This window comes from Streptomyces sp. NPDC029292 (assembly GCF_055569295.1).
This window is the reverse complement of record NZ_JBVHXR010000001.1, coordinates 441,382-499,052: the sequence shown is the minus strand read 5'-3', so window position 1 is coordinate 499,052 and position 57,671 is coordinate 441,382. Positions and strand designations below refer to the sequence as shown.

50 protein-coding genes (2 of these 50 only partly in view) are annotated in these 57,671 nt (G+C 70.9%); 40 read left to right on the top strand and 10 right to left on the bottom strand.

Annotation, left to right across the window (positions count from 1 at the left end):
- From ACZ4WS_RS02310 to ACZ4WS_RS02255, 12 genes are all read left to right on the top strand, one after another.
- A protein-coding gene (locus tag ACZ4WS_RS02310) for a phosphotransferase (RefSeq protein ID WP_467976352.1) crosses the window boundary here: on the top strand, positions 1-254 show its end. It extends 1,297 nt beyond the left edge of the window; only the last 254 of its 1,551 coding nucleotides appear in the window; the start codon falls outside the window, past its left edge; its stop codon occupies positions 252-254.
- 5 nt (positions 255-259) lie between these two features.
- A complete protein-coding gene (locus ACZ4WS_RS02305) occupies positions 260-2,395 on the top strand; it encodes a glycosyltransferase (RefSeq protein ID WP_467976350.1) in 2,136 nt (711 codons plus the stop codon).
- On the top strand, positions 2,388-3,500 hold the full coding sequence (locus tag ACZ4WS_RS02300) for a sugar phosphate nucleotidyltransferase (RefSeq protein ID WP_467976349.1): 1,113 nt from the start codon (positions 2,388-2,390) through the stop codon (positions 3,498-3,500). The genes ACZ4WS_RS02305 and ACZ4WS_RS02300 overlap by 8 nt, the downstream gene beginning before the upstream one ends.
- A complete protein-coding gene (locus ACZ4WS_RS02295) occupies positions 3,493-4,521 on the top strand; it encodes an ROK family protein (RefSeq protein ID WP_467976348.1) in 1,029 nt (342 codons plus the stop codon). Before ACZ4WS_RS02300 ends, ACZ4WS_RS02295 begins: the two co-directional genes overlap by 8 nt.
- A complete protein-coding gene (locus tag ACZ4WS_RS02290) occupies positions 4,518-5,495 on the top strand; it encodes an SDR family oxidoreductase (RefSeq protein ID WP_467976346.1) in 978 nt (325 codons plus the stop codon). Before ACZ4WS_RS02295 ends, ACZ4WS_RS02290 begins: the two co-directional genes overlap by 4 nt.
- Entirely contained in the window at positions 5,492-6,166 is a 675-nt protein-coding gene (locus ACZ4WS_RS02285) for an NUDIX domain-containing protein (protein ID WP_467976345.1), read from the top strand. Before ACZ4WS_RS02290 ends, ACZ4WS_RS02285 begins: the two co-directional genes overlap by 4 nt.
- Entirely contained in the window at positions 6,163-7,074 is a 912-nt protein-coding gene (locus tag ACZ4WS_RS02280) for an HAD family hydrolase (protein ID WP_467976343.1), read from the top strand. The genes ACZ4WS_RS02285 and ACZ4WS_RS02280 overlap by 4 nt, the downstream gene beginning before the upstream one ends.
- A 175-nt stretch (positions 7,075-7,249) precedes the next feature.
- A complete protein-coding gene (malQ, locus tag ACZ4WS_RS02275) occupies positions 7,250-9,388 on the top strand; it encodes a 4-alpha-glucanotransferase (protein WP_467976341.1) in 2,139 nt (712 codons plus the stop codon).
- 103 nt (positions 9,389-9,491) lie between these two features.
- The gene (locus ACZ4WS_RS02270) at positions 9,492-10,433 is read left to right on the top strand and encodes an adenosine kinase (protein WP_467976340.1); all 942 of its coding nucleotides are present in this window, start codon (positions 9,492-9,494) and stop codon (positions 10,431-10,433) included.
- Positions 10,430-11,932 (top strand): GMC family oxidoreductase, encoded by a 1,503-nt coding sequence (locus ACZ4WS_RS02265; protein WP_467976338.1) that lies wholly within the window; start codon positions 10,430-10,432, stop codon positions 11,930-11,932. Before ACZ4WS_RS02270 ends, ACZ4WS_RS02265 begins: the two co-directional genes overlap by 4 nt.
- 62 nt (positions 11,933-11,994) lie before the next feature.
- Complete coding sequence (locus ACZ4WS_RS02260; protein WP_467976336.1) at positions 11,995-12,939, top strand: aldo/keto reductase; 945 nt, start codon at positions 11,995-11,997, stop codon at positions 12,937-12,939.
- Between the two features lie 47 nt (positions 12,940-12,986).
- Entirely contained in the window at positions 12,987-15,053 is a 2,067-nt protein-coding gene (locus ACZ4WS_RS02255) for a radical SAM protein (protein ID WP_467976334.1), read from the top strand.
- 238 nt (positions 15,054-15,291) lie between these two features.
- On the opposite strand, the gene ACZ4WS_RS02250 is transcribed toward ACZ4WS_RS02255, so the two are convergent.
- The gene (locus ACZ4WS_RS02250; protein ID WP_467976333.1) at positions 15,292-16,791 is read right to left on the bottom strand and encodes a M1 family metallopeptidase; all 1,500 of its coding nucleotides are present in this window, start codon (positions 16,789-16,791) and stop codon (positions 15,292-15,294) included.
- A 182-nt stretch (positions 16,792-16,973) separates the two neighbouring features.
- On the opposite strand from ACZ4WS_RS02250, the gene ACZ4WS_RS02245 reads away from it, so the two are divergent.
- Positions 16,974-18,932, top strand: coding sequence for a Xaa-Pro dipeptidyl-peptidase (locus ACZ4WS_RS02245; RefSeq protein WP_467976332.1), 1,959 nt, complete (start codon positions 16,974-16,976; stop codon positions 18,930-18,932).
- An 83-nt stretch (positions 18,933-19,015) separates the two neighbouring features.
- Here ACZ4WS_RS02245 and ACZ4WS_RS02240 read toward each other — a convergent pair whose 3' ends face one another.
- Entirely contained in the window at positions 19,016-20,065 is a 1,050-nt protein-coding gene (locus tag ACZ4WS_RS02240; RefSeq protein WP_467976330.1) for an FAD-dependent oxidoreductase, read from the bottom strand.
- 66 nt (positions 20,066-20,131) lie between these two features.
- Here ACZ4WS_RS02240 and ACZ4WS_RS02235 point away from each other — a divergent pair, with 66 nt between their 5' ends.
- Together ACZ4WS_RS02235 and ACZ4WS_RS02230 are read left to right on the top strand one after the other, a co-directional pair.
- The gene (locus ACZ4WS_RS02235; protein ID WP_467976328.1) at positions 20,132-21,151 is read left to right on the top strand and encodes an oxidoreductase; all 1,020 of its coding nucleotides are present in this window, start codon (positions 20,132-20,134) and stop codon (positions 21,149-21,151) included.
- Positions 21,152-21,213: 62 nt separating this feature from the next.
- Positions 21,214-22,857 carry an ABC-F family ATP-binding cassette domain-containing protein gene (locus tag ACZ4WS_RS02230; protein WP_467976327.1) on the top strand — a complete coding sequence of 548 codons (1,644 nt, stop codon included), beginning with the start codon at positions 21,214-21,216 and terminating at the stop codon, positions 22,855-22,857.
- A 68-nt stretch (positions 22,858-22,925) separates the two neighbouring features.
- On the opposite strand, the gene ACZ4WS_RS02225 is transcribed toward ACZ4WS_RS02230, so the two are convergent.
- A complete protein-coding gene (locus ACZ4WS_RS02225; protein WP_467976325.1) occupies positions 22,926-25,325 on the bottom strand; it encodes a Tex family protein in 2,400 nt (799 codons plus the stop codon).
- A gap of 88 nt (positions 25,326-25,413) precedes the next feature.
- A complete protein-coding gene (locus ACZ4WS_RS02220; protein WP_467976323.1) occupies positions 25,414-26,289 on the bottom strand; it encodes an SCO6745 family protein in 876 nt (291 codons plus the stop codon).
- Between the two features lie 113 nt (positions 26,290-26,402).
- Between ACZ4WS_RS02220 and ACZ4WS_RS02215 the strand changes: the two genes are divergently transcribed.
- Positions 26,403-27,356, top strand: a complete 954-nt coding sequence (locus ACZ4WS_RS02215; protein ID WP_467976322.1) for a GlxA family transcriptional regulator — start codon at positions 26,403-26,405, stop codon at positions 27,354-27,356.
- Between the two features lie 11 nt (positions 27,357-27,367).
- Positions 27,368-28,003, top strand: coding sequence for a DJ-1/PfpI family protein (locus ACZ4WS_RS02210; RefSeq protein WP_467976320.1), 636 nt, complete (start codon positions 27,368-27,370; stop codon positions 28,001-28,003).
- Here ACZ4WS_RS02210 and ACZ4WS_RS02205 read toward each other — a convergent pair.
- Entirely contained in the window at positions 27,990-28,739 is a 750-nt protein-coding gene (locus ACZ4WS_RS02205) for an enoyl-CoA hydratase/isomerase family protein (protein WP_467976318.1), read from the bottom strand. The genes ACZ4WS_RS02210 and ACZ4WS_RS02205 overlap by 14 nt on opposite strands.
- A 65-nt stretch (positions 28,740-28,804) precedes the next feature.
- Here ACZ4WS_RS02205 and ACZ4WS_RS02200 point away from each other — a divergent pair, with 65 nt between their 5' ends.
- Both ACZ4WS_RS02200 and ACZ4WS_RS02195 read left to right on the top strand, forming a co-directional pair.
- Positions 28,805-29,008 (top strand): hypothetical protein, encoded by a 204-nt coding sequence (locus ACZ4WS_RS02200; protein WP_467976317.1) that lies wholly within the window; start codon positions 28,805-28,807, stop codon positions 29,006-29,008.
- Positions 29,009-29,181: 173 nt separating this feature from the next.
- On the top strand, positions 29,182-29,688 hold the full coding sequence (locus tag ACZ4WS_RS02195; protein ID WP_467977142.1) for an ATP-binding protein: 507 nt from the start codon (positions 29,182-29,184) through the stop codon (positions 29,686-29,688).
- 12 nt (positions 29,689-29,700) lie between these two features.
- On the opposite strand, the gene idi is transcribed toward ACZ4WS_RS02195, so the two are convergent.
- The 4 genes from idi to galE all read right to left on the bottom strand — a co-directional run bounded on the left by idi (position 29,701) and on the right by galE (position 33,236).
- Positions 29,701-30,294 (bottom strand): isopentenyl-diphosphate Delta-isomerase, encoded by a 594-nt coding sequence (gene idi / locus ACZ4WS_RS02190; RefSeq protein ID WP_467976315.1) that lies wholly within the window; start codon positions 30,292-30,294, stop codon positions 29,701-29,703.
- A gap of 124 nt (positions 30,295-30,418) precedes the next feature.
- The gene (locus ACZ4WS_RS02185; RefSeq protein WP_467976314.1) at positions 30,419-30,949 is read right to left on the bottom strand and encodes a GNAT family N-acetyltransferase; all 531 of its coding nucleotides are present in this window, start codon (positions 30,947-30,949) and stop codon (positions 30,419-30,421) included.
- Positions 30,950-31,181: 232 nt separating this feature from the next.
- Positions 31,182-32,120: a cation diffusion facilitator family transporter gene (locus ACZ4WS_RS02180; protein WP_467976312.1), complete on the bottom strand. Its 939-nt coding sequence runs from the start codon at positions 32,118-32,120 to the stop codon at positions 31,182-31,184.
- Positions 32,121-32,258: 138 nt separating this feature from the next.
- On the bottom strand, positions 32,259-33,236 hold the full coding sequence (gene galE / locus ACZ4WS_RS02175; protein ID WP_467976310.1) for a UDP-glucose 4-epimerase GalE: 978 nt from the start codon (positions 33,234-33,236) through the stop codon (positions 32,259-32,261).
- A gap of 367 nt (positions 33,237-33,603) precedes the next feature.
- On the opposite strand from galE, the gene ACZ4WS_RS02170 reads away from it, so the two are divergent.
- The 20 genes from ACZ4WS_RS02170 to ACZ4WS_RS02075 all read left to right on the top strand — a co-directional run bounded on the left by ACZ4WS_RS02170 (position 33,604) and on the right by ACZ4WS_RS02075 (position 54,946).
- Positions 33,604-35,436 (top strand): DUF5941 domain-containing protein, encoded by a 1,833-nt coding sequence (locus ACZ4WS_RS02170; RefSeq protein ID WP_467977140.1) that lies wholly within the window; start codon positions 33,604-33,606, stop codon positions 35,434-35,436.
- Positions 35,433-36,185 carry a phosphocholine cytidylyltransferase family protein gene (locus ACZ4WS_RS02165; protein WP_467976309.1) on the top strand — a complete coding sequence of 251 codons (753 nt, stop codon included), beginning with the start codon at positions 35,433-35,435 and terminating at the stop codon, positions 36,183-36,185. Before ACZ4WS_RS02170 ends, ACZ4WS_RS02165 begins: the two co-directional genes overlap by 4 nt.
- Entirely contained in the window at positions 36,173-37,234 is a 1,062-nt protein-coding gene (locus ACZ4WS_RS02160; protein ID WP_467976308.1) for an iron-containing alcohol dehydrogenase family protein, read from the top strand. Before ACZ4WS_RS02165 ends, ACZ4WS_RS02160 begins: the two co-directional genes overlap by 13 nt.
- The gene (locus tag ACZ4WS_RS02155) at positions 37,212-37,991 is read left to right on the top strand and encodes a CDP-alcohol phosphatidyltransferase family protein (protein WP_467976306.1); all 780 of its coding nucleotides are present in this window, start codon (positions 37,212-37,214) and stop codon (positions 37,989-37,991) included. Before ACZ4WS_RS02160 ends, ACZ4WS_RS02155 begins: the two co-directional genes overlap by 23 nt.
- Positions 37,988-38,872: a glycosyltransferase family 2 protein gene (locus ACZ4WS_RS02150; RefSeq protein WP_467976304.1), complete on the top strand. Its 885-nt coding sequence runs from the start codon at positions 37,988-37,990 to the stop codon at positions 38,870-38,872. The genes ACZ4WS_RS02155 and ACZ4WS_RS02150 overlap by 4 nt, the downstream gene beginning before the upstream one ends.
- A gap of 98 nt (positions 38,873-38,970) precedes the next feature.
- On the top strand, positions 38,971-39,900 hold the full coding sequence (locus tag ACZ4WS_RS02145; protein ID WP_467976303.1) for an ABC transporter permease: 930 nt from the start codon (positions 38,971-38,973) through the stop codon (positions 39,898-39,900).
- Positions 39,893-40,666 carry an ABC transporter ATP-binding protein gene (locus tag ACZ4WS_RS02140; RefSeq protein ID WP_467976302.1) on the top strand — a complete coding sequence of 258 codons (774 nt, stop codon included), beginning with the start codon at positions 39,893-39,895 and terminating at the stop codon, positions 40,664-40,666. The genes ACZ4WS_RS02145 and ACZ4WS_RS02140 overlap by 8 nt, the downstream gene beginning before the upstream one ends.
- Before the next feature lie 358 nt (positions 40,667-41,024).
- A complete protein-coding gene (gene hpnC, locus ACZ4WS_RS02135; RefSeq protein WP_467976301.1) occupies positions 41,025-41,927 on the top strand; it encodes a squalene synthase HpnC in 903 nt (300 codons plus the stop codon).
- Complete coding sequence (gene hpnD / locus ACZ4WS_RS02130; RefSeq protein WP_467976300.1) at positions 41,924-42,874, top strand: presqualene diphosphate synthase HpnD; 951 nt, start codon at positions 41,924-41,926, stop codon at positions 42,872-42,874. The genes hpnC and hpnD overlap by 4 nt, the downstream gene beginning before the upstream one ends.
- A complete protein-coding gene (locus ACZ4WS_RS02125) occupies positions 42,874-43,014 on the top strand; it encodes a DUF6380 family protein (protein WP_467976299.1) in 141 nt (46 codons plus the stop codon). Before hpnD ends, ACZ4WS_RS02125 begins: the two co-directional genes overlap by 1 nt.
- Positions 43,011-44,420, top strand: coding sequence for a hydroxysqualene dehydroxylase HpnE (hpnE, locus tag ACZ4WS_RS02120; RefSeq protein ID WP_467976298.1), 1,410 nt, complete (start codon positions 43,011-43,013; stop codon positions 44,418-44,420). Before ACZ4WS_RS02125 ends, hpnE begins: the two co-directional genes overlap by 4 nt.
- Positions 44,417-45,547 (top strand): polyprenyl synthetase family protein, encoded by a 1,131-nt coding sequence (locus tag ACZ4WS_RS02115; protein WP_467976297.1) that lies wholly within the window; start codon positions 44,417-44,419, stop codon positions 45,545-45,547. The genes hpnE and ACZ4WS_RS02115 overlap by 4 nt, the downstream gene beginning before the upstream one ends.
- A gap of 110 nt (positions 45,548-45,657) precedes the next feature.
- On the top strand, positions 45,658-47,682 hold the full coding sequence (gene shc / locus ACZ4WS_RS02110) for a squalene--hopene cyclase (protein WP_467976296.1): 2,025 nt from the start codon (positions 45,658-45,660) through the stop codon (positions 47,680-47,682).
- The gene (locus ACZ4WS_RS02105) at positions 47,682-48,323 is read left to right on the top strand and encodes a phosphorylase family protein (protein WP_467976294.1); all 642 of its coding nucleotides are present in this window, start codon (positions 47,682-47,684) and stop codon (positions 48,321-48,323) included. The genes shc and ACZ4WS_RS02105 overlap by 1 nt, the downstream gene beginning before the upstream one ends.
- A 5-nt stretch (positions 48,324-48,328) precedes the next feature.
- Positions 48,329-49,351, top strand: coding sequence for an adenosyl-hopene transferase HpnH (gene hpnH / locus ACZ4WS_RS02100; protein ID WP_330309014.1), 1,023 nt, complete (start codon positions 48,329-48,331; stop codon positions 49,349-49,351).
- A 4-nt stretch (positions 49,352-49,355) separates the two neighbouring features.
- The gene (gene ispG, locus ACZ4WS_RS02095; protein WP_467976292.1) at positions 49,356-50,513 is read left to right on the top strand and encodes a flavodoxin-dependent (E)-4-hydroxy-3-methylbut-2-enyl-diphosphate synthase; all 1,158 of its coding nucleotides are present in this window, start codon (positions 49,356-49,358) and stop codon (positions 50,511-50,513) included.
- A 28-nt stretch (positions 50,514-50,541) separates the two neighbouring features.
- Entirely contained in the window at positions 50,542-52,473 is a 1,932-nt protein-coding gene (gene dxs, locus ACZ4WS_RS02090; protein WP_467976291.1) for a 1-deoxy-D-xylulose-5-phosphate synthase, read from the top strand.
- Entirely contained in the window at positions 52,470-53,870 is a 1,401-nt protein-coding gene (locus ACZ4WS_RS02085; protein WP_467976289.1) for an aspartate aminotransferase family protein, read from the top strand. The genes dxs and ACZ4WS_RS02085 overlap by 4 nt, the downstream gene beginning before the upstream one ends.
- 282 nt (positions 53,871-54,152) lie before the next feature.
- Complete coding sequence (locus tag ACZ4WS_RS02080) at positions 54,153-54,797, top strand: helix-turn-helix domain-containing protein (RefSeq protein ID WP_467976287.1); 645 nt, start codon at positions 54,153-54,155, stop codon at positions 54,795-54,797.
- Positions 54,798-54,829: 32 nt separating this feature from the next.
- Positions 54,830-54,946 (top strand): DUF6126 family protein, encoded by a 117-nt coding sequence (locus tag ACZ4WS_RS02075; protein ID WP_356166334.1) that lies wholly within the window; start codon positions 54,830-54,832, stop codon positions 54,944-54,946.
- Positions 54,947-54,959: 13 nt separating this feature from the next.
- Here the strand turns inward: ACZ4WS_RS02075 and ACZ4WS_RS02070 are convergent, their stop codons facing one another.
- Positions 54,960-55,757: a tyrosine-protein phosphatase gene (locus ACZ4WS_RS02070; RefSeq protein WP_467976285.1), complete on the bottom strand. Its 798-nt coding sequence runs from the start codon at positions 55,755-55,757 to the stop codon at positions 54,960-54,962.
- Positions 55,758-55,937: 180 nt separating this feature from the next.
- Between ACZ4WS_RS02070 and ACZ4WS_RS02065 the strand changes: the two genes are divergently transcribed.
- Positions 55,938-57,671, top strand: the 5' portion of a protein-coding gene (locus ACZ4WS_RS02065; protein ID WP_467976283.1) for an alpha-galactosidase. Its footprint extends 336 nt past the window's final position; 1,734 of the gene's 2,070 nt are visible here — the first part of the coding sequence; it begins with the start codon at positions 55,938-55,940; its stop codon lies off the right edge, out of view.

Genomic DNA, 57,671 nt, shown 5'->3' with positions numbered 1-57,671 from the left:
GTGACACGGCGGGCGGCGACATCACCGGAGCCGTACGGACGAGCCGGCCGATGCCCGGCCACCCCGCCTGGCGCCTGTTCCGGCTGCGCCGCCTCGTCCACGAACTCGACTACGCCTACGCCCACGACCGCGCCTACCACGCGGCGATCAACCTGCGGCACGCCGTGGAGGCCGGAGGCCTGCCGAACACGACGGTGGGCGGCCCGCAGGACACCACGGCAGTCAGCCTGCCGGACACCACGGTGAGGGACTGACGCCCGTGCACATCATCGAGACCTACTTCGAGTGCGGCGGCTTCGACCACCGCTTCCTCCAGGGCGGCATCTCCGTCTACCTGTGGAACCTCTCCAAGGCCTTCGCCGAGAAGGGCCACCACGTCTCCGTCGTCACCCCGGCGCACGGCCGCCTCGACGACCTGCGCGCCTCGTACGACCTGGAGACACTCGACTACCGGGACACGTACGAACTGCCCCTCGTCCTCGACCCGGAGACCTGGGGCGACCGCTTCCCGTCCGAGGTCCGCGTCCCGCTGACCACCACCGCGCACCGGCTGCGACTGGACGGCATCGACCTCTACTTCCTGTCCAACGACCTGCTCGACCAACTGCCCGACCGCTTCTACCCGCCCTACGGGAGCAAGGGCCAGGACCTGGTCTTCTTCAAACCGCTCGCCTACCAGGTGGACAGCGTCCGCTTCATCCGCCACCGGTTCGCCGACCGGAAGGCCCTGGTGCACGCCCACGAGCCGTACTACCACTATCTGATACCGGCGGCCTTCCGGGACGACCCGAGCAAGCTCGTCGTCGGGACCGTGCAGAGCAACATGCCGATCACGAAGCAGGTCTACCGGCCGAAGGTGCGACGACTGCTGGAGTTCCTGGACGCGGGTGCCGCGCTCCCCGCAGAGGACACCGCTCGCCCGCTCACCGAGCACGAGAAGGTGATGAGCGGCTACCAGCAACTCACCCATCTGCACTACGAGTACGGCCCGGACCACGTCCGCGTCTACGACCTCGTGGCCGATCACGCGGACCTCGTCGACTTCCTCTCGCCCGGCCACCTCGACTTCTACACCGACTTCGCCGACACGCCGTTCGAGGAGCTCTTCACCCGACTGCCGGTCCACGACACCGTGCGCCGCAACGCCCACAAGAGCTTCGTCGGCGGCTGCGCCGTCGGGGACACCTGGACGGCCGGCGCACCACCCGCCATCGACCGGGCGGCCGTCCTGCGCGGTCTCGGACTCGACCACGAGCTGCCGACCTTCTTCCACAACGCACGCTACGCCGTCAACCACAAGGGGCAGACCGAACTCTTCCGAGCCGTCGACCGGGTGCTGACCGAGGGCCTGGCGGCCAACTTCGTGCTGCGCTGCATCAGCGACGGCGGCATCGAGGATCCCTATGTCCAGGAGGTGGTCGAACGGCACAAAGGACGCGTCCACCTGGAGTGGGAGCGGGTGGAGGAGCGGCGGATCGTCGAGTACGCGGCCTCCTCGGACTTCTGCCTCTTCCCCTCCAAGTTCGAGATGGACACCTTCCTGATCGCCCAGGGCGAGGCGATGGCCGTGGGCGCGGTGCCGATCGCCACCGCCCAGCTCGGCATGGCGCACTTCGGCCATGTCGCCGATCCGCTGCACGGCCCCGACGCAGAGCGCGCCACCGGGTTCGCCGTCAACCGCTCCTTCGCGGAGGACGACACCCTGCTCGTCGACGCCTTGGTCCGCCGCATCCACCAGGCCGCGGCACTCCTGCGCGAACAGCCCGAGCAGTACCGCAGGCTGCGCGCCAACTCCATCGCCACAGCACGCCGGTTCACCTGGAAGCACGCCGCCGACCAGCATCTGACCGCCTTCACCCGGCTCTGGGAGGGGGACAGCCCAGAGCTCAACCGGGAGGGAGACAGCCCAGGGCTCGGCATCGACCGGATCCTCCGGCACGGCTGGTTCGACCTGCTGCCCGACGAGGCGTACGACACCCACCGCACCGCGATCGCGGAAGCCGCCCTCCGGCTCGGAGACGCCGCCGCCTACCGGCGCTGCCGACCGCTGGACGCCCCCGCGGCCCGCGCCCTGTTCGAAGCCGCCTGGGACCGCGGCGACTTCGCCCGCTGCGAGCAGACCGCCGACAGCGACCCGACGCTGCGGGCCCGCCTCGACGGCCGCAGCTCGGTCGAGGACGGCCGGATCGTCTTCCGGCTGCCGCACGCCGAGCGCGTGGAGCTGGTCCGGCTCGACCGGGACGAGCCCGGGCGGAGACGCCGGGTGAGCGTCCAGCGGCTCCTCCGCTCCGGTGCCGAGTTCTCCGGTGAACTCCAGCCTTGCGACGGTCAGTTGAGCCTGCTGCTCACCCTGGCCTCCGGTCGCTGCGCCTGGGACGTGGTGCGCCATGGCTGACGGAGTGCGCGCCGTGCTGCTGGCGGGCGGCGAGGGCCGTCGCATGGGCCGGCTCGGCCACGGCAGACTCAAACCGCTGGTGCCCTTCGGCGGCTCCTGCCGCCTGATCGACTTCTCCCTCGCCAACGCCGCGGCCTCCGGCCTGGACGAGGTGCTGCTGCTCTCCCAGTACGAGGAGCGGCAGTTGATGGACGACCTGCACGACACCTGGTGGCGCCCCGGTTTCCGGGTGCACTTCGGCCCGTACGACCGTGCTTACCGCGAAGGCGCCGGGTACCGCCCGCTGCCCTCCGCCGGGCCCCCGGAGCGTGGCACCGCCGACGCGCTGATCCGCAAGGCACCGTACGTCTTCGGACCCACCACCTCGGAGGTGCTGGTGCTGCACGCCGATCACGTGTACCGCTTCGACTACGGGCCGCTGATCGAACGACACCGCAGCCAGGGCGCGGCGCTGACCGTGGCCTACCAGCGGATCGAGCGGCGTTATGTCCCGCTCTTCGGGATGGTCGAGTTCGACGCCGCCGGGCAGCTGACGAGCTTCGTCGAGAAACCCGCCGAACCGACCAGCGACCTGGTCTTCGCCGCGTTCTGCGTGTTCGACGCGGCCGTGCTGCACCGCTATCTGGAGAAGCTCGACGGCACCGACTGGCAGCACGACATCAGCCGGGACGTCATCCCCGCCATGCTGGCCGGCGGCGAACGCATCCTGGGCCACGAGGTGCCCGGCCACTGGGAGGACATCGGCACCGTCGACCGCTACCACCGGGCCCATGTGGCCCTGGCGAGCGGAGAGTCGGGGCTGATGCTCCATCAACTTCCTCGCACCGTACGGCCGGACGTGGCGAGGGAGCTTATCGTCGCCGCACCCGGCATCGAGCGCAGCGTGGTGCCCGCCGATCTCGTCAACGAGGGCCGCGTCGAGCGCAGCGTGGTGTTCCCCGGGGTCCGGATCGGTGCCGGGGCCCTCGTCCGCCGCAGTGTGCTGCTGCCGGGTGCGACCGTCACCGCCGGGGCCGACATCGACTCCGCCATCGTCCTCGAGGACGGACACGTACAGCAGTCGGCGACCTACCCCCAGATCTTCCCGGGAGGAACCAGTGCCTGAAAGGGCCTTCACCGTCGCCGACCTCGGCGGCACCACACTGCGGATCGCCCGTTACGACGTGGGGTCGGGCACCGTCGACGACATCCGGCGCACCCCGACCGAGGGTATGGACCGGCATCCCGGCGCGCCCGTGCCCGAGCTGCAGACCAGGGTGAGCGAACAACTGGCCGAGCTGGCCGTCGAGGCCGTCGCCCGGCATCGCAGCAGCGCCCTGGCCGTCGCCTTCGCCGGGCCCGTCACCGCCGACGGCCGGATCGTGACCGCACCCACCGTCTGGGGCACCCGAGGCGAACCGCTCCCGCTGCGCCTCCTCCTGGAGGAGCGCCTCGGCCTCCCCGTAGTCGTCGTCAACGACCTGACGGCGGCCGTCTGGCGTTATGTCGACCACGCGTCCGACCAGCCGTTCTGCCTCATCACGGTGAGTTCCGGGATCGGCAGCAAGGTCTACCGGGCGGGCGAGGTGCTGCTCGACCCGGAAGGCCACGGCGGTGAACTCGGGCACTGGCGGTGTGACACCTCCCCGCAGGCGCCGCTGTGCGACTGCGGCGGCCGCGGTCACCTCGGCGGGATCGCCTCGGGCCGCGGGATGCTGGCCGCGGCGCGCCGTGCCGCGCTCGCCGACCCGGCCGGCTATGCTCGCTCGGCCCTCGCGTCCGCCGCGCCGGACCCGGAGCGGCTCGACAACCCGGCGCTGGTCGCCGCCGTACGCCGTGGGGACGCGTTCGCCACCGCCGTACTGCGCGGCGGGCTCGCCCACCTCGCCTCCGCGATCACCTCGGTGTTCACCTCCATCGGCGTACGACGCTTCGTCATCATGGGTGGATTCGCGCTGGCCGTCGGCCCGCGCTTCGCCGAACTGCTCACCGAGGAGCTGGAGCGGCTCGGCTGCTTCGGCCTCGGCACCGAGGAGATCCGCCGCATGGTCGTCCTCGGCGAGCCGGACGACGACCACGGCCTCATCGGCGCGGGACGCCTGCTCGCCGCCCGCAGCACGGCCCGGCAGGCGGTGACGGTGTCGTGACGCGCACCTTGATCGTGGGCAGCGGGTTCGTGGGGCGCGCTGTCGCCGGGCGGTTGATCGCCGCGGGGGAGGACGCCGTGCTGGCGTCGCGGAACGCGCCCGGCGCCGCGACCTTGGAGTCCCCGGGCGGGGGCACCGCCTCGCCGTCCCCGGGCGTGGTCGACGCCTGGGTGTCCCTGGAGACGACCGTCGGAGGCTCGGCCGCTCCATGGGTCCGCCTCGACGCGGCCGACGCCGAGGCCTGCGCCCGTGTCGTCGACCGCGTCCGGCCCGACCGGCTGGTCCTGGTGCACGGCCCGTCCGACGTGACGTGGTGCGAGGCCCATCCCGAGCGGGCCGCCGCGCTGCACACCGCGGCGGCGGCCAACCTCACGGCCGCGGCGCCTGGTTGCCGTACGGTGCTGATCTCGACCGACAACGTCTTCGACGGCACGTCCCCCGCGAACGGCGAGTCCGCTCCCACGGCCCCCGCCAACGCCTACGGCCGGGCGAAGCTGCGCGCCGAGCGCATCGTGCGGGAGTCGGTCGACGGCACCGTGCTGCGGGTGAGCCTGATCTACGGCTGGGAGCCGCCCGGGGCCGACAAGTGGCTCAACTTCTTCTCCGCCTGCGCCCACCGGCTGCGCGGCGGGGAGCGGGTCGAGGCGCCGCACGACCAGTGGACCACCCCCGTACTGGTCGAGGACGTCGCCGCGGTGACCGCCGCCGTACTGCCCCCGGGGGCGCCCCCGCTGCTCCACCTCGGCGGCCCCGACCGGATCTCGCGCGCGGCCTGGGCCGAGGTCGTCGCCGACGGCCTCGGCGTACCGCGCACCCAAGTGGTGCCGGTGCCGAAGGCGGCGGGCCGGTACGCCAGCCGCCCCACCAACACCTGCCTGACCAGCCATCTGCTGGACGGCTTCCTCGCCGCGCGCGGCCTGCGGGTCCGCGGTGTCGCCGAGGGCGCCCGGACGCTTCTGGAGGCCCCCGCGTGATCCGTACCGTCCACTCCCGCGAGGTGTACCGCAACCCGTGGATGACCGTCCGCGAGGACGACATCCAGCGACCCGACGGGAGCCCCGGCCTGTACGGGGTGGTCGACAAGCCCGACTACGCCCTGGTGATCCCCCGTCAGGACGGCAGGGTCCACCTCGTCGAGCAGTACCGGTATCCCGTCGGCGGCCGGTACTGGGAGTTCCCCCAGGGGTCCTGGCCCGAGGGACACCAGGGCGAGGCACCGCTCGACCTCGCCCGCGCCGAACTGCGCGAGGAGACCGGCCTGTCGGCCGAGCGTATGACCTACCTGGGCCGACTGCATGTCGCCTACGGCTACTCCAGCCAGGGCTGCCACGTCTTCCTCGCCGAAGACCTGACCCAGGGCGAGCCGGAACGCGAGGCCACCGAGGCGGACATGCGCCAGCGATGGGCCGCACCCCACGAATGGCGCGCGCTCGTCCGCTCCGGCCGCATCACTGACGCCGCGACCCTGGCGGCACACGCGTTGCTGGGGCTGCACGAGGAGCCGTACGAGGGGGCGCGCGGCGAGTCGTACGACGGGCCGCGTGCCGAGTCGTACGAGAGGCCGCACTCGGAGTGGAGCGGGGACGCGCCCGCGGAGTCGGGCGCGCATGTGCGTGGCGAGCCGCACGTGGAGGTCCGGCCATGAGCGCCCCGCCCTCCCGTGACCGTGACTACCGGTCCTCCCGTGTCCATGGCCGCCCGCCCTGCTCCGACGTGGACAACCCGCCCCGTTTCGCCGTCATCGCCACCGACCTCGACGGCACGCTGCTCCGCCGCGATCTGAGCGTCTCCGCGCGCACCAGGGCCGTACTCACCCGGGCCGCCGCGTCCGGGGCACGGCATCTGGTGGTCACCGGTCGCCCGGCGGCGGGCTGCCGCAGCCTGCTCGCGCCGTTGGGCTACCAGGGGATCGCGGTCTGCGGTCAGGGTGCCCAGTTGTACGACGTCGGCGCCGACCGGCTGCTGTCTTCGGCGACCCTGGACCGCGCCACCGTGCGCATGCTGGTCGCGCGGATCGCGGAGGCCGCGGGAGGGCTGGAACTCGGCGTCGTCACGGCGGGTCTGACCGGCGAGTTCCTGGTCACGCCCGGCTTCGGGGAGCGCGTCCGGCACGGCTGGCGCCTGGTGGAGCGACCGGACGAGCTCTGGGCGCGGCCGGTGGAGAAGGTGCTGATCCGCAGCCGGCGGCTGGACGACGACGCACTCGCCGCGCTGGCTCAGCGGTTGTGCGCGGACGAGATCGCCGTCACCCACTCGGGCGAGGACATGGTCGAGTTGCTCCCGGCCGGTGTCAGCAAGGCGAGCGGCCTGGCCGCCGCGGCACGCCGACTCGGCTTCACCGCGGCCGACACCATCGCTTTCGGCGACATGCCCAACGACATCCCGATGCTCGAATGGGCCGCCCACGGCGTCGCCATGGGCAACGCCCACGCCGAACTCCGCCGCCGCGCGGACGAGATCGCCCCCACCAACGAGGAGGACGGTGTCGCGGCGGTCCTCGAACGCCTCTTCCCGACGCCCACGCCGACGCCGACGCAGACACCGACTTCCTGAGCGCAAGACCCCGGCCCCGACGGGGTTGGTCGCAGCCCTATGGGCTTGGCCCTGCCCCGACGTGCTCGGCCGGCCCGACAGGCCTGGCCCCGTCCCACCCCCGGGTGGAGCCCTGCCGCGCGACCGCTCCTGATCGAGCGCCCCCATCCCCCTCCCAAACCGGAGAGCAGCAACGATGCCGCCCACCCGCGAACTGCTGGACCTGGCGCGCCTGCACGGCGTCGCCACGCACTACACCACCGACCTCGGCCGCCGGATCGACACGTCCCCCGAGACCCTGCGCGCGGTGCTCGCCGCCCTCGGCGTCGACGCGGCGGGACCCCGCGCCGTACGGGCGGCCCTGGCCGAACGCCGTCACACCCTGGCCGAGCGGCTGCTGCCGCCCACCGTCGTGGTCCGGGCCGGACGCCCGCCCGCGGACCCGCTCGTCGAGTCCGGCGCCGAGCTGTGGGTCGAGACCGAGGACGGCCGCGGCCACCGCGTCGACTCCCCGGGCAAGGACCTGGCCGACTTCCCCATCGGCCGCCACACGCTGCACGCGACCCACCGCGGCCGTGCCGCGTCCGTACCGCTGTTGATCGCCCCCGAGCGGCTGCCCGGCCCGGCGCACCGGGGCTGGGGCTTCCTGGTTCAGCTCTACTCGGTGCTCTCCCGTCGCTCATGGGGCATGGGCGACCTCGGCGACCTCGCGGACCTGGCGGCCTGGGCCGGTGCTCTCGGGGCCGACTTCATCCAGCTCAACCCGCTGCACGCCTACGTCCCCGGTCCGCTGCCCGATCCGTCCCCGTACCGCCCGAGCAGCCGCCGCTATCCCGACCCGATGAACCTGCGGATCGATTCCGTTCCCGAGTATGCCGCACTGTCCCCGGCCGACCGGGAGACCGCTGCACGCCTGACCGCCCGGGCCGACCGCCTGCGCGCCGACGTACTCGCGGGCGGCCTCATCGACCGCGCGGCCGTGCGCGAACTCAAGCTGAAAGCACTGGCGTTGATGCACTGTGTGCCGCTCGCCCCCGAGCGGCGGGCCGCCTATCGAAGGTACGTCGACACGGAGGGCCCGGGGCTGCGGGACCACGCGCTGTGGTGCGCGGTCGCCGAGGTCCACGGCCCCCACTGGCGCTCCTGGCCCGCTGGACTGCGTAGCCCCGACGGTGCCGGAATCGCCGCGGCGGAAGTCCAGTTGGCGGACCGGATCGACTTCCATCGCCGGCTCGCCTGGCTGGTCGACGAGCAACTCGCCGAGGCGCAGCACGCGGCGATGCGGGCGGGCATGGCCGTCGGCCTGATGCACGACCTGGCGGTCGGCGTCGACCCCGAGGGCGCGGACGCGTGGCATCAGCAGCGCTTTCTCGCCGAGGGGATGACGGTGGGCTGCCCGCCCGACGACTTCAATCCGCACGGACAGGAGTGGGGGCTGCCGCCCTGGCGCCCGGACACCCTCGCCGAGGCCGGATATGCGCCCTTCGCCGAGGTACTGCGCGGCACGCTGCGCCGTTCCGGCGCACTGCGTGTCGACCACATCATGGGGCTGTTCCGGCTCTGGTGGGTGCCCGCCGGAGCCGGGGCGGGGGAGGGCACGTACGTCCGCTACGACCACGAAGCGCTGCTCGGCGTGCTGGCCCTGGAGGCGTACCGGGCCGGCAGCATGGTGATCGGCGAGGATCTGGGCACCGTTGAGCGGGGCGTGCGCGAGGAGTTGGCCGACCGGGGCATCCTCGGCACGTCCGTGCTGCGCTTCGAATACCTCGGCGGACCGGAGGAGCGGTCGGGCCCGCTGCCGCCCGAGCGGTGGCGCGCCGACTGCCTGGCCACCCTCACGACCCACGACCTGCCCAGCACGGCCGCGTGGCTCGACGGCGCGCACGTACACCTGCACGAGCACCTCGGCCTGCTGGCTCAGCCGGTGGAGGAGGCGACGGCGGCGGCGGAGGCCGAACGCAAGGGCTGGCTGGCCGAGTTGGACCGAGTCGGAGCATGGGACACGGGACACCGGCCCGCTGCGGCGCCGTCGGATCCGGCCTCGGCGGACCCGGTTCCGAACCGGGAGACCCTGGCCCTGCACCGCTTCCTCGCCCGCACCCCCGCGAAACTCCTCGGCGTCTGGCTCCCCGACACCGTGGGCGACCGGCGCCCGCAGAACCTTCCCGGAACCTCCGACGAATACCCCAACTGGCGGCTCCCGATGGCCGATCCGGCCGGTCGCCCCGTCACCCTCGACGACCTTGGCGAGCACCCCGGCCCCCGTGCGGTGGCCGAGGTCTACAGCGACTTGAAGACGGCCGTCCCGAACAGCCGGATAGAACAACCGAAATGACTTGCAGAAAGATTCTGCAAGTCATTGCCAGGGAGAGAACGCCCTGCTTGACTCACCTGCCGACAGGCGCAGTTGACGCAGCGCCGAGCCGAGAGGAACACCCATGAGCAGCCGCGAGATCGACGTCCTCGTCCTGGGAGGCGCGGGCGTGGACACGATCGTGTACGTCCCAGAACTGCCGCTCCCGTTCGCCGACAGCTACATGATCCGGCCCGGCATCGAGACCCGGGCGGGCCAGAGCGGGGACTTCGTCGCGCTCGGCGTGCACGCCCTGGGCCTGCGCACGCACCACCTCGACATGATCGGCGACGACCACGAGGGCGAGCTGATCCGCGCACTGCACCGCGACCGGGGCATCCCGCTCACCGGCGTCCTCCAGCCCGCCGGCACCAAGCGCGCGGTCAACCTCGTCGACCCGCAGGGGCGGCGGTTGTCGCTGTACGACGAGAGCCGCTCACGGGAGGCGGACCGTCTGCCCGAGGAGACGGTCCGGGCACTGGCGGGGGCGAGCCGCCACGCCCATGTCGTCATCACCTACCCCTGCTCCGACGCGCTGCCCACCCTGCGGGAGGCCGGGGTGACCCTCTCGACCGACCTGCACAACTGGGACGGCGTGAATCCCTACCACGAGCCGTTCGCCTACGCCGCCGACGTGGTGTTCGTGTCCACCACCGCGCTGGCCGATCCGGAGCGGACGATGCGCCGGATCAAGCAGCGGGGCCGGGCCGAGGTGGTCGTCGCCACGGCCGGGGCGGACGGCGCGTATCTGCTGACCGACGGCGAGATGACCCACATCCCGGCGGTCACGCCCGCCGCGCCCGTGGTGGACTCCAACGGCGCCGGCGACGCCTTCGCCTCCGGCTTCCTCCTCGGCTGGCTCGCCGGGGAGCCGCCGCTGCGCTGCGGCCTGTACGGCGCGGTGGCCGGAGCCTACGCCTGCACCGTCCCGTCGACGCGGGCCGATGCCATCGACCGCACCGAACTCCTCGCTCAGATCGAGGAGTTGGAGTCGGTGGGCGTCCCCGCAGTGGGAGGGCGCGAGTGAACGCCCCTTCGGGAATGAGCGGTTACGACGTCGTCGTGCTCGGCGGGGGAGTGGCCGGCTGTGTGCTGGCCGCCCGGCTGAGCGAGGACCCCGACAGGTCCGTATGCCTGGTGGAGGCCGGGCCGGACTACGGTGCGCAGCCGCACGCGTGGCCGCAGAAGGTGCTCAACGCCCGTGCGCTGCCCCGCGACGACGTATGGGAACGGCACACCGCCGTGCACCGCATCCGGGCGCGGATCCTCGGCGGCTCGTCCTGCGTCAACGGCTGCTGGAACACCTGGGGATCCGCCGCCGACCACGAGGAGTGGGTGCGCGCGGGCGGGCCGCGCTGGTCCGCCGCGGCCATGGAGCACCATCGACAGCGGGCGGTGGCCCAGATGGGGCTGCGCGAGGTGCCGGAGCACGAGTTCTCGCTCTGGGCCCGCGCCGCCCTCGAAGCCGCCGCGGAACTCGGCTACCGGGAAGTCGACATGGCCGCCCCCGGCCGTCCCGGATACGGGACGCCGCTGATCAACGCGGTGGACGGGCTGCGCTGGAACGCCGCCTTCGGCTACCTCGGCGGAGCACGGCAGCGGCCCAACCTCACGATCCTCGCCGGGGCCACGGTGGACCGGCTGACCGTCCGCGCCGGGCGGGTGCACGGCGTCGACCTGGACCTCGACGGCCGCCGCGAGACCCTGGCCGCCGACACGTACGTGGTGGCCTGCGGCACCTTCGGATCGCCCGCGCTGCTGATGCGCAGCGGCATCGGACCCGCGGACCACCTGCGCGAGATCGGCATCCGCGCCGAGGTCGACCTGCCCGGCGTCGGGGCGAACCTCAGCGACCAGCCCGGCGTCTTCGTCCCCCTGGCGCCGACGGCCGAGCTGAACGCGGCGCTGGCCGCGAAGGAGGTGTCCGAGAACCTCTATGTCAGCCGGATGCTGATCAGAGCCGCCAGTGAGCTGTGCCCGGAGGACTCCTGGGACCTGCACATCCTGCCGTCCGCGGGCGACCCCCTGTTCGGCGCCCTGCCGGAGGGGCAGTACGAGGCGGGAATCTCCGCCTTCCTCATGAAGCCCGCCGCACGCGGTCGCGTCCGGCTGCGCTCCGCCGACCACACCGTGCCCCCGGAGATCGACCCGGCGTTCCTGACGGACCCGGACGGCCACGACCTCGCCGTACTCCGGTCGGGCCTGGAGATCGTCGAGGACCTGGCCGCGTCGAAGGCGTTGCGGCCCCTGGCCGGCGCCGTGCCGGGACATCCGTCACGGGACCTGTCGGACGACGAGATCCGGTCCCGCCTCGGCACGTACTGGCATCCCGTGGGCACCTGCGCCATGGGCCCCGACGACGACCCCCGAGCCGTGGTCGATCAGGAAGCCCGGGTGCGTGGGGTGTCGAACCTGCGGGTCGTCGACGCCTCCGTCCTGCCGACCGTCCCGGCCGCCAATACCCAGCTCCCGGTGCTCGTCGCCGCCGAAATGCTCGCGGACGCGATACGGGCCGACGGCCGATGACCGGGCCCGATCACAGGCATGGAGAGAAGCCGATCACACGCATGGAGAGAAAGGGAAGCGGCATGTCAGCAGAGGCCGGGCCGCGCGGCCTCCGAGCCCTGTACGGCTGCATGGGCCTCGGCGGCGGCTGGGACCGCGCGCCGTACACCACCGACGACATCGTGCACGCCGAAGCCGCGATCGAGGCCGCGCTGGAGGCCGGATTCACGGCGTTCGACCTCGCCGACATCTACCGGCACGGCAAGTCCGAGGCGGTCTTCGGCGAGGTACTGTCCCGCGCGCCGGAGCTGCGGGAGCGGATCGTCGTGCAGACCAAGTGCGGCATCAGACTTCCCGACGGCGACCGGGTGGGCCGCTACGACCTGCGGGCGGCGAGCATCACCCGGCGCGTCGAGGAGAGCCTCGGCCGGCTGCGTACGGACACGATCGACGTACTCCTGCTGCACCGCCCCGATCCACTGGCCGCCCCGGAGGAGATCGCGAAGGCGCTCACCTCGCTGCACGAGCAGGGCCTCGTACGGCACTTCGGCGTGTCCAACATGAGCGGCGCGCAGATCGCCCACCTCCAGGACCGTCTCGACGTACCACTGGTCGCCAACCAGCTGGAGATGAGCCTGGGCCGACGCGACTGGGTGGAAGCCGGCGTGCTGGTGAACACACCGGCCGCCGCGGCGAACGGCTTCCCGCACGGGACCCTCGAGTACTGCTCGGCCAACGGCGTGGCCCTGCAGGCCTGGGGACCGCTCGCCCAGGGCCGCTACACCGGACCCGAACCGACCGAGACCGGCGAGCTGCTCCGCGATCTCGCACAGCGCAAGGGCACGACCCCGGAGACGGTCCTCTTGTGGTGGCTTCAGCGCCATCCGGCCGGCATCGCCCCGGTCGTGGGCACCAGCCACCCCGCACGCATCCGGGCCTGCCGCGACGCCGTGGTGCGTGAACCCGACCTCTCCCACGAGGAGTGGTACGAGCTGTGGATCAGCGCCCGCGGAGCCCCCCTGCCCTGACGTCTCCCAATCCCCTCATTCGTAAGCCCATTGGACGGAGAGACAGAGTGACCGCGAGCACCGCCCTCACGACCGCGACCCAGCAGGGCCTGTTGCAGTCGGCCCGCTTCTACATCACGTTCCGCTGCAACTCGCTCTGCGGCTACTGCAACGTCTGGCAGGACGACAAGTTCAAGGGGTACGAGGAACTCACCCTGGAGCGGGCCCGCCAGATCCTCGACGAGATGTACGCGCTCGGCGTGCGCTACGTCGACTTCACCGGCGGCGAACCGGTCCTGCACCCGCACATCGACGGAATCGTCCAGTACGCCAAGTCGCTCGGCATGGCGGTGGAGATCACCAGCAACGGCATCCGCTTCGCCAAGCACATCGACGCGATCGTGCCGTACGTCGACACCATGAACGTGTCCCTGGACACCCTGCGCCCCGACCGCTACCGGGAGATCCGCGGTGTGCCCACCCTGGACCGGGCCCTGGACGTGATCACCAAGATCGCCGCCACCGGTTCCGGCAACCTCAAGCTGATCTGCGTGGTCACCCGGGAGAACCGCGACGAGGTGGACGACCTGCTGCGCTTCGCCCACGAGAACCGGATCACCATCTACTTCTCGGGGATGTTCGAGTACTTCGACGAGCAGGACACCGTCCGCGACACCAACCGGACGGCACGCAAGCTCAAGCTGATCGAGCAGAACGGCCAACCGCTCGTCGGCGATCCGCAGCGACGGGCCGACCGGATGGACGAGTCGGAGCCGACCGGCGAGGGCATCGCCGCGCAGCTCCTCGGCCTGCTCTACCAGCCGTTCGCCCTGATCAACCTGCACTTCCGCAAGTACATGGAGACCCTCGACCCCACCGCGCCGACCGACTGCTTCGCCAACAAACGCATCCTCACGGTCGGCCCCGACGGGCGCCTCGTCCTCCCCTGCTACCACGCCTTCGACAACTCGCTGGAGTGGGACCGCAGCCTCACCGAGCTGGTCCAGGACGAGGAGTTCCTGCGGGTCCGCGACGAGGAGGTCGGCCACCGCTCGGAGTGCCGCAGCTGCACCGTCTTCCCCTACATCGGGCTCTCCTTCAGCTACCGCTTCGACAAGATCTTCCTCTACCAGGCGCTCTCCGAGGAGATAGCCAAGATCAAGACCCGTTTCGCCAACCCCCTCCACCCCCGCCTGGACCTCCCCCATGACCGGCTGCACCACCGCTACGCGCAGCTGGAACAGTTCATCGACCACCGGCTGCCCACGCCCCAACCCCCTTCGTCCGCTGACCACTTCTACCGCTTCGACGTCACCCCGACCGGCATCCGCACCGAGCTGCTCGCCGGCGAGATCGGCCTCCCCGAACTCCTCAGCGACCACGCCCACGGCGAGTGCTGGGGCATCCAGCGCTCCCCGCACACCTGGATGCGCCTGGTCTACCGCGACCTCGTCCCCGCGCTCAGCGCACTCGTCGACGACGGTCTGCTCGCCCAGAGCGACTACGAGACGACGGTGGCGAGCCTGTACGAGGTTCAACTTGCCTGGTGGCAGGGGTACGCGGCCCGCTACTTCCGTGGCGGAGAGACGCTCGACACGACGGAGTCCGACGAGACGATCGCGACCTTCCTACGACGCACAGCCGACCTGCTGCCCGACGCCCCGCACTCCGTCCGCGTCCGGGAGATTCTGCTGCACGCCGGATGCGTGCTCGGCCTCGCACCGGACACCCTCGGCCCGCTGACCGCCCACGCCCCGTTCCCCGAGGCGGAGTTGCTCGCCAAGCACCTGCTGCTCATCGCCTCCGACGCCGACCTGCCCGGGTACGCGGACCTGCTCCCGGACGCGGCCGCCGAGCCGCTGCGCCGCGTCGCCCAGCAGCCCGCGGCACCCTCCGCCGAGCCCGAGCAGCACGACCCCGAGCTCACCCGGCTCCTCCAGGCCGAGACCACCCTCGACCAGACCACCGCCGTACGCCTCGTCGACTCCCTGGGCCCCCAGGTCCCCGAGCCACGCCGCACCGAACTGACCGCCGCCCTTCTCACCCACGAACTGCGCGCCCCGCACCTGATCCGCCGACGTGGGGCGGAGCTCCGGCTCCGCCGGGCCGACAGCGCACCGACGGCCGGTTCTTGAGACACCGGTCGGCCCGGGTGAGTCCCTCCCGGGCCGACCGGTCCACGGCAGCCGAAACGCCGGTCGGCCCGAAATCAGCCGTGGGCCGACCGGCCGGAGACGGCTGCCCTCCACGAAGCCCGCCCTCCCGCGAAGGGCGCCCGCCTACGCAGCCCACCCGCCTACGCAGCCCACCCGCCCTTGAAAAGGGCGGGTGGGTGGGGGAAACCCCCGGCCGGAGGCCGGGGGTTTCAAAACCTCAGCCGACGTGAACGGAGTCGGTGGCAGCGATCTTCTTCCAGGACTTGGGCTGAGAAACGGCCCCCTTGGCACCCGAGGCCAACGACACCCCCGCGCCCTGCGCCGCAGGCGCCCCCGGCTTGGACGGCTGGAACAGCCATGTGTCGAAGAGCGAGGCGAGCGGCTTGCCGGACACCTGCTCGGCGTACTTCTGGAAGTCGCCGACCGACGCGTTCCCGTACGCGTGCTCCTTCGGCCACCCCTTCAGGATGGCGAAGAACGCATCGTCTCCGACCTCGTTGCGCAGTGCCTGCACGGCCAGCGCGCCCCGGTCGTAGACCGCGATGTCGAACTGGTTGTCCGGACCGGGATCGCCGGGCTCGACCGTCCAGAACGCGTCGTCCGCCGGATGCGACGCGTACACGTAGTCCGCGAGCTCCTGGGTCGTCCCCTCACCCTCGTGCTCCGACCACAGCCACTGCGCGTACCGCGCGAATCCCTCGTTGATCCAGATGTCCTTCCAGCCCTTCAGTGACACGTCGTCGCCGTACCACTGGTGCGCCAACTCGTGCACGACGACAGAGGTGTTGGAGCCGTTCGCGAACTGCCGGGGGCTGTAGTACACGCGGGTCTGGGTCTCCAGCGCGTACCCGGTGGTGGTGTTGGGGACATATCCGCCGACGGAGCTGAAGGGATACGGCCCGAAGTAGCCGCTCAGCCAGTCGACGAGCTCCCCGGTCCGCTCCACGCTGGCGCGTGCCGCGCCGTCGTTGTCGCCGAGGTCCTTGCTGTAGGCGTTGATGACCGGGACGCCGCCGTCCGACGTACCGGTCGTGATGTCGAACCTGCCGACCGCGAGCGTGGTCAGATACGTGGCCTGCGGCTTGTTGGAGCGCCAGTTGTAGCGGGTCCAGCCGAGCCGTGAACTCGTCGACTGGAGCGTGCCGTTGGAGATCGCCTGCGTGCCGTCGGGGACGGCCACCGACACGTCGTACGTGGCCTTGTCGAGCGGATGGTCATTGCTCGGGTACCACCACCAGGCCGCCTCGGGCTCGTCCGCGGCGACCGCCCCGTCCGGAGTGCGGTGCCAGGTCGAGAAGCCGTACGCGCTCTTCGTGGACGGCACCCCGCTGTAGCGGACGACGACCGTGATCGGCGTGCCCTTGGGCAGTGGGTTCGCCGGAGTGATCTCCAGCTCGTGCTGGCCCGAGGTCGCGAACGATGCCTTCGCGCCGTTGACCCGCACCTCGCTCACATCGAGCAGGAAGTCCAGATCGAACCGCGACAGATCCTGTGTGGTGGTCGCCAGGAGGGTCGCCGTGCCCTCCAACTCATCGGTCTGCGGCTGGTACTTGAGCCGCAGGTCATAGTGCGAGACGTCGTATCCGCCGTTGCCGTAGGCCGGGTAGTAGGGGTCGCCGATGCCCGGCGCCCCGGGCGAGTAACTGGCCGCCGATGCCGGGATCGCCAGCAACAGGGAGGCCGCGAGCGCGCCCGGGGCGATGAGTCTGCGGTGCACGTCAAGCTCCAAGTCGTAGAGGCATGAAGTCTGTCCGGAGCCTATTCAGTCCCTGTGGCCCCGGTCATGTCCACGGCCGCCCCTGTCACACGATCGCCATTCGGCCGACATGAGTCATTCCGCCCCACAGACCTTTCACAGACCCTCTTTTGTACGGGAGTTGACCGGGGTACGTTCCGCGCATGCCGATACGCGCGCGCCGTATGCGCTTCACGACCTGGAGATTATTCGCGACGGCGGCCACCGCCGCCCTGATGGCCACCTTCCTGACCCCCGCGGCCGCGCACAGCGCCCCACGGGAGAGCGCCCCCGTCTACTCGTACGACCACGCGATCCGCGAATCCGTCTGGGTGGACACCGGCCTCGACGGCGACAGTCACGGAAAGACCGACCGCGTCGCCGTCGACATCGTCCGGCCCCGCGAACTCGCCCAGCAGGGCCGCAAGATACCCGTGATCATGGACGCCAGCCCGTACTACTCCTGCTGCGGACGCGGCAACGAGAGCCAGAAGAAGACGTACGACGCGAACGGCAACGTCGTCCAGATGCCGCTGTTCTACGACAACTACTTCGTACCGCGCGGTTACGCCTTCGTCGGCGTCGACCTCGCCGGCACCAACCGCTCCGACGGCTGTGTGGACGTCGGCGGACGCTCCGACGTCCAGTCGGCGAAGGCGGTCGTCGACTGGCTGAACGGCCGCGCCAAGGGCTACACCTCGCGCACCGGCGCGGTGTCCGCCAAGGCGACCTGGACCAACGGCAAGACCGGCATGATCGGCAAGAGCTGGGACGGCACCATCGCCAACGGCGTCGCGGCCACCGGGGTCAAGGGCCTCAAGACGATCGTGCCGATCAGCGCCATCTCCTCCTGGTACGACTACTACTTCGCCAAGGGCGCCCCGCTCTACGACTCGGGCCCCGACTGGCTCTCCGACTACGTCGACAGCCCCGACGCCCGCACCAAGTGCGCCGCCGTGCAGCAGAAGCTCGTCGACGAGGCCCCGCGCACCGGCGACTGGACCTCGCTGTGGACCGAGCGCGACTACGTGAAGGACGCGAGCAAGGTCAAGGCGAGCGTCTTCCTCGTCCACGGCATGCAGGACCTCAATGTGCGCACCAAGCACTTCGGCCAGTGGTGGAGCGCCCTCGCCAAGAACGGCGTCGAGCGAAAGATCTGGCTCTCCCAGACCGGTCACGTCGACCCCTTCGACTTCCGCCGCGGCGCCTGGGTCGACACCCTGCACCGCTGGTTCGACCACGAACTCCTCGGCTACGACAACGGCATCGACGACGAGCCCATGGCCGACATCGAGCGTCACCCCGACGCGTGGGTGACCTCCAGCGTCTGGCCGCCCAGCGCCACCGAGACCACGACCCTCCGTCCGGGCGAGGGCACCCAGACGGGCGTCGGCACCCTCGGACTGCGTACCGGCTCCGGCACCGAGACGTTCACCGACAACCCGCAGCTCAGCGAGACCGACTGGGCCGCGCAGATCGACCGGTCGACCCCCGACAAAGCGGGCTTCGTCACCAAGCCGCTCACGCACGACCTCCGGCTGTCCGGCTCCTCCAAGGTGACCGTCACCGCCACCCCGACGACCTCAACGGCCCATCTTTCCGCGGTACTTGTCGATCTGGGCCCGGACACCATCCGCAACTACGCCGCCGCCGGTGAGGGCATCACCACGCTCACCGACCGCACCTGCTGGGGCCCGAGCACGACCGGCGACAGCTCCTGCTTCAAGGCCACACAGGCGAACAAGACCGACGTCGACTACACCGTCTTCAGCCGCGGCTGGGCCGACCTCGGCAACTACGCCTCGGACCAGGGCGTCCCGCTCACCCCCGGCAAGGCGTACACCATCACGCTCGACCTGGCGGCCACCGACCACGTCGTCCCCAAGGGCCACCGGCTCGCGCTGATCGTCGCCGGCACCGACAAGGACCTCATCGACCCGCCGTCGAGCACGCCGACCCTGACGCTCGACCTGTCCCGTACATCGGCCCGCGTCCCGCTGGTCGGCGGCGACGACGCCTTCACCCGGGCGACGGCGGGTGCCACCGCGACGCCGCACACGTCCGTCCTCGACGGCGTACAGGAACCGCGCAGCGCCCTCCGGGTCCCGGGGGCGAGCCTTTGACCTCCTGCTGAGGCCGGTACTCAGGCGGAGGCGGGCTGGTGGGTCCGGCCGGCCGAGCCCCCCGCGACCCCCCCCGAAGACGCTTAGTCCCCACCACCACGACCCTGATGGTGTCCCCCCCCCCCCCCCCCCCCCCCCCCCCCCCCCCCCCCCCCCCCCCCCCCCCTCCGCCCCCCCCCCCCCCCCCCCCCCCCCCCCCCCCCCTCCCGCGCGCATCCCCAGGCGACCGTGACGCCCGCACCGCCATGACCGTAGTGGTGCACCAACACCCGCCCGTCCGGCAGCACTTCGCGCTCCAGCCGGACCCTGTCACGCACCGGCCGCAGTCCGACGAGGTGGTCGAGCACACGCGCCCCGGCGATCTGCGGGCGCAGTGCGGTGCACCGCTCGACGATCTCCGCCGCCACCACCGGGTCGGGCGTCGGCGACCAGTCGTCGTCATCCGTCGTGCCGCCCAGGATCAGCCGGTCCGGATGCGGGAAGACGTACGTCGTCGTGCCGGCGACCGAGTCGGTCGACACGATCCAGCCGCGGACGCCCGGGTTCTCCACGATCACCAGCTGCCCGCGCACGGGCCGTACGGCCGGATCGGGTACCAGCTCGCGGGCGCCGAGCCCCGTGCAGTTGACGACGACCGGCGCCGCGGCCTCCGCGAGGTCCGTCACCGTACGCGCCTCGATCGTTCCCCCCGCCCGCAGGAACCGTTCGCGCAGCCACCGCAGATACACCGGCATGTCGATCAGCGGCAGCCGCGCCCACAGCCCCGCCGTCCCCGGGTACTCCGCGGCCGTCGCCACCCGCAGCCCCGGCACCCGGGCGGCCCAGGGACCCTGCTCGTCCAGCCGGGACTCGCCCATTACGCCCTCGACCACGCGTACGCCCGTCTCCTCGGGCCGCGCCGCCAACTCCTCGTACACGGAGAGTGATTCCAGGGCCCATTCGCCGGCGAGCGCCTCCGGCTCGATGCGGTACGGCCACCACAGCGCGCCGGCAACCGCCGAGGTGGTCCGCTCGGCGGGCTCCCGCGTCCACACCCGTACGCGCCTGCCGCTCTCGGCCAGGACAACGGCCGTCGTCAGGCCGATGACACCGCTGCCGACCACGATCACATCACCGCTGCGAGCACTCTTCACGCGGGGACGTTAGCGGAATGTGTCATGCCGTGGTCACATCACTCCCACTCTGGGGATACTCACAGCATGTCTGCCGAGTACGCGACCTTCGGCCTGGCACCGGCGATGCGTGCCGGTGGAGTCCTCGCCAACGGTGACTACCAAGTGCACCGGGATTTCGTGGACTTCATCGTCGACGGGCGCCCGCTGCTGTTCCAGCTCTCCGACCTCGACGCGGTGTCCCCGCTCGCCTCCGACGTACCGCCCGCGATCTTCACCGCCCAGGTACGCAGCCTCCTTCTGGAAGCCGACGCTCCGCTCGACGGCGGCCGGTACGTCATCTACGGCTGCCCCGAGTGCGAGGGCCTCGAATGCGGTGCCGTCACCGCGGTCATCGAGAAGGCCGGCGACGACTATGTGTGGCGCGACTTCGCCTGGCAGACCGACGAACGGGTCGATCTGGAGCTCAACGGCTACCACGGCATCGGCCCCTTCCGCTTCCACGGCGCCGAGTACCGCAGTGCGCTGAACTCCCTGCTCAGCGGCGATTCCGAACCCCGCCGCCGGGTCCTGCTCATCGGCGCCCGCGTCGCCCTGCTCGCCAAGCTGGCCGCCGCCCTGCGCACCATCGGCATCGGCGCCGACATCGCGCACGACGCCACGGACGTCCCGGCCGACGAACTGCGCACGTACGGCGCGGTGGCGTTCGGGCGGGCCGTCGGTGAGGAGGAACGTGCCGCCGTACGGCAGTCCTTCGAGCGCGCCGGAGTCGACGTCGCGTACATCGAAGGGCTCGCCCCGATCATTCCGCTCCTCGTCGCCCAGATCGAGCACGCCCTCGACCGCAGCCCCCAGGAGCTGCGCCGAATCACACGCCTGGTCGCCGCCGACGGCGAGGCGGGCGTCGAGGTCACCTCCACGTGCCGGGTCCAGCTGACCGCGTACCGCCTCGACCGCCTCTTCCGCACCCACGAGCACGAGGTCTTCGACGGGATCCTGGAGGCGGGCCGCCACCGGGTCGCGCTGGACGCCAAGGCCGTGAAGGGGGAGTCCTTCATCGTGGCGCGGACGTCGGGGAGTGTGCTGGTGGAGGCGATGGCCCACTGAACAGAGCCCACTGAAAACCGAGGCGCTGTCCGGGAGGCCGGGCCGTTAGGATCGGCCTCCTGATGACTGCCACTCTCGTCGCCAAGAATCTCGCCGCCGGACACGGCGACCGCTCGCTCTTCTCCGGGCTCGACCTCGTCGTCGCGCCCGGCGATGTGATCGGGCTCGTCGGTGCCAATGGCGCGGGCAAGTCCACGCTGCTGCGGCTGCTCGCCGGTCTCCTCACGCCCGAGGAGGGGGAGCTGCGGCTGTCCCCGCCGTCCGCGACCGTCGGGCATCTGCCGCAGGAGCCGGAGCGCAGGGAGGGCGAGACCGTACGGGAATTCCTCGCGCGCCGCACGGGTGTGGCCGAGGCCCAGCGGGTGATGGACGAGGCGACGCAGGCGCTGGTCGACGGGGCGCCGGGCGCGGACGACGCGTACGCGGAGAGCCTGGAGCGCTGGCTCGACCTCGGCGGCGCCGACCTCGACGAGCGCGCCGAGGAGGTCGCCGACTCGCTCGGGCTCGCGGTCGACCTCGATCAGCCGATGACGGCGCTGTCCGGCGGCCAGGCGGCCCGCGCGGGACTCGCCTCGCTCCTCCTCTCCCGCTACGACGTGTTCCTGCTCGACGAGCCCACCAATGACCTGGACCTGGACGGCCTGGAGCGCCTCGAGCGCTTTGTTTCCGGCCTGCGCGCGGGCACGGTCGTCGTCAGCCACGACCGCGAGTTCCTCACCCGCACCGTCACCAAGGTGCTCGAACTCGATCTTGCGCAGCAGCAGATCACCCTGTACGGCGGCGGGTACGAGGCGTACCTGGAGGAGCGCGACACCGCGCGCCGGCACGCCCGCGAAGACTACGAGGAGTACGCCGACAAGCGGTCCGCGCTCGAAGGCCGGGCCCAGATGCAGCGCTCCTGGATGGACAAGGGCGTGAAGAACGCCCGGCGCAAGGCGAACAACGACAACGACAAGATCGGCCGCAAGTTCCGCAGCGAGGCCAGTGAGAAGCAGGCCGCGAAGGCCCGGCAGACCCAGCGCATGATCGAACGGCTGGACGTCGTCGACGAGCCGCGCAAGGAGTGGGAGCTGCACATGGAGATCGCGGCGGCGCCGCGGTCGGGCGCGGTCGTCGCCACCCTCCGGGACGCGGAGGTGCGGCGCGGCGACTACACCTTCGGCCCGGCGACGCTGCAGATCGACTGGGCGGACCGGGTGGCCGTCACCGGCGCGAACGGCGCGGGCAAGTCGACCCTCCTGGGCGCGCTGCTCGGCCGCGTCCCCCTGGACGCCGGCCATGCCGCCCTCGGCTCCGGCGTGGTCGTCGGCGAGGTCGACCAGGCCCGCAAGCTCTTCCACGGCTCCGAGGCCCTGCTGGACGCCTTCTGCGCGGCCGTCCCCGACACCGAGCCGGTCGAGGTCCGCACCCTCCTCGCCAAGTTCGGCCTCAAGTCGGAACATGTGCTGCGCCCTGCGGCGACCCTCTCACCGGGCGAGCGCACCCGGTCCGCGTTGGCCCTGTTGCAGGGCCGAGGCGTCAATCTCCTCGTTCTGGACGAGCCGACGAACCACCTCGACCTTCCGGCGATCGAGCAACTGGAATCGGCGCTCGATTCCTACGAGGGCACGCTGCTCCTGGTCACCCACGACCGCCGGATGCTGGACGCGGTCCACACGACCCGCCGCCTGGAGGTGGCGGACGGCAAGGTGACGGAGCTGCCCTAGCCGGGGGCGCCAGGCGCCCCCGGGGCCGGGTGCCCTGTCACCAAGGCCCCGGCACCGGACGCCGAACGTCAGCTCCGACCCCGCTTGGGGTCGACCAGCCCCGCACGCCGCAGCGCATCCGCCATCGCACTGTTGGCGGGCGGCGGCGCCTGACGCGAACCGCCACCGGCACCGCCACCACCCCCACCGCCCCCGCGGCCCTGGCGCTGCTGCTGCCCCCGCTGCTGCGGCGGCCGTCCCCCGCGCTGGGGGCGCCCGCCACCCTCCGGAGCCGGGGCTGCCGCCTCGTCGTCAAGCCGCAGCGTCAGCGAGATCCGCTTCCGCGGGATGTCGATGTCCAGGACCTTCACCTTGACGATGTCACCGGGCTTGACGACGTCCCGCGGGTCCTTGACGAAGGTCTTGGACATCGCGGAGACGTGCACGAGCCCGTCCTGGTGGACGCCGACGTCCACGAAGGCGCCGAAGGCGGCCACGTTCGTCACGACGCCCTCCAGCACCATCCCGGACGCCAGGTCGGCGATCTTCTCGACACCCTCCTTGAAGGTGGCCGTCTTGAAGGCGGGCCGGGGGTCGCGCCCGGGCTTCTCCAGCTCCTTCAGGATGTCCGTGACGGTCGGCAGACCGAATGTCTCGTCGACGAATTCAGTCGGCTTCAGCGAGCGCAGCACACCGGTGTTGCCGATCAGGGAGGCGACCGCGCTGCCCGCCGTCTTCACCATGCGCCGCACCACGGGGTACGCCTCGGGGTGCACGCTGGACGCGTCCAGCGGGTCGTCCCCGCCCCGGATCCGCAGGAAGCCCGCACACTGTTCGTACGCCTTCGGGCCGAGCCGGGCCACGGCCTTGAGGGCGGTACGGGACCGGAAGGGCCCGTTGGCGTCGCGGTGGGACACGATGTTCTCGGCGAGCCCGGAGGTGATGCCGGAGACGCGGGAGAGCAGTGGCGCCGACGCCGTGTTCACGTCCACGCCCACGCCGTTCACACAGTCCTCGACGACCGCGTCGAGGGAGCGGGAGAGCTTCACCTCGGACAAGTCGTGCTGGTACTGGCCGACGCCGATGGACTTCGGGTCGATCTTCACCAGCTCGGCGAGGGGGTCCTGGAGCCGGCGCGCGATGGAGACGGCGCCGCGCAGCGACACGTCCATGTCGGGCAGCTCCTGCGAGGCGAACGCGGACGCCGAATACACGGACGCCCCCGCCTCGGACACCATCACCGGGGTGAGCTTCAACTCCGGGTGCTTGGTGATGAGTTCACCGGCGAGCTTGTCGGTCTCGCGGGACGCCGTGCCGTTGCCGATCGCGATCAGCTCGACCGCGTGCTCCTTGGCGAGCCGCGCGAGCTTGGCGATCGCTTCGTCCCACTTGTTGGCCGGGACGTGCGGGTAGATGACGTCCGTCGCGACGACCTTGCCGGTCGCGTCGACCACGGCGACCTTCACACCCGTACGGAAACCGGGGTCGAGGCCCAGCGTCGCGCGGGTGCCCGCCGGGGCGGCGAGCAGCAGGTCCCGCAGGTTCGCCGCGAACACGTTGACCGCCTCGTCCTCGGCGGCTGTCCGCAGCCTGAGGCGCAGGTCGATGCCGAGGTGCACGAGGATGCGGGTCCGCCAGGCCCAACGGACCGTGTCCGTGAGCCACTTGTCGGCGGGACGGCCGCGGTCGGCGATCTGGAAGCGGTGGGCGACGATCCCCTCGTACGAGGACGGGCCGGGCTGCTCGGAGGGCTCCTCCGGCTCCAGGACGAGGTCGAGGACCTCCTCCTTCTCGCCGCGCAGCAGGGCGAGGACGCGGTGCGAGGGCAACTCCTTGAAGGGCTCGGCGAAGTCGAAGTAGTCGGAGAACTTGGCGCCCGCCTCCTCCTTGCCGTCCCGCACCTTGGCGGCGAGCCGCCCCCGCACCCACATGCGCTCGCGCAGCTCGCCGATCAGGTCGGCGTCCTCCGAGAACCGCTCGGTGAGGATCGACCGGGCGCCGTCCAGCGCGGCCTGCGGATCGGCGACGCCCTTGTCGGCGTCGACGAAGGCCGCCGCCGCGGCGAGCGGATCGACCGACGGGTCGCCCAGCAGCCCCTCGGCCAGCGGCTCCAGACCCGCCTCGCGCGCGATCTGCGCCTTGGTGCGCCGCTTCGGCTTGAACGGCAGATAGATGTCCTCAAGGCGCGCCTTCGTCTCGGCGCCCCTGATCTGCGCCTCGACCTCGGCGGTGAGCTTGCCCTGCTCACGCACCGATTCGAGGATCGCCGTGCGCCGCTCCTCCAGCTCCCGCAGATAGCGCAGCCGCTCCTCGAGGGTGCGCAGCTGCGCATCGTCGAGCATCTCGGTCGCTTCCTTGCGGTAGCGGGCGATGAAGGGCACCGTCGAACCGCCGTCGAGCAAGTCGACGGCGGCCTTGACCTGCCGCTCCCGTACGCCGAGCTCCTCGGCGATCCTGCCTTCGATGGACCCTACGAGGGGTGTCGTCACGATCCCGTACCGCCTTCTCCACTGAGGTTGCGCGGCAATTGTGGCAGGTGGCACCGACAACGGGGGACCAGGGCACCGCTCGGCGGTGTCAGCTCTTGCCGACCATGCCCTCCGGGAAGGCCCCGGCGGCGAACGCCGTCATCAGTAGCCCCTTCGCCAGCTCCGTGAGCCGCTCCACGCCCGCGGCGCCCAGATGCTCGTACGGTGCGCGGTCCAGCCGGTCCGTCGCCGCCTCGATCTCCTGGCGCAGGGCCACACCGGCCTCGGTCAACTCGCCCTCCGCGTCGAGCAGTCCACGCTCCCGCAGTCGCCCGACGGCCGCCTCCCAGTCCGCACGCGCCCAGCCGCGCGTCCCCAGCGCCCACTTCGGGGCCATGCCCTTGCCGGTCGCGGTGTGGCTCACCAGGGCCTCGACCGGGTCGAGTTCCGCGTCGAGCAGCACCGCCAGATGGCCGTCGCCGCGGTGCTCGCGCAGCAGGGTGGCCGCGTGCCAGAGCGCGAGGTGCGGCGCGTCGGGCACCGGGAGGTCGGCGTGGGCGGCGTACAGCGGGCGCGCGGTCCTGCCGCAGGCCTCGGTCGCCCGCAGGGCGAGCTCCGCCGCCTCGGCCACTTCCTTGGAGGCGATGACGTCCTCGCCGAGCAGCCGCCGCAGCGTCGCGTCCACGGCCCGCGCGCGTGCCGCGAGCACGGTCTCGGGAGAGGCGGTCCGCCACACCTCGGGCACGTGCTGCGCCACCAGCTCGTGGCGGAAGTTGTAGAACGTCGCTGTCACCGTGCCCGCGCCCACCGCTCCCATCGCCGCGGCCCGCACCGCGAAGTACGCGGCCCTGCTGTCCTCGATCCCCTCCGCGGACAGCTCCCGCCCCAGGTCGGGCGAGAAGTAGTGCGTCGAGTGCAGCGGGTTGAGGACGTTGTGGCAGCGCCGCCCGGCGCGCTCCGGCAGCGGAGGCAGTGGAGTGGTCATGCACGGCACATTACCGACTGGTCGGTACGTCGGGAACCGGGGAACCTCGGATGGCAGGAAAGGTGGGGTACTCGTCGTTGCGGCCATCACCCAGGCCGCGAAGAATCGTGGGTATGCGAACCGTCCTGGTCGTCCTCTTCGACGATGTGCAGAGCCTCGACGTCACCGGCCCCGTGGAGGTCTTCGCGGGCGCCGAGGTCCACCGCGGCGGCTCGTACCGGATCCGCACCGCCTCCCTGGACGGCGCGCCGGTGCGCACCTCCAGCGGCCTGACCCTCGTCCCGGACCACGCGCTCGCCGACGTACCCACCCCGCACACCCTGCTCGTCCCCGGCGGTCCGGGCACCCGGCGCCCGGACCCCCGGCTGACCGACTGGCTGCGCGAGCACGGCCCGCGCACCGAGCGCCTGGTCTCCGTCTGCACCGGCGCCTTCCTGCTCGCGGCGGCGGGCCTCCTGGACGGGCGCCTCGCCACGACCCACTGGGCATACTGCGACAGGCTCGCCCGCGACCATCCGGCGGCCGAGATCGACCCGGACCCCATCTACGTACGCGACGGCCGTGTCTCCACCTCGGCCGGTGTCACCGCCGGAATCGACCTGGCCCTCGCCCTCGTCGAGGAGGACCTGGGCCGCGAGGTCGCGCTCACCGTCGCCCGGTACCTGGTCGTCTTCCTCCGACGCCCCGGCAACCAGGCCCAGTTCAGCGCCCAGCTCGCCGCACAGACCGCCCAGCGTGAGCCCCTGCGCGAGGTCCAGCAATGGATCACCGAGCACCCCGCGGACGACCTGTCCGTCGAATCCCTCGCCGCCCGCGCCCGCCTCTCGCCCCGCCACTTCGCCCGCGCCTTCCAGACCGAGACCGGCATGACGCCCGGCCGCTTTGTCGAGCGGGTCCGCCTCGAACACGCCCGGCGCCTCCTGGAGGACACCGCCGACGGCATCGAGGAGATCTCCCGCGCCTGCGGCTACGGCACCCCGGAGGCGATGCGCCGCGCCTTCGTCAAGACGCTCGGCTCGGCACCGGCCGAATACCGGCGCCGGTTCCGGCCCGCGATCACCCACTGAAAGGGAACGCCATGCAGATCGCCATCGTCCTCTTTGACCGCTTCACCGCCCTGGACGCCGTGGGCCCGTACGAGACCCTCGGCCGTCTGTCCGACGCGGAGACCGTCTTCGTCGCCGAGCGCACCGGTCCTGTCCGCACCGACACCGGCAATCTGGCGCTGATGGCCGACAAGACCCTGGCCGAGGTGCCGCACCCGGACATCGTGGTGGTCCCGGGTGGTCCGGGCCAGTCCACGCAGATGGAGAACGAGGTCCTCCTGGACTGGCTGCGGGCCGCCGACACCACCAGCGTCTGGACGACCTCGGTATGCACCGGTTCCCTGCTGCTGGCCGCCGCCGGGCTCCTCGAAGGCCGCCGGGCCACCTCCCACTGGCTGGCCCTCGACGCCCTCAAGCAATACGGTGCCGAGCCGACGGGGGAGCGGGTCGTCTTCGACGGCAAGTACGTCACCGCGGCCGGTGTCTCGTCCGGCATCGACATGGGGCTCACCCTGCTGGGCCGGATCGCGGGCGACGAACACGCCCAGGCCATACAGCTGTTGACGGAGTACGACCCGCAACCGCCCTACGACGCCGGATCCCCGCAGAAGGCGCCCGCGCACCTCGTCGAGGAGTTCCGCGGCAAGAGCCGCTTCATCCTGACGTAGTCCAGGTAAAGCGTGACGGCCGGCGCTCCAGGAAAGCGGCGACCCCCTCCGCGGTGTCGCCGCTGCCGCGCGCCTGCTCCGCCCAGTACGCGTCCCGGTCCGTGCGCCCGTTCGCGAACTCCTTGGCCGCCGCCTGTGTCAGCAGCGATCGCGTGGCCAGGACGCGCGTGAACTCCCCGACGCGCTTGTCGAGTCCGCCCTCGGGCAGCACCTCGTCCACCAGGCCCGTGCGCAGCGCCCGCTCCGTGTCGATCAACTCGCCGGAAAACAGCAGGTACTTGGCGGTCGCGGGTCCCACCAGCGACACCAGCCGCCGTGTGGAGGAGGCCGGGTAGACGATCCCCAGCTTCGCCGGGGTCACCCCGAACAGCGCCCCCTCCTCCGCGAACCGCAGATCGCAGGCCGCCGCGAGCTGGGACCCGCCGCCCACGCAGTACCCGCGGACCGCCGCGAGCGTCGGCTTCGGGAACGCGGCGAGGGCCTCCTCGGCGAGCACGGCAAGGCCCTGCGCCTCGTCGGGCGACCCCCGCAGCGTCGAGATGTCGGCCCCGGCGCAGAACGTCTCGCCCTCACCGGTCAGCACCAGCGCGTGGACGCCGGCGTCGGCGGCCAACGCGTCGAGCAGGGGTGGCAGCGCCCGCCACATCCCCGCCGTCATGGCGTTGCGCTTGGCCGGGTGGTGGATGACGACGGTGGCGACTCCGTCGCCGACACTGTGCAGCAGCTGCGGCTCCATACGCCGGATGCTATCCGCACCCGTCGAACGTACGATCAAGAAGGGGCCGGCGCGAGGAGGCGCTGATGGCCAGGTCGAGGACGGCCAAGCCGAAGGACGGAACCGCTCAGCTCACCCGCAGTTCCGGCTGGCTCGCGGCGCTCGGCCTGATCGCCACGGGGTACGGCGGGTGGCGCGTCGTGGGCATGGTCTCGGAGCGCCTCACGGAGGACGGGACCGGCGGGACCGCATCGGGCGAGCCCGGCACCAAACCCGTACAACCCGAATAGTTCGCGAAGTCGGCACAACGGGGACAGGACCAGTCTCACAACTGACCGTGTCATACGCCGACGATCAGAAGGCGTCGATAGTCGCTGACTTCTGTTCAGTCATTCGGTACGGACCGCGCATTGCCAACACTCGACGTGTGGTGACAATCGAGCGCAAGGGTGGCGACCGGACGATGGACAACCTCGGGCGGGGTTCCGACCCGAGCCCTGAAAGCGGCAACGACGTGCCTCCCGACCGGAGACCGCCGGGCCCGCTGCCCTACGAGGGGGTGTGGCGGTTCACCGCTCCCGCCATCGACGCCTCGGTGCCGCAGGCGCGGCATGCCGTCCGTGATCTGCTGGTCCGCCAGGGGGTGCCCGTCTCGGACGACCTCGTCCAGGGGCTCCTGCTGATCGTCTCCGAACTGGTCACCAACGCCGTCAGACACGCGGTTCTCCTGTCGCCGATGCTCGCCGTGGAGGTCGCCGTCGGCGCCGAGTGGGTGCGCGTCTCCGTGGAGGACAACCACCCTTACCGCCCGACCGCCCTGGAGGCCGACCACGGGCAGACCGGTGGCCGGGGCCTGCTGCTGGTGCGGGAAGTCACCAGGGAGTCGGGCGGGGTGTGCGACGTCGAGCACACGGCGAGCGGCGGCAAGGTGATCTGGGCCGCCCTGCCGCTCACTCCCAGCGTCGTGTGACGGGACGGGCTGTCACCAGCCCGCGGACGGGCCCGTCAGCTCCCTGACCGCCGGACGGGCCGCGTCGAGCACGGTCATGAACCACGACGAGAAGGTGTCCTTCGCGTGCCGCTCCGCCAGCTCGGCGGCGGTCACGAACGCCGTCGAGCCGACCTCCTCCGGGTCGGGCCGCAGCGGCGACTGCACCATGCCGACGAAGAGGTGGTTGTACTCCTGCTCCACCAGGCCCGAGTCCGGGTCCGGGTGGTTGTAGCGGACCGTGCCCGCCTCGGCGAGCAGCGACGGGGAGATCCCGAGCTCCTCGTACGTCCGCCGGGCCGCCGCCGCGAAGGGCGCCTCGCCGGGGTAGGGGTGGCCGCAGCAGGTGTTGGACCAGACACCGGGGGAGTGGTACTTGCCAAGCGCGCGCTGCTGGAGCAGCAGCCGGCCGCGCTCGTCGAAGAGGAACACGGAGAACGCGCGGTGCAGCTGCCCGGGGGCCTGATGGGCGGCGAGCTTCTCCGCCGTGCCGATCGTATTGCCGTCCTCGTCGACCAGCTCCAGCAAGATCGCTTCAACGGTGCCGTTCGACGAACTGTGCGTCGCGGTGGCAGGTGTGATCGGCATACCCATCCTTCGCATCGGTCTTCGAGCCCCAAGTCTGCCGTACGAAACCGGCACTCCCGGCACTTCGCGCCTCCCCGCATGTCCCGCTCCGGGCGCCCGGAGCGGGACATGCGGCCGACATGCGTCAGACGCCGAAAGCGGCCGGATACCTGATCGTGCCCGGTGCCACGGACGAGGAACCGTCCAGGACAAGGGCCATCAGGTGTTCGGACGGCACGTCGAATCCGGGCCGGATGCCGTACCGCGAAGCGGGCAAGAAGCCGAACCTCGGGTAGTACCGGGGATGCCCGAGTACCAGGACGAGCCGCTCCGCGCGTGCGCGTGCCGCCTCCAGCACCGCGCGTACGACGGCCGATCCGGCGCCCCTGCGCTGATACTCCGGACGTACGGCGACAGGCGCCAGCGCGGCCGCGGGCGCGTCGTCGACATGGCAGCGGGTGATCAGCGCGTACGACGCCACGGTGCCGTCCGGCGCCTCGGCGACGTACGACAGGTCCGGCAGCCACGCGTCCGGGTCGACGCGCAGCGCGTCGACCAGATCGGCCTCCGCCGCCCTCTCGAACGCGGCGGCCGTCAGGGCGTACACCTCGCCGCGGTCGGCGGAGGTCTCCCGGCGGGTGCGCCAGTCAGTGATGTGTTCAGCGTTGTCGGTCAACGTGGAAACCCTTGGATGAGGGGCCCGGCCGACGCATGGATGAGCTGCGGGTCAGCCTCGGGCCCGGAACATGGGGACGACTGTGTCGCTGCGCGCGGCAGCGCCGAAAGCGACCGTCATCAACCCACCTCCTCGACTCGCCGGCCACGGTAACAGCGGGCGCCACGGCCCCGCCTCCGCATTACGCGACCCTCGCGCTCCGCATCGGAGTCGCAACGGAGTCGCATCGGAGTCAATGGCAGAGCTTCGCCTCGTGCTCCGCGTGCCCGCTCGGCTCCAGCTGGAACGTGCAGTGCTCGACGTCGAAGTGGTCACCGAGGCAGCCCTGGAGTTCGTGGAGCATCTTCTCGTGGCCGATCGCGTTCAGGACGTCGGAGCTGACGACCACGTGGGCGGAGAGGACCGGCATCCCGGATGTGATGGTCCAGGCGTGCAGGTCGTGCATGTCCTCGACGCCCTCGAGGGCCAGGATGTGCGCGCGCACCTCGGCCATGTCGACGCCCTTGGGAGCCGCCTCCAGCAGCACGTTGAGGGTCTCCCGGAGCAGCTTCCAGGTGCGCGGGACGATCATCAGGCTGATCAGGATCGAGGCGATCGGGTCCGCGGCCTGCCAGCCTGTGATCATGATCACCGCCGCGGCGATGATGACCGCCGTCGAACCCAGCGCGTCCGCCACCACCTCAAGGAAGGCGCCGCGCACGTTCAGGCTGTCCTTCTGGCCGCGCATGAGCAGCGTGAGCGAGATCGTGTTCGCGACCAGACCGATCAGACCGAACACGATCGTCAGACCGCCCTGAGTGTCGGCGGGTGTCACGAAGCGCTGGATCGCCTCGTACAGCACATAGCCGCCGACGCCGAGGAGCAGCAGGCAGTTGGCGAGCGCGGCGAGGATCTCGGCGCGCGCGTACCCGAACGTGCGGGTCTCGCTGGGCGGGCGGTTCGCGAAGTGGATCGCGAACAGCGCCATGCCCAGGCCCAGCGCGTCCGTCGCCATGTGCGCCGCGTCCGCGATGAGCGCGAGCGAATCGGCGGTGAGACCGCCGACGATCTCGACCACCATGACGGTGAGCGTGATCGACAGCGCGACGCGCAGCCTGCCGCGGTACGCCGCTGCCGCCGTACCGGTGGCGGGTGCGCCGTGCGCATGCCCGTGATCGTGCCCAGCCCCCATGAAAAGCCGCCTCCTGTGCTCTGCTCGGGATCACAGTGAACTACGGGCGGGGGGTATCGGGCAACGCGGCATTGAACACCGTTGTCATATGCTCTGACCTGCGGAAACAATCCGCAGGTCAGAGCGTGATCAAGATCGTTAATCCTGTGTTCGAGGGTGGTGCAGCAGCCAGCCCTGCCACGCCGACTCGACCATCTCGCGCACCCCGCGCCGCGCGCTCCAGCCCAGCTCCTGCCCGGCCAGCGCCGCCGAGGCGACCGCGCGCGGCGCGTCACCGGGGCGGCGCGGCTCGACGATCGGTTGCCGGGTGTCTGCGCTGACCTCGCCGATGAGCGTCAGGAGCTCGCGTACCGAAACCCCTTCGCCGCGGCCGATGTTCACCGTCAGATCGCCCGTCGCGCCCTCGGCCAGCCGCCGGGCCGCCGCGAGATGCGCCTCGGCGAGGTCGGCGACGTGGATGTAGTCGCGGACGCAGGTGCCGTCGGGCGTCGGATAGTCGTCGCCGAAGATCCGCGGGGCCTCGTCGCGGGTGAGGCGGTCGAAGACCATCGGGATCACGTTGAACACCCCGGTGTCGGCCAGCTCCGGTGTGGCCGCGCCCGCCACGTTGAAGTAGCGCAGGCACACGGTCGCGATGCCGTGCGCCCGGCCCGCCGCCCGCACCAGCCACTCCCCGGCGAGCTTCGTCTCGCCGTACGGGCTCATCGGGACACAGGGGGTGTCCTCCGTGATGAGGTCCACATCCGGGTTGCCGTAGACGGCCGCGGAGGAGGAGAAGAGGAACCGCTTGATGCCCGCTCCGGCCACCGCCTCCAGGAGCGTCGCGAGACCGCCCACGTTCTCCTGGTAGTAGCGCGTCGGCTGGGCCACGGACTCACCGACCTGCTTGCGCGCGGCGAGATGCACCACACCCGTCACCGCGTGCTCCGCGAAGATCCGCTTGAGCAGATCCCCGTCCAGCGACGAGCCCTGCACCAGCGGAATGCTCTCCGGAAGCCGGTTCGGCACCCCTGACGAGAGGTCGTCGAGGGCGACGACGCGCTCCCCGGCCTCCGCCATCGCCCGCGCCACGTGGGCCCCGATGTATCCGGCTCCGCCTGTGATCAGCCATGTCATGGACGCCCACCCTATGCCGGTCCGGTTGCCGGTCCGACCTGTGCCGCTTCCGGGGCGCTCCCATGCCGTCCCGGTGGCGCCGTTGTGCCGCTCCGGGCCGGTGTGCGGCGGGCCGTGCGCCATGCCGAGAATGCGCCGGTCTGGGAACACGGTTTGTGGCGCGGGCCCCGGATCCCTGATGATGATCGCGGCGGAGGCCATGCAAAACCGGCTGGATCGGGCCATGAACGGGTGGTGAACGCCCGCTTCCATTCATCCGATAGCCTCTGCCGACATGCCGCCCGGCCGGGCCCTGACGCCGGCCAGGGCCATCCCACCACGCACATGTCCGGCGCGAGGCCGCGTCGGCACCCAGGGAGTGAGTTCGCTGTCGACCGCCATCCTCACCGGCCAGCCGGTCCCCGGATCGTCGCTCGAAGGCGATCTGCGGTCGCTCGGCTTCGACGTGCGGCTCGCCACCGACGCCGGTGACGCCGAGACGCTCCTGGCCGCCATACCGGCGAGCCAGCGGGTCGCCGTCGTCGACGCCCGCTTCGTGGGGCACCCGCACGCACTGCGCCTCGGCCTCACGGACCCCCGGTTCCCGGCCTCCGCGCTGCCCGGCGCCGTATCGGTGCAGCCCGAGGCCCGCCGCGCGCTGACCCGGGCCGTGGCCCGCGAGAGCTCCGCCACCGGCGGCCTCGCCGTCGCCACCGACAACCTCGCCGAGCGCATCACCGCGGCCCTCGACGCGGACGGCGTCGCCGTGCACCGCCCCGAACTCGGCACGCTCGTCGCCGCGGTCCCGACCGACCCGCAGGAACGCAACGAGGCCCGGCAGGCCGTCTCGGCCGTGGACGACGAGGCGGTACGACTGCGCAGCGCCGTGAAGGCCCGCGACGGCTTCTTCACCACGTACTGCATCAGCCCGTACTCCCGCTACATCGCCCGCTGGTGCGCCCGCCGCGGCCTGACCCCGAACCAGGTCACCACCGCCTCCCTGCTCACCGCCCTGATCGCCGCGGGCTGCGCCGCCACCGGCACCCGCGCCGGCTTCGTCGCGGCCGGCCTGCTGCTCCTGTTCTCCTTCGTCCTGGACTGCACGGACGGGCAGCTGGCCCGCTACTCCTTGCAGTACTCGACGCTCGGCGCCTGGCTGGACGCGACCTTCGACCGCGCCAAGGAGTACGCCTACTACGCGGGCCTCGCCCTCGGAGCGGCCCGCGGCGGCGACGACGTATGGGCGCTCGCCCTCGGCGCGATGATCCTGCAGACCTGCCGGCACGTCGTCGACTTCTCCTTCAACGAGGCGAACCACGACGCCACCGCCAACACCAGTCCCACCGCGGCCCTCTCGGACAAGCTCGACAGCGTCGGCTGGACGGTCTGGGTGCGCCGGATGATAGTCCTGCCCATCGGCGAACGATGGGCGATGATCGCCGTCCTCACGGCGCTGACGACCCCGCGGATCACCTTCTACGCGCTGCTCATCGGCTGCGCCTTCGCGGCGACGTACACCACGGCCGGCCGCGTGCTGCGTTCGCTGACGCGCAAGGCGCGGCGCACGGACCGCGCCGCCCAGGCGCTCGCCGACCTCACCGACTCCGGCCCGCTCGCCGAGTTCCTCACCCTCCCCCACGCTCGGCTTCGCTCGCGCGGGGGGACCCCCACCACGCGTGGCGTCGTGAGCCGCGGTCCCGCGTACGTCGCCTTCATATCCGGCGTCCTCGTGGTCCTCGGCGCGGCGCTCGCCCCGTACGGCAGCTGGTGGCCCGTCCTGGGCGCGGTGATCTACGTACTCCTGTCGCCCGTGGCGCTTGCGCGGCCCCTCAAGGGCGCTCTCGACTGGCTGGTCCCCCCCTTCTTCCGCGCCGCCGAATACCTCACCGTTCTGGTACTGGCTGCCAAAGCCGACGTGAACGGAGCGCTTCCTGCGGCTTTCGGCCTGGTGGCCGCGGTCGCCTACCATCACTACGACACGGTGTACCGCATCCGCGGCAACGCCGGCGCGCCCCCGCACTGGCTGGTGCGGGCGATCGGCGGGCACGAAGGCAGGACGCTGCTGGTCACCGTCCTGGCCGCGCTGCTGACCGCCACACAGTTCAAGGTCGCGCTCACGGCGCTCGCCGTGGCCGTAGCCCTGCTGGTGCTCGTCGAGAGCATCCGCTTCTGGGTGTCCTCCGGGGCGCCCGCCGTACACGATGAAGGAGAACCCGCATGATCGGCCTTGTGCTGGCGGCCGGCGCCGGACGGCGTCTGCGCCCCTACACCGACAGCCTCCCCAAGGCTCTCGTGCCGGTTGGTCCCGCGGGCATAGAGGACAGCATCACGGTCCTGGACCTGACCCTCGGCAACTTCGCCGAGATCGGCCTGACCGAGGTCGGCATCATCGTCGGCTACCGCAAGGAAGCCGTGTACGACCGCAAGGCGGCCCTTGAGGAGAAGTACGGCCTCAAGATCACGCTCATCGACAACGACAAGGCCGAGGAGTGGAACAACGCCTACTCCCTGTGGTGCGGCCGTGACGCCCTCAAGGACGGCGTGATCCTCGCCAACGGCGACACCGTCCACCCGGTCTCCGTGGAGCACACGCTGCTCGCCGCCCGCGGTGACGGCAAGAAGATCATCCTCGCCCTCGACACGGTGAAGAACCTCGCCGACGAGGAGATGAAGGTCGTCGTGCACCCCGACAAGGGCGTCCAGAAGATCACCAAGCTGATGGAGCCCGCCGAGGCCACCGGCGAGTACATCGGGGTCACCCTCATCGAGGGCGACGCCGCCGCCGACCTGGCCGACGCCCTGAAGACGGTGTGGGAGACGGACCCGCAGCAGTTCTACGAGCACGGCTACCAGGAGCTCGTCAACCGCGGCTTCAAGATCGATGTGGCCCCGATCGGCGACGTCAAGTGGGTCGAGATCGACAATCACGACGACCTCGCCAAGGGACGGGAGATCGCGTGCCAGTACTGACGAGGCTCATCCCCTCGCCGGTCGTCGTCGACATCCGTCCGGGTGCCCTGGACGACCTGGCCTGTGTGCTCGCCGACGAGCGCATCTCGCACTCCGGCAAGCTGGCCGTCGCGGTCAGCGGCGGCTCCGGCGCCAAGCTGCGCGAGCGGCTCGAGCCGACTCTGCCCGGCGCCACCTGGTACGAGGTCGGCGGTGGCACCCTGGACGACGCGATCCGGCTGGCCGGCGAGATGAAGGCCGGTCACTACGACGCGGTCGTCGGCCTCGGCGGCGGCAAGATCATCGACTGCGCCAAGTTCGCCGCGGCGCGCATCGGCCTGCCCCTGGTCGCCGTACCGACGAACCTCGCGCACGACGGCCTGTGCTCGCCGGTGGCGACGCTGGACAACGATGCGGGCCGCGGTTCCTACGGCGTCCCGAACCCGATAGCTGCCATCATCGACCTCGACGTCATTCGCGAGGCCCCGGTGCGTTTCGTGCGCGCGGGAATCGGCGACGCGATCTCCAACATCAACGCGATCGCCGACTGGGAGCTCGCCAACCGCGTCAAGGGGGAGAAGATCGACGGGCTCGCCGCCGCCATGGCCCGCCAGGCCGGCGAGGCGGTGCTCCGGCACCCGGGCGGCGTCGGGGACAACGGCTTCCTCCAGGTGCTCGCCGAGGCGCTGGTCCTCACCGGCATCGCGATGTCGATCTCGGGCGACTCGCGCCCCGCCTCGGGGTCCTGCCACGAGATCAACCACGCCTTCGACCTGCTGTACCCCAAGCGCGCCGCGAGCCACGGCGAGCAGTGCGGCCTGGGCGCGGCCTTCGCCATGTTCCTGCGCGGAGCCCACGAGGAGTCGGCGTACATGGCTGAGGTGCTGCGACGGCACGGGCTGCCGGTGCTCCCGGAGGAGATCGGCTTCACCGTCGACGAGTTCGTCCGGGCCGTGGACTTCGCTCCTCAGACCCGCCCCGGCCGCTACACGATCCTCGAACACCTCGACCTCAAGACCGACCAGATCAAGGACATCTACGCCGACTATGTCAAGGCCATCGGTAGCTGAACTCCGCCCGGTCGTGCACCCCGCAGGGGTCAAGGACCGGCGCAGCGGTGAGCACTGGATGGGACGCCTCTACATGCGTGAGGTGTCCCTGCGGGTCGACCGCTATCTGGTGAACACCAGGGTCACGCCCAACCAGCTCACGTACCTGATGACCCTCTTCGGCGTTCTCGCGGCCCCGGCCCTGCTGGTGCCGGGGATCGCGGGCGCCGTACTCGGTGTGCTGATGGTCCAGCTCTATCTGCTGCTCGACTGTGTCGACGGCGAGATCGCGCGCTGGAAGAAGCAGTTCTCGCTCGGCGGGGTCTACCTGGACCGGGTCGGTGCCTATCTGACCGACGCCGCGGTACTCGTCGGCTTCGGCCTGCGCGCCGCCGATCTGTGGGGTTCCGGGCAGATCGACTGGCTCTGGGCCTTCCTCGGCACCCTGGCGGCCCTCGGCGCCATCCTGATCAAGGCGGAGACCGACCTCGTCGGCGTCGCCCGCCACCAGGGCGGGCTGCCGCCGGTCAAGGAGTCGGCGTCCGAGCCGCGCTCGTCCGGCGTCGCGCTGGCCCGTAGGGCCGCCGCGGCGCTGAAGTTCCACCGGCTGGTGCTCGGGATCGAGGCGTCCCTGCTGATCCTGGTCCTGGCGATCCTGGACGCGGTGCGGGGCGACCTGTTCTTCACCCGCCTCGGCGTCGCGGTGCTGGCCGGCATCGCGCTCCTGCAGACCGTGCTGCACCTCGTGTCCATCCTCGCCTCCAGCAGGCTGAAGTGAGTGCCTCGATGAAGGTCGGCGCGGTGATCATCACCATGGGCAACCGACCCGAGGAACTCCGAGCCCTGCTGGACTCCGTCGCCAAGCAGGACGGCGACCGGGTCGAGGTGATCGTGGTCGGCAACGGCTCGCCCGTCCCGGACGTCCCCGAAGGCGTCCGCACCGTCGAGCTGCCCGAGAACCTCGGCATCCCCGGCGGCCGCAACGTCGGCATCGAGGCCTTCGGCACCGGCGGCACCGACGTGGACGTCCTCCTCTTCCTGGACGACGACGGCCTCCTGGCGACCCACGACACCGCCGAGCTGTGCCGCCAGGCCTTCGCGGCCGACCCGGAACTCGGCATCATCAGCTTCCGCATCGCCGACCCCGAGACCGGCGAGACCCAGCGCCGCCACGTCCCGCGGCTGCGCGCCGCCGACCCGATGCGCTCCTCGCGCGTCACGACCTTCCTCGGCGGCGCCAACGCGGTCCGTACGAAGGTCTTCGCCGAGGTCGGCGGACTCCCGGACGCGTTCTTCTACGCCCACGAGGAAACCGACCTGGCATGGCGGGCCCTCGACGCGGGCTGGATGATCGACTACCGGTCGGACATGGTGCTGTACCACCCCACGACCACCCCTTCGCGGCACGCGGTCTACCACCGCATGGTGGCCCGCAACCGCGTCTGGCTCGCGCGCCGAAACCTTCCGGCGCCGCTCGTCCCCGTCTACCTCGGCGTCTGGATGCTCCTGACGCTGGTCCGCCGCCCCTCGGGACCGGCCCTGAAGGCGTGGTTCGGCGGCTTCAAGGAGGGGTGGTCCAGCTCGTGCGGACCCAGGCGTCCCATGAAGTGGCGTACGGTGTGGCGGCTGACTCGACTGGGCCGACCTCCCGTCATCTGACAAGCTCGTTCTGAGAGCATTCGTGGCCGTACACCGGTCCCCGGCTCATGCCTAGCCCGACCAGGCTGTGCGCATCTTGAAGACGAAAGTTTCCACTTGTGAGTGAGACAACGCATGACGGCGGAGTCGCGGTGAGCGACCGACCGTCGCCCGACGAAGGGCTCTCCGCGGCCGAGCTGGCCGCCAAGTACGGGCTCGCGGTGAGCGGCGCCCGGCCCGGACTCGCCGCATACGTTCGTCAGCTGTGGGGGCGGCGGCACTTCATCCTCGCCTTCTCGCAGGCGAAGCTCACCGCCCAGTACAGCCAGGCCAAGCTGGGCCAGCTGTGGCAGGTCGCGACCCCGCTGCTGAACGCGGGCGTCTACTACCTGATCTTCGGCCTGATCCTGAAGGCCAGCCGGGGCATGTCGATGGACGTGTACATCCCGTTCCTGGTCACGGGCGTCTTCGTCTTCACCTTCACGCAGAGCTCGATCATGGCCGGCGTCCGCGCGATCTCCGGCAACCTGGGGCTGGTGCGCGCCCTGCACTTCCCGCGTGCCTCGCTGCCCATCTCCTTCGCGCTCCAGCAGCTCCAGCAACTGCTCTTCTCGATGATCGTGCTGTTCGTGGTGGCGATCGCCTTCGGCAGCTACCCGGGCCCGTCGTGGCTGCTGATCTTCCCGGTGCTGGTGCTTCAGTTCCTCTTCAACACGGGCCTTGCGCTGATCGTGGCCCGGCTGGGCTCCAAGACTCCGGACCTCGCCCAGCTGATGCCGTTCATCCTGCGCACGTGGATGTACGCGTCCGGTGTCATGTTCTCCATCAGCACCATGCTCGCCGGGCGTCCGGAGTGGATCGTCCGCGCGCTGCAGGTGAACCCGGCCGCGATCTACATGGACCTGATGCGCTTCGCGCTCATCGACGACTACGGCTCCGCCCACCTGCCGCCGCACGTCTGGGGCATCGCCGTCTTCTGGGCCGTGCTCGTGGCCGTCGGCGGGTTCGTGTACTTCTGGAAGGCGGAAGAGAGGTACGGCCGTGGCTGAGCAGACATCCCACATCCCCACCGTCATCGCGGACGAGCTGCACATCGTCTACCGCGTCAACGGCGCCAAGACCGGCAAGGGCAGCGCCACCTCCGCCCTCAGCCGCATCCTCAAGCGCGGCGAGGAGCGCGGCGTCCGCAAGGTGCACGCGGTCAGGGGCGTCTCCTTCACCGCGTACCGCGGCGAGGCCATCGGCCTGATCGGTTCGAACGGCTCCGGCAAGTCCACCCTCCTGCGCGCCATCGCGGGCCTGCTGCCCGCCGAGAAGGGCAAGGTCTACACCGACGGCCAGCCCTCGCTGCTCGGCGTCAACGCGGCCCTGATGAACGATCTGACGGGCGAGCGGAACGTCATATTGGGCGGGCTCGCGATGGGCATGACCCGTGACGAGATCAAGGCGCGCTACCAGGAGATCGTCGACTTCTCGGGCATCAACGAGAAGGGGGACTTCATCACCCTCCCCATGCGCACCTACTCGTCCGGCATGGCGGCCCGCCTGCGCTTCTCCATCGCCGCGGCCAAGGACCACGACGTCCTGATGATCGACGAGGCCCTGGCCACCGGCGACCGCAAGTTCCAGAAGCGCTCCGAGGCCCGCATCCGCGAGCTGCGCAAGGAGGCCGGCACGGTGTTTCTGGTCAGTCACAACAACAAGTCGATCCGCGACACCTGCGACCGCGTGCTGTGGCTGGAGCGCGGTGAGCTGCGCATGGACGGCCCGACCGAAGAGGTCCTCAAGGAGTACGAGAAGTTCACGGGCAAGTAGCCCATTTCGCCCAGGGCCCTGCCGGAACTCTTCGGCGGGGCCCTGCGTCTGCAAAGGAAACGCCAACTCCGGCTGGCCTTAGGAATCTTGACGCCAATCGGTGTGTTGTTGTGATGTGCAGGACACCCCGACGGAGCGCGCCGCGTTGTACAACGTAAGCTGTACCGGTGCTGATTCGCGGCAAGTGGGGCGATAATGCGCGACACCCGGCACCGGCGCGCCGCGCGGACCTCCGGGCGGCGTGTCCGAAAAGGGCACTATTGGGTCGGCAGTGTAGAACGGGAGATGTGACGGCAATGGCTACGGAAACTCTCCAGCTCCGCGACGCGTGTGCCGTCCCCGCGCGGGGCGGCGAGCGGTGACCGAAGCCGGCACGGCGCGCATCGGAAATCCGGAGCGTGGCACGCTCGACAAGGCCGCGGACGAGAACTTCCCCGTGGCTCCCTTCTTCCTGCCCAAGGCCTGGCGCGACGACCTGATGGCCGTGTACGGCTTCGCCCGCCTCGTCGACGACATCGGCGACGGCGACCTGGCCCCGGGCGGCGCGGACGCCCGCCTCCTCGGCGTGTCGCCCGAGCAGGCCGAGGACCGCCTCCTCCTGCTTGACGCCTTTGAAGCCGATCTTCACCGCGTGTTCGACTCGACTCCGCGCCACCCCCTGCTGCGCCGGCTCCAGCCCACGGTGCGCCACGCGGACCTCACCCCCGAGCCCTTCCTCGGCCTGATCGCGGCGAACCGCCAGGACCAGCTGGTCAAGCGGTACGAGACCTACGACGACCTGCTCGCCTATTGCGAGCTGTCCGCCAATCCCGTCGGCCGCCTGGTCCTCTCCGTCACCGGCACCTCGACTCCCGAGCGCGTCCGCCTCTCCGACGCGGTGTGCACGGCACTGCAGATCGTCGAACACCTCCAGGACGTCGCCGAGGACCTCGGCCGCGACCGCATCTACCTGCCCGCCGAGGACATGAAGCGCTTTCATGTCCACGAGACGGATCTCGCCACGGCCACAGCAAGCGCATCGGTGCGTGCACTGGTTGCATACGAAGCAGAACGCGCCCTGAACCTCCTGAATGAAGGCACCCCCCTCGTGGGTAGCGTCCACGGCAGGCTGAAGCTGCTGCTCGCGGGGTTCGTTGCGGGGGGAAGGGCGGCAATCCGTGCGATTGCCGCCGCCGAATACGACGTACTTCCCGGCCCGCCCAAGCCCGGCAAGCTCCAGCTGCTGCGCGAGGTGGGAGTGACTCTGCGAGGAGAGGGGTGATCCGGACCGTGGAGTCGGAACAACACGTGTCCGCACCGGTACTCGCCGCTTACAGCTACTGCGAGGCAGTAACCGGTCAGCAGGCCCGTAATTTCGCGTACGGCATCAGACTGCTGCCGACGCCCAAGCGCCGCGCGATGTCGGCGCTCTACGCGTTCTCGCGGCGTGTCGACGACATCGGCGACGGCGCGCTGGCACCGGACGTGAAGGCGGTTCGCCTCGAGGACACCCGGGCGCTGCTCGCCCGGGTCCGCGACGGCTCCGTCGACGAGGACGACACCGACCCGGTCGCGGTCGCCCTCAGCCACACCGCCGAGTACTTCCCGGTGCCGCTCGGCGGCCTCGACGAACTCATCGACGGCGTCCTCATGGACGTACGCGGCGAGACGTACGAGACCTGGGACGACCTGAAGGTCTACTGCCGGTGTGTTGCCGGGGCGATCGGGCGGCTTTCGCTCGGCGTGTTCGGTACGGAACCGGGGGCGCGCGGCGCCGAGCGCGCGCCGGAGTATGCCGACACGCTCGGGCTCGCGCTGCAACTCACCAACATCCTGCGGGACGTACGTGAGGACGCCCAGGGCGGGCGCACCTATCTGCCCGCCGACGACCTCGCCAAGTTCGGCTGCTCGGCCGGTTTCAACGGGCCGACACCACCGCCCGGCTCCGACTTCGCGGGCCTCGTGCACTTCGAAGTGCGTCGGGCCCGCGCCCTTTTCGCCGAGGGCTACCGGCTGCTGCCCATGCTGGACCGGCGCAGCGGCGCCTGTGTCGCGGCCATGGCGGGCATCTACCGCCGTCTCCTCGACCGCATCGAGCGCGAGCCGGAGGCCGTGCTGCGCGGCCGGGTCTCGCTGCCCGGACGGGAGAAGGCGTACGTCGCCGTGCGCGGCCTCTCCGGCCTCGACGCCCGGCACGTGTCCCGCCGCACCGTCAGGAGGCGCGCCTGATGGACAATTTGGGCCAAGGTGATTCCACCGGCGAAAAGCGGCACGCAACCCTCCGGAGCCGGATGGCGTCCCTGCTTGCGATGGCCTGCCGTGCACCGTTCAATCACCGCGGCACGGCCGCAGGGGAGGGTGCACGATGAGCGAGGTCACGCAGCCTGCGGGCAGCCCTGGCGGGGCAGCCGCCGTGGTGGTCGGCGGCGGGCTCGCCGGCATCACCGCGGCGCTCGCGCTCGCCGACGCCGGGGTGCGCGTCACCCTGCTCGAGGGGCGGCCGAGGCTCGGCGGTCTGGCGTTCTCCTTCCAGCGCGGTGACCTGACGGTCGACAACGGGCAGCATGTGTACCTGCGCTGCTGCACCGCCTACCGCTGGTTCCTCGATCGCGTCGACGGAGCCTCGCTGGCGCCGCTGCAGGATCGTCTCGACGTGCCCGTTCTCGACGCCGAGGGCAAACCCGGGCGGCGGCTCGGCAGAATCGGCCGCAGCGCACTGCCCGTACCGCTGCATCTGGCGCGCAGCCTCGCGACGTATCAGCACCTGTCGCTCGCCGAGCGCGCCAAAGTCGGGCGTGCCGCACTGGCGCTCAAGAGCCTGGATCTCGCCGATCCGGCGCTCGACGATCAGAACTTCGGCAACTGGCTCGCCGCGCACGGTCAGTCGGAGCGTGCCGTCGAGGCACTGTGGGACCTGGTGGGGGTCGCCACCCTCAACGCGGTGGCCGGCGACTCGTCGCTCGGGCTCGCCGCGATGGTGTTCAAGACCGGTCTGCTGTCCGACCCGGGTGCGGCCGACATCGGATGGGCACGCGTCCCGCTGGGCGAACTGCACGACACTCTGGCCCGCAAGGCGCTCGACTCCGCGGGCGTCCGTACCGAGATCCGTACACGCGTCACCTCCATCTCCCTTAACGAAAACGGGCGTTGGACCGTTCAGGTTCCCGGCGAGAGCATCGACGCCGACACGGTCGTCCTGGCCGTACCGCAGCGCGAGGCCCACGATCTGCTGCCCGAGGGGGCACTCGACGCCCCTGAACAGCTGCTTCGGATCGGCACCGCGCCGATCCTCAACGTCCATGTCGTCTACGACCGGAAGGTGCTCAGCAGGCCGTTCTTCGCGGCGCTGGGCTCCCCGGTGCAGTGGGTCTTCGACCGGACCGAGGCGTCCGGGCTCACCGAGGGCCAGTACCTCGCGCTGTCTCAGTCGGCCGCGCAGGATGAGATCGACGAGCCCGTCTCCGCACTGCGCGAGCGTTATCTGCCGGAGCTGGAGCGGCTGCTGCCCGGCGCGCGCGGCGCGGAAGTGAAGGATTTCTTCGTGACCCGGGAGCGCACGGCGACGTTCGCCCCCACCCCAGGCGTCGGGCGGCTGCGGCCCGGCGCCCGCACCAAGGCCCCCGGCCTGTATCTGGCCGGAGCGTGGACCGCCACCGGGTGGCCCGCGACCATGGAGAGTGCGGTCCGCAGTGGTGTCAGTGCGGCGGGCGCCGCGCTGGGCGCCCTGGGCCGGCCCCGCGATCATCTCCTCGAACTCTTCGAGGAGGCGGCGTGACGCTCGATCTGCAAGGGACCGGTCCCCGCACCCCCGGTATCGCAACAAGAGGAGAGACTGTGCCCACTGTGCCCCCGGCCGAAACGGCTGCCGACGCGGTGGACGTGACCGCGCTCCTGGAGCGCGGCCGGACCCTGGCCACACCGGTGCTGCGGGCGGCTGTCGACCGTCTGGCATCGCCCATGGACACCGTCGCCGCCTACCACTTCGGCTGGATCGACGCCGCGGGCAACCCCGCGGACGGCGACGGCGGCAAGGCCGTACGCCCCGCGCTCGCCGTCCTGTCCGCGCAGGCCGCCGGTGCCGCCCCCGAGGTGGGGGTGCCGGGTGCGGTCGCCGTTGAACTGGTGCACAACTTCTCACTGCTGCACGACGACCTGATGGACGGCGACGAACAGCGCCGCCACCGCGACACCGTCTGGAAGGTGCACGGCCCCGCCCAGGCCATCCTCGTCGGCGACGCTCTGTTCGCGCTGGCCAACGAGATCCTCCTGGAGCTCGGCACCGTCGAGGCGGGCCGCGCCACGCGCCGCCTGACCACCGCCACCCGTGCCCTCATCGACGGCCAGGCGCAGGACATCTCCTACGAGCACCGCGACCGTGTCAGCGTCGAGGAGTGCCTGGAGATGGAGGGCAACAAGACGGGCGCCCTGCTCGCCTGTGCCTGCTCCATCGGCGCGGTCCTCGGCGGCGCCGACGACCACACCGCCGACACGCTGGAGAAGTACGGCTACCACCTCGGCCTCGCCTTCCAGGCCGTCGACGACCTCCTCGGCATCTGGGGCGACCCGGAGGCCACCGGAAAGCAGACCTGGAGCGATCTGCGCCAGCGCAAGAAGTCCCTGCCGGTCGTGGCCGCGCTCGCCGCGGGCGGCCCCGCCTCCGAGCGCCTCGGTGAACTGCTCGCCGAGGACGCCAAGGCCAGCGACTTCGAGAACTTCTCCGAGGAGGAGTTCGCCGCGCGCGCCGCGCTCATCGAGGAGGCGGGCGGCCGCGAGTGGACCGCCGAGGAGGCGCGTCGCCAGCACGCGATCGCCATCGAAGCCCTGGACACGATCCAGATGCCCCAGCAGGTGCGGGCCCAGCTCGTGGCGCTCGCCGACTTCGTCGTCGTACGGAAGAGATGATCACTATCGGTCGAATGAACCTCGCGTAGTCGCCGGCCGGTGCCGCGGGAGAACGCGCACCGGCCGACGGCGGACCCACAGCAGACGTATCACTGCACGAAGGGGAAGCCATGACAGCGACGACCGACGGAAGCACCGGGGCCCTGCCGCCTCGCGCTGCCTCGGCCAGCGAAACACAAACACAGACGACTCCCGTGGCGGCCGGGACAGTTGAGACCCGAGACGCCGCCGCGCACGCGATACAGCGCGCCACCGACTTCCTGCTCTCGCGGCAGGACGCCGAGGGCTGGTGGAAGGGCGACCTCGAGACGAATGTCACGATGGACGCCGAGGACCTGCTCCTCCGTCAGTTCCTGGGCATTCAGGACGAGATGACCACGCGCGCCGCCGGGCTGTTCATCCGCGGCGAACAGCGCGAGGACGGCACCTGGGCCTCGTTCTACGGCGGACCCGCCGAACTCTCCACCACCATCGAGGCGTACGTCGCCCTGCGCCTGGCCGGGGACAGCCCGGACGAGCCGCACATGGCGAAGGCGTCCGCGTGGATCCGCGAGCGGGGCGGCGTCGCCTCGGCCCGTGTCTTCACCCGGATCTGGCTCGCCCTGTTCGGCTGGTGGAAGTGGGACGACCTGCCCGAACTCCCGCCGGAGCTCATCTACTTCCCGAAGTGGATGCCGCTCAACATCTACGACTTCGGGTGCTGGGCGCGGCAGACCATCGTGCCGCTCACCATCGTCTCGGCGAAGCGCCCGGTGCGGCCCGCGCCGTTCCCGCTCGACGAGCTGCACACCGACCCGCGCAACCCCAATCCGTTCAAGCCCCTTGCCCCGGCGGCGAGTTGGGACGGCGTCTTCGAGCGTCTGGACAAGGCGCTGCACCAGTACCGCAAGGTGGCGCCGCGCAGGCTGCGCAGGGCCGCGATGAACGCCGCCGCCCGCTGGATCATCGAGCGGCAGGAGAACGACGGCTGCTGGGGAGGCATCCAGCCGCCCGCCGTCTACTCCGTTATCGCCCTTCATCTCCTTGGGTACGACCTCAAACACCCGGTGATGCGCGAGGGGTTGGCGTCGCTGGACCGTTTCGCGGTGTGGCGCGAGGACGGGGCCCGGATGATCGAGGCCTGTCAGTCGCCGGTGTGGGACACCTGCCTGGCGACCATCGCGCTCGCCGACGCGGGCCTGCCCGCCGACCATCCGCAGCTCGTGAAGGCCGCGGACTGGATGCTCGGCGAGGAAATCGTCCGGCCCGGCGACTGGGCGGTGAAGCGGCCCCGACTCCAGCCGGGCGGCTGGGCGTTCGAGTTCCACAACGACAACTATCCCGACATCGACGACACCGCCGAGGTCGCCCTCGCGCTGCGCCGGGTCAAGCACCACGACCCGGAGCGCGTCGAGAACGCCATCGGGCGCGGGGTGCGCTGGAACCTCGGTATGCAGTCCAAGGACGGCGGCTGGGGCGCCTTCGACGTCGACAACACCAGTGCCTTCCCCAACCGGCTGCCCTTCTGCGACTTCGGCGAGGTCATCGACCCGCCGTCCGCGGACGTCACCGCCCATGTGGTGGAGATGCTCGCGGTCGAAGGGCTGTCCCATGACCCGCGCACCCGCCGGGGCATCCAGTGGCTGCTCGCCGAACAGGAGGCGAACGGCTCCTGGTTCGGCCGCTGGGGCGTCAACTACGTATACGGCACGGGGTCGGTGGTGCCCGCGTTGGTCGCCGCCGGACTGCCCGGCTCGCACCCGGCGATCCGGCGGGCCGTGGCCTGGCTGGAGACGGTCCAGAACGACGACGGCGGCTGGGGCGAGGACCTGCGTTCCTATCACGACGTCGCCGAGTGGAGCGGCCGCGGCGCCTCGACCGCCTCCCAGACCGGGTGGGCGCTGCTCGCCCTCCTCGCCGCCGGGGAGCGCGACTCCAAGGCCGTCGAGCGCGGCGTCGCATGGCTCGCGGAGACCCAGCTGGCGGACGGCTCCTGGGACGAGCCGTACTTCACCGGCACCGGGTTCCCCTGGGACTTCTCGATCAACTACCACCTCTACCGGCAGGTCTTCCCGCTCACCGCACTCGGCCGGTACGTCCACGGCGAGCCGAGCTTCGTCCACGGCGAGTCCCTCGCCGAGGTCAAGGGGGGGTGATGAACACGAAGCCCGACCCGGCCCCCCTGCTGATCGCCTGCGCGCTCGGCATCGAGCACCTCGCCCTGCGCAGCGGCGACCGGACCGGGGCCGACGGGCCCGTCACCGTGCTGCGTACGGGCATGGGGCCCAAGGCCGCCGAGCGCGCGGTCACCCGGGCCCTCGCCGACCCGGCGCTGCGCGAGGCCGCCGTCCTGGCCACGGGGTTCTGCGCGGGGCTCGCCCCGGGCATGCACCCCGGTGACCTGGTCGTCGCCGAGGAGACCCGGGACCCGCGCGGCAACACGCCGTGCGTGGGCACCGAGCTGCTGGTCAAGGAGTTGGTGCGCGCCGTGCCCGGGCGCACCGTCCACACGGGACCACTCACTGGTTCCGATCACGTCGTCCGCGGTCACGAACGGTCGGATCTGCTCGCGACCGGCGCAATCGCGGTCGACATGGAGTCGGCGTCCACGCTCCACAGCGCCGTGCGCACGGGCGTGCGCCCGGTTGCGGCCGTACGGGTGGTCGTGGACGCTCCAGAACATGAACTCGTCCGTATCGGTACGGTCCGCGGTGGAATATCAGCTTTCCGTGTTCTTCGTGCCGTCCTTCCCGCTTTTTTTGAATGGCACCGTTCTTTGCTGCTCCCTCGGAGGTGAGCCAGATGGCCATGCCCCTTCGGCAGACCATGAAGGTCGCTGCGTACCTGTTTGAACAGAAGCTCAGGAAGCGGGACAAGTTCGCGCTGCTGGTCGAGTTGGAACCGCTCTTCGCGTGCAACCTCGCGTGCGAGGGCTGCGGCAAGATCCAGCATCCGGCGGGTGTGCTCAAGCAGCGGATGCCCGTGGCGCAGGCGGTGGGCGCGGTGCTCGAGTCCGGTGCGCCGATGGTGTCCATCGCCGGCGGCGAGCCGCTGATGCACCCTCAGATCGACGAGATCGTACGGCAGTTGGTGGCCAAGAAGAAGTTCGTCTTCCTGTGCACCAACGCGATGCTGATGCGCAAGAAGATGGACAAGTTCAAGCCCTCGCCGTACTTCGCGTGGGCTGTGCACATCGACGGGCTGCGTGAGCGGCACGACGAGTCCGTTGCCAAGGAAGGCGTCTTCGACGAGGCGGTCGAGGCCATCAAGGAGGCCAAGCGGCGCGGCTTCCGGGTCACCACCAACTCGACGTTCTTCAACACCGACACCCCACAGACCATCATCGAGGTTCTCAACTACCTCAACGACGACCTGAAGGTCGACGAGATGATGCTGTCGCCCGCCTACGCCTACGAGAAGGCGCCCGACCAGGAGCACTTCCTCGGCGTCCAGCAGACCCGGGAGCTGTTCAAGAAGGCCTTCGCGGGCGGCAACCGACGCCGCTGGCGGCTCAACCAGAGCCCGCTCTTCCTGGACTTCCTGGAAGGCAAGGTCGACTTCCCCTGCACCGCGTGGGCGATCCCGAGCTACTCGCTCTTCGGCTGGCAGAAGCCCTGCTATCTGATGAGCGACGGGTACGTGCAGACGTACAAGCAGCTTCTGGAGGAGACCGACTGGGACTCCTACGGGCGTGGCAAGGACGACCGGTGCGCCAACTGCATGGCGCACTGCGGCTATGAGCCGACCGCCGTCCTCGCCACCATGGGCTCGCTCAAGGAGTCGCTGCGCGCCGCCCGCGAGACGTTCACGGAAAGCCGCGGGTGACGAAATGACCGCCGTTTCCTTGGGCCTCCCCGAGGTGCCGGTCCGGCCGATCGCGGAGCGCCGTGTGTCACGGCAGATCCAGGTCGGACCGGTGGCGGTCGGGGGCGGCGCACCCGTGTCGGTGCAGTCGATGACGACGACGCGTACGTCGGACATCGGCGCCACCTTGCAGCAGATCGCCGAACTCACCGCGTCCGGCTGCCAGATCGTGCGCGTCGCCTGCCCCACGCAGGACGACGCGGACGCGCTGGCGACCATCGCCCGCAAGTCGCAGATCCCGGTGATCGCGGACATCCACTTCCAGCCGAAGTACGTGTTCGCGGCGATCGACGCGGGCTGCGCGGCGGTGCGGGTGAACCCCGGCAACATCAAGCAGTTCGACGACAAGGTGAAGGAGATCGCGCGGGCCGCCAGGGACGCGGGTACCCCGATCCGGATCGGGGTCAACGCCGGGTCGCTGGACAGGCGGCTGCTCCAGAAGTACGGCAAGGCGACGCCCGAGGCGCTCGTCGAGTCGGCGCTGTGGGAGGCGTCGCTCTTCGAGGAGCACGGGTTCAGGGACATCAAGATCTCGGTGAAGCACAACGACCCGGTGGTGATGGTCAACGCGTACCGGCAGCTCGCCGCCCAGTGCGACTACCCGCTGCACCTCGGTGTGACGGAGGCCGGTCCGGCGTTCCAGGGGACCATCAAGTCGGCCGTCGCCTTCGGAGCGTTGCTCAGCGAGGGCATCGGGGACACCATCCGGGTCTCCCTGAGCGCGCCGCCCGCCGAGGAGTGCAAGGTCGGCATCCAGATCCTGGAGTCGCTGGGGCTGCGGCAGCGGCGCCTGGAGATCGTCTCCTGCCCGTCCTGCGGGCGCGCCCAGGTCGATGTCTACAAGCTGGCCGACGAGGTCACGGCCGGTCTGGAGGGGATGGAGGTCCCGTTGCGCGTCGCGGTCATGGGCTGCGTCGTCAACGGCCCCGGAGAGGCGCGGGAGGCGGACCTGGGGGTCGCCTCCGGCAACGGCAAGGGGCAGATCTTCGTCAAGGGCGAGGTCATCAAGACCGTACCCGAGTCGAAGATCGTCGAGACCCTCATCGACGAGGCGATGAAGATCGCCGAGCAGATGGAGAACGACGGCGTCGCGTCAGGCGAACCGGCCGTCACCGTGAGTTGATCGGCACGGACCGAGAGGGGGCCCGAGCGTGACGATTCTGGAGAGCATCCGGGGACCACGTGACCTGAAGGCGCTGTCCGAGGCGGAACTCGGTGAACTGGCCGAGGAAATACGGGAGTTCCTGGTACATGCGGTCGCCAGGACCGGCGGTCACCTCGGGCCCAATCTGGGCGTGGTGGAACTCTCCATCGCGCTCCACCGGGTCTTCGAGTCACCCGTCGACAAGATCCTGTGGGACACCGGTCACCAGAGCTACGTACACAAGTTGCTGACAGGGCGTCAGGATTTCTCCAAGCTGCGCGGCAAGGGCGGTCTGTCCGGCTACCCGTCACGCGAGGAGTCCGAGCACGACATCATCGAGAACAGCCATGCCTCCACGGCGCTCGGCTGGGCGGACGGGCTCGCCAAGGCCCGTCAGGTGCAGGGCGAGAAGGGGCATGTCGTCGCGGTCATCGGCGACGGCGCGCTGACCGGCGGCATGGCGTGGGAGGCCCTGAACAACATCGCCGCCGCCAAGGACCGCCCGCTGATCATCGTCGTCAACGACAACGAGCGGTCGTACTCGCCGACCATCGGGGGCCTCGCGAACCACCTCGCGACCCTGCGTACGACGGACAGTTACGAGAAGGTCCTCGCCTGGGGCAAGGACGTACTGCTGCGCACACCCGTCGTCGGGCACACCCTCTACGAGTCGCTGCACGGCGCGAAGAAGGGGTTCAAGGACGCGTTCGCGCCGCAGGGCATGTTCGAGGACCTGGGGCTCAAGTACGTCGGGCCGATCGACGGGCACGACGTGGGGGCCGTGGAGTCCGCGCTGCGGCGCGCGAAACGCTTCCACGGGCCCGTGCTCATTCACTGTCTGACGGAGAAGGGCCGCGGCTACGAGCCCGCGCTCGCCCACGAGGAGGACCACTTCCACACGGTCGGCGTGATGGACCCGCTCACCTGCGAGCCCCTGGCGCCCTCCAACGGCCCTTCCTGGACCTCGGTGTTCGGTGACGAGATCGTCCGGATCGGTGCGGAGCGGGACGACGTCGTGGCGATCACGGCGGCCATGCTGCATCCGGTGGGCCTGGCGAAGTTCGCCGAGAAGTTCCCCGACCGGGTGTGGGACGTCGGGATCGCCGAGCAGCACGCCACGGTCTCGGCGGCCGGGCTCGCCACCGGCGGGCTCCATCCCGTCGTCGCGGTCTACGCCACCTTCCTCAACCGGGCCTTCGACCAGCTTCTGATGGATGTGGCACTGCACCGCTGCGGTGTCACCTTCGTACTGGACAGGGCGGGCGTCACCGGCGTCGACGGCGCCTCGCACAACGGCATGTGGGACATGTCGATCCTCCAGGTGGTGCCCGGCCTCAGGATCGCGGCGCCGCGCGACGCCGACCAGTTGCGAGCCCAGCTGCGGGAAGCGGTCGCCGTCGACGACGCGCCGACGCTGATCCGGTTCCCGAAGGAGTCGGTGGGGCCGGCGATCCCGGCGGTCGACCATGTGGGCGGACTGGACGTCCTGCATCGCGCGGACCGGCCGGAGGTGCTTCTGGTCGCCGTCGGCGTCATGGCACCCGTCTGCCTCCAGGCCGCCGAGCTGCTCGAGGCCCGCGGCATCGGCTGCACCGTTGTCGACCCGCGCTGGGTCAAGCCCGTCGACCCGTCGCTGCCCGGCCTCGCCGCCGAGCACCGGCTCGTCGCGGTCGTCGAGGACAACAGCCGGGCGGCCGGGGTCGGCGCGGCGGTCGCGCTGGCGCTCGGAGACGCCGAAGTCGACGTGCCCGTACGGCGGTTCGGCATCCCGGAGCAGTTCCTCGCGCATGCCAAGCGCGGTGAGGTACTGGCCGACATAGGTCTCACGCCCGTCGAGATCGCCGGGCGGATCAGCGCCGGCCTGGCTGTCAAGGATGAGCTGTCCAAGGTCGAGGACGAGCTGTCCATGGATGAGTTGTCCAAGGAGAAACAGGAATGAACGACCCTGCTCAGAAGCGGGAGTTCGACCTCGGCGCGCTGCTTGCCGAGCGCGGAGCCGAGCGCTACGAGCTGCACACCAAGTACCTGAACCACCAGCTCCCGCGCATGCTGCACACCATCGGCTTCGACAAGGTGTACGAGCGGGCCGAGGGCGCGCACTTCTGGGACGCGGACGGCAACGACTACCTGGACATGCTCGCCGGGTTCGGTGTCATGGGCCTGGGCCGCCACCACCCCGTCGTCCGCGGGGCGCTGCACGACGTCCTGGACGCCTCGCTCGCCGACCTCACCCGCTTCGACTGTCAGCCGCTGCCCGGACTGCTCGCGGAGAAGCTCCTCAGCCACAGCCCGCACCTGGACCGGGTGTTCTTCGGCAACAGCGGTACGGAGGCCGTCGAGACGGCACTGAAGTTCGCCCGGTACGCCACCGGGAAGCCGCGGATCCTGTACTGCTCGCACGCCTTTCACGGGCTGACCACCGGCTCGCTGTCCGTGAACGGCGAGGACGGCTTCCGCGACGGATTCGCCCCGCTGCTGCCCGACACGGCCGTCCCGCTCGGTGATCTCGACGTCCTGGCGAGGGAGTTGAAGAAGGGGGACGTCGCCGCGCTCATCGTCGAGCCCATCCAGGGCAAGGGCGTGCACGAGGCCCCGCCCGGATATCTGCGCGCCGCCCAGGAGCTGCTCCACAAGCACAAGGCGCTGCTCATCGCGGACGAGGTGCAGACCGGGCTCGGGCGGACCGGGGACTTCTACGCCTACCAGCACGAGGAGGGCGTGGAGCCGGACCTGGTGTGCGTGGCCAAAGCCCTCTCCGGCGGTTATGTGCCGGTCGGCGCCACCCTCGGCAAGGACTGGATCTTCAAGAAGGTCTACTCCTCGATGGACCGGGTCCTCGTCCACTCGGCGAGCTTCGGGGCGAACGCGCAGGCCATGGCGGCGGGCCTTGCCGTGCTCTCGGTCATGGAGAGCGAACAGATCGTCGCGAACGCCCGCGCCACGGGAGAGCAACTGAAGTCCCGGCTCGCGGCGCTCGTGGACAAGTACGAGCTGCTGAGTGACGTACGCGGCCGGGGCCTGATGATCGGCATCGAGTTCGGGCGGCCCAAGTCGCTGAAGCTGCGCAGCCGCTGGACGATGCTGCAGGCCGCGCGCAAGGGCCTGTTCGCGCAGATGGTGGTCGTGCCGCTGCTGCAACGGCACCGCATCCTCACCCAGGTCTCCGGCGATCACCTGGAGGTGATCAAGCTGATCCCGCCGCTGGTCATCGGCGAGGAGGACGTGGACCGGTTCGTCGAGGCCTTCACCGCCGTGATGGATGACGCGCACAGCGGCGGCGGGCTGATGTGGGACTTCGGGAAGACGCTGGTGAGGCAGGCGGTGGCGAACCGGTAGGCGGTGCGGGGGGGGGGGGGGGGCCCCCCCCCCCCCCCCCTCGGGGGTTTTTTCCCTCAGCAAAAGAAGCTCCCCCCGAGGCAAAAAACTGCTCCNNNNCGTAGGGGGGGGGGGGGGGGGGGGGGGGGGGGGGGGGGGGGGGGGGGGGGGGGGGGGGGAGGGGGGGGAAAGGGGGGGGGGGGGGGGGGGGGCCCCCCCCCCCCCCACCCGCCTGCCGTGAGGTCTTTTGCCTCAGAGGCAAGAAATTTGCCCGAGAGGCAAGCATGCGGCTCAATGGAAGACATGAGCCCTGTCGAGGATACGAGCCCTTCCGAGCCGGTGACGGCCGACGAGCTGCCGGTCGTCGCACCCCAACTGCGTGCCCTGCGCCGCCGCGCCTCCCTGACCCTGGAGGCCGCGTCCCGCGCCGCCGGGCTCTCGCCCGCCCACCTCTCACGCCTGGAGACGGGGCAGCGCCAGCCCTCGCTGCCGATGCTGCTCGCGCTCGCCCGTATCTACGGTACGACCGTCTCGGAGCTGCTCGGCGAGACGGTCGCCGAGCGTGACGCCGTCGTGCGCGCCGCCGACATGGAGCCGACCGGGGCGGGCGGCTGGACGTACTGGCAGGCCGGTGCCCCCGGCCGCGGCATGCAGGCCCTGCGGGTGCACGTGCCGTACGGCTCGCAGGGCGACATCGTGCGTGTCCACCCCGGCGAGGAGTGGCTCTATGTCCTCCAGGGGCGGCTGCGGCTGCGCCTCGGGGACACGGCGCACCTGCTCGCGCCGGGTGACAGCGCGCACTTCGACTCGCTCACCCCGCACCGCATCGCCGCCGCCGACCGCGGCGGGGCCGAGCTGCTCTTCGTACACACCCTGCTGCAGAGCCCCACCGCCGCGCTGTGCCTCGGCCCGGCGACGGGGCACCCGACGATGGGAGAGACGTCATGACCGAACCCACGGAACCCGGCACCCGGCGGTCCATGGAGGAGAAGTTCCCGCGCGCCCTGTGGGTGCGGCTGATCATCTATGTCGCCGTCGGCCACCTCTTCGCGGCCTTCATCTACCTGCTCTTCACGCTGGGCGCGCAGAACCAGTAGGCCCTGTCGAGGCTCAGTCCAGCAGGCGCTCGCGCAGGCGCTCCCGCAGCTCGGGGGTGATCCGCAGCGCCTGCTCCAAGTAGGTGTCGACCCCGCCCCAGGTCCCGTCGATGGTCTCGAAGGCGGCCGTCAGGTATTCGGCGCGCGCGTCGAACAGCGGGCTGAGCAGCTCCATGACCTCCGGGGAGTAGGCGGAGGCGGAGGTGCTGGAGCGGTGCACCTTGTAGCGGCGGTGCGTCGCGTTCGACTCCAGGTAGTCGGTGACGATGGCCTCGCGATCGACGCCGAGGGAGAGGAGCGTCACGGCTATCGACAGCCCCGCACGGTCCTTGCCCGCCGCGCAGTGCATCAGCGCGGGCACGCTGTCCTCGGCCAGGGAATGCAGCACCTGGGAGTGCTCGGCCGTGCGCTCCTTGATGATCGTGCGGTAGGACCCGATCATCCGGTTCGCCGCCTTGCCGTCCGACAGGAGCGCGCGCAGCTGGTCGATGTCGCCGTCCCGGACCATCTTCCAGAACTCGACGCCGTCGGCCGGGTCGGTCAGCGGAAGATTCACGTTGCGCACGCCCGGCAGGTCGACGTCCGGGCCCTCCAGCTTCTGGTCCGAGGCGTTGCGGAAGTCGAAGATCGTGTGCAGGCCGAGGGAGGCGAGGAACGCGGCGTCCTCGTCGGTGGCGTGCGCGAGATGACCGCTGCGGAACAGCTGCCCGTACTTCACCCGCCGGCCGTCCACGGTGGGCAGACCGCCCACGTCCCGGAAATTGCGCACTCCGGTCAGCTCAGGCTCGGTTGACGGGATCTGCTGCGTCACGGGGGCTCCTCCCATTCGGCCGTCGGCGCTGCTCGGCATCGCTCGCCAACGGGACTGCGCTCTCGACGATACGACATGGGTTCCTGGGGCAATGAGTTGTCCACAGGCGTTGCCTCCCAGGTGCGGGGCCCATGATGATGTTGGTGCCTGATCGCAGCTGTTCGGATCTGTGGGGGATTGATGATGGAGCTCGGCGCGGACGGTCGGACCTGGCTTCTTTCGGGGCCGACGAGCAGTTACGCACTGCGGCTCACCGAACTCGACGAGCTGCTGCATCTGCACTGGGGCCCGCGCATCACGCTCCCCGACGCCGAGGCCCTCGCCGCCCTGTCCGCGCCCCAGTACTGGCCCTTCGAGTCCCCGCTCGACGGACACGAGGAGTACCCGGTGGAGGGCGGCCCCCGCTTCGTACGCCCGGCCCTCTCCGTGCGCACGGACGAGCGGCGCGGCACCGAGTGGCGCTTCGAGGAGTTCGAGGCGGACGGTGAGGAGCTGCGGCTGCGCTTCTCGGACTCCGGGTTCGGCATCACGCTGCACTACCGGATGCGCGGCGACGTCGTCGAGCGCTGGGTGACGCTCGCCAACGAGGGACCCGCTCTGGAGCTGCTGCGCGCCGACTCCGCGACCTGGACGCTGCCGGAGCGCGAGGGCTGGCGGCTGTCCCAGCTGCATGGGCGGTGGGCTGCCGAGTCCCGGCTCGTACGTGCCCCCCTCACCTACGGTGAGAAGGTCATCGGCAGCCGGCGCGGGCACACCGGGCACCAGCATCTGCCCTGGGTGGCGCTCGACAGCGAGGCGACCGAGGAGAGCGGCGAGGTGTACGGCTGCGCGCTCGCCTGGTCGGGCTCATGGCGGATCTCCGTGGCCCAACTCCCCGACGCGCGCGTGCAGATCACCGGCGGCGCCGGGTACGACGACTCGGGGCTGCTGCGCCTGGAGCCGGGCGAGTCGTTCACGACACCCGTCTTCGCGGGGCTGTGGAGCGACGGCGGCTTCGGCGGGGCGAGTCGGGCCTGGCACGCGTACCAGCGCGCGTATGTCATCCCGGAAGCGGACCAGGACCGTCCCGTGCTCTACAACTCCTGGGAGGCCACCAACTTCGGCATCTCGGAGGAGCAGCAGCGGGCGCTCGCGCGGCGGGCCGCGACCATGGGCGTGGAACTGTTCGTCGTCGACGACGGCTGGTTCGGGACCCGCACCAGCGATCAGGCGGGGCTCGGGGACTGGACGCCCAACCCCGATCGCTTCCCCGCCGGGCTGAAGCCGCTCGCCGACGACGTGCACGCGCTCGGCATGCGGTTCGGGATCTGGGTCGAGCCCGAAATGGTCAATCCGGACAGCGAGCTGTATCGCGCGCACCCCGACTGGGTGCAGTTCCAGCAGGGGCGAACCAGGGCGGAATACCGCAATCAGCTCGTACTGAACCTCGCGCGCCAGGACGTTCAGGAGTACCTCTGGGAGCAGCTCGACAGCCTGCTCTCCAGCGCCCCCATCGACTATGTGAAGTGGGACTTCAACCGCTGCTTCACGGATGCGGGTTGGCCCGGCGAGCCCTACCCGCAGAAGCTGTGGGTCGCGCACGTGGAGGCGCTGTACGCCCTTCTCGACCGGCTGCGGGCCGCCCACCCCGGTGTCGCCTTCGAGTCCTGCTCGGGAGGTGGCGGCCGCGTCGACCTCGGCATCATGGCGCGTACGGACCAGGTGTGGACCTCCGACAACACCGACCCGCTCGACCGGCTCGCCATCCAGCACGGCTTCAGTCAGATCCACCCGGCCCGGATCATGGCCGCCTGGGTCACGGACAGCCCGAACGCGCAGCTCAATGGCCGGGTCAGCTCCTTGCGCTTTCGGTTTGTGAGCGCCATGGCCGGGGTGCTCGGCGTCGGCGGCGATGTGACCGAGTGGAGCGAGCGG

Excerpts from the sequence above, each read along its gene's own strand:
- ACZ4WS_RS02300 (WP_467976349.1), top strand. The coding sequence starts at position 2,388 with ATGGCTGACGGAGTGCGCGCCGTGCTGCTGGCGGGCGGCGAGGGCCGT.
- ACZ4WS_RS02280 (WP_467976343.1), top strand. The coding sequence starts at position 6,163 with ATGAGCGCCCCGCCCTCCCGTGACCGTGACTACCGGTCCTCCCGTGTC.
- malQ (WP_467976341.1), top strand. The coding sequence starts at position 7,250 with ATGCCGCCCACCCGCGAACTGCTGGACCTGGCGCGCCTGCACGGCGTC.
- ACZ4WS_RS02270 (WP_467976340.1), top strand. The coding sequence starts at position 9,492 with ATGAGCAGCCGCGAGATCGACGTCCTCGTCCTGGGAGGCGCGGGCGTG.
- ACZ4WS_RS02260 (WP_467976336.1), top strand. The coding sequence starts at position 11,995 with ATGTCAGCAGAGGCCGGGCCGCGCGGCCTCCGAGCCCTGTACGGCTGC.
- ACZ4WS_RS02245 (WP_467976332.1), top strand. The coding sequence starts at position 16,974 with ATGCCGATACGCGCGCGCCGTATGCGCTTCACGACCTGGAGATTATTC.
- ACZ4WS_RS02235 (WP_467976328.1), top strand. The coding sequence starts at position 20,132 with ATGTCTGCCGAGTACGCGACCTTCGGCCTGGCACCGGCGATGCGTGCC.
- ACZ4WS_RS02230 (WP_467976327.1), top strand. The coding sequence starts at position 21,214 with ATGACTGCCACTCTCGTCGCCAAGAATCTCGCCGCCGGACACGGCGAC.
- ACZ4WS_RS02220 (WP_467976323.1), bottom strand. The coding sequence starts at position 26,289 with ATGACCACTCCACTGCCTCCGCTGCCGGAGCGCGCCGGGCGGCGCTGC.
- ACZ4WS_RS02215 (WP_467976322.1), top strand. The coding sequence starts at position 26,403 with ATGCGAACCGTCCTGGTCGTCCTCTTCGACGATGTGCAGAGCCTCGAC.
- ACZ4WS_RS02210 (WP_467976320.1), top strand. The coding sequence starts at position 27,368 with ATGCAGATCGCCATCGTCCTCTTTGACCGCTTCACCGCCCTGGACGCC.
- ACZ4WS_RS02205 (WP_467976318.1), bottom strand. The coding sequence starts at position 28,739 with ATGGAGCCGCAGCTGCTGCACAGTGTCGGCGACGGAGTCGCCACCGTC.
- ACZ4WS_RS02200 (WP_467976317.1), top strand. The coding sequence starts at position 28,805 with ATGGCCAGGTCGAGGACGGCCAAGCCGAAGGACGGAACCGCTCAGCTC.
- ACZ4WS_RS02195 (WP_467977142.1), top strand. The coding sequence starts at position 29,182 with ATGGACAACCTCGGGCGGGGTTCCGACCCGAGCCCTGAAAGCGGCAAC.
- idi (WP_467976315.1), bottom strand. The coding sequence starts at position 30,294 with ATGCCGATCACACCTGCCACCGCGACGCACAGTTCGTCGAACGGCACC.
- ACZ4WS_RS02180 (WP_467976312.1), bottom strand. The coding sequence starts at position 32,120 with ATGGGGGCTGGGCACGATCACGGGCATGCGCACGGCGCACCCGCCACC.
- galE (WP_467976310.1), bottom strand. The coding sequence starts at position 33,236 with ATGACATGGCTGATCACAGGCGGAGCCGGATACATCGGGGCCCACGTG.
- ACZ4WS_RS02165 (WP_467976309.1), top strand. The coding sequence starts at position 35,433 with ATGATCGGCCTTGTGCTGGCGGCCGGCGCCGGACGGCGTCTGCGCCCC.
- ACZ4WS_RS02155 (WP_467976306.1), top strand. The coding sequence starts at position 37,212 with ATGTCAAGGCCATCGGTAGCTGAACTCCGCCCGGTCGTGCACCCCGCA.
- ACZ4WS_RS02125 (WP_467976299.1), top strand. The coding sequence starts at position 42,874 with ATGGACAATTTGGGCCAAGGTGATTCCACCGGCGAAAAGCGGCACGCA.
- hpnE (WP_467976298.1), top strand. The coding sequence starts at position 43,011 with ATGAGCGAGGTCACGCAGCCTGCGGGCAGCCCTGGCGGGGCAGCCGCC.
- shc (WP_467976296.1), top strand. The coding sequence starts at position 45,658 with ATGACAGCGACGACCGACGGAAGCACCGGGGCCCTGCCGCCTCGCGCT.
- ACZ4WS_RS02105 (WP_467976294.1), top strand. The coding sequence starts at position 47,682 with ATGAACACGAAGCCCGACCCGGCCCCCCTGCTGATCGCCTGCGCGCTC.
- hpnH (WP_330309014.1), top strand. The coding sequence starts at position 48,329 with ATGGCCATGCCCCTTCGGCAGACCATGAAGGTCGCTGCGTACCTGTTT.
- ispG (WP_467976292.1), top strand. The coding sequence starts at position 49,356 with ATGACCGCCGTTTCCTTGGGCCTCCCCGAGGTGCCGGTCCGGCCGATC.
- ACZ4WS_RS02085 (WP_467976289.1), top strand. The coding sequence starts at position 52,470 with ATGAACGACCCTGCTCAGAAGCGGGAGTTCGACCTCGGCGCGCTGCTT.
- ACZ4WS_RS02080 (WP_467976287.1), top strand. The coding sequence starts at position 54,153 with ATGAGCCCTGTCGAGGATACGAGCCCTTCCGAGCCGGTGACGGCCGAC.
- ACZ4WS_RS02075 (WP_356166334.1), top strand. The coding sequence starts at position 54,830 with ATGGAGGAGAAGTTCCCGCGCGCCCTGTGGGTGCGGCTGATCATCTAT.